This is a genomic window from Sediminitomix flava (assembly GCF_003149185.1).
GTDB classification, from domain to species: Bacteria; Bacteroidota; Bacteroidia; order Cytophagales; family Flammeovirgaceae; genus Sediminitomix; species Sediminitomix flava.
On the sequence record NZ_QGDO01000010.1, the window covers coordinates 57,672 to 115,342 of the forward strand.

General features: G+C 34.9%; 26 protein-coding genes (2 of these 26 cut by a window edge). 18 read left to right on the plus strand and 8 right to left on the minus strand.

Features of this window, described 5'->3' with window-relative positions; genetic code table 11:
• Positions 1-2,846, minus strand: partial view of a SusC/RagA family TonB-linked outer membrane protein gene (locus BC781_RS23755; RefSeq protein WP_245935656.1) — the 5' portion only. 274 nt of this gene lie to the left of the window's left edge; the window shows 2,846 of its 3,120 coding nt (coding positions 1-2,846); the start codon lies at positions 2,844-2,846; its stop codon lies beyond the left edge, outside the window.
• A gap of 2,056 nt (positions 2,847-4,902) precedes the next feature.
• On the opposite strand from BC781_RS23755, the gene BC781_RS23760 reads away from it, so the two are divergent.
• The 5 genes from BC781_RS23760 (at position 4,903) to BC781_RS23780 (ending at position 10,767) form a co-directional block, all read left to right on the plus strand.
• Complete coding sequence (locus tag BC781_RS23760) at positions 4,903-5,097, plus strand: hypothetical protein (protein ID WP_109622735.1); 195 nt, start codon at positions 4,903-4,905, stop codon at positions 5,095-5,097.
• A 344-nt stretch (positions 5,098-5,441) separates the two neighbouring features.
• Positions 5,442-5,702 carry a hypothetical protein gene (locus tag BC781_RS23765; protein ID WP_109622737.1) on the plus strand — a complete coding sequence of 87 codons (261 nt, stop codon included), beginning with the start codon at positions 5,442-5,444 and terminating at the stop codon, positions 5,700-5,702.
• A 127-nt stretch (positions 5,703-5,829) separates the two neighbouring features.
• Positions 5,830-6,063 (plus strand): integrase core domain-containing protein, encoded by a 234-nt coding sequence (locus BC781_RS23770; protein ID WP_146201769.1) that lies wholly within the window; start codon positions 5,830-5,832, stop codon positions 6,061-6,063.
• A gap of 2,826 nt (positions 6,064-8,889) precedes the next feature.
• A complete protein-coding gene (locus BC781_RS23775) occupies positions 8,890-9,855 on the plus strand; it encodes a ParA family protein (protein WP_109622741.1) in 966 nt (321 codons plus the stop codon).
• A gap of 6 nt (positions 9,856-9,861) precedes the next feature.
• Positions 9,862-10,767: a ParB N-terminal domain-containing protein gene (locus BC781_RS23780; protein ID WP_109622743.1), complete on the plus strand. Its 906-nt coding sequence runs from the start codon at positions 9,862-9,864 to the stop codon at positions 10,765-10,767.
• Positions 10,768-10,884: 117 nt separating this feature from the next.
• On the opposite strand, the gene BC781_RS23785 is transcribed toward BC781_RS23780, so the two are convergent.
• Positions 10,885-12,057 (minus strand): hypothetical protein, encoded by a 1,173-nt coding sequence (locus tag BC781_RS23785; protein WP_146201770.1) that lies wholly within the window; start codon positions 12,055-12,057, stop codon positions 10,885-10,887.
• A 567-nt stretch (positions 12,058-12,624) separates the two neighbouring features.
• Between BC781_RS23785 and BC781_RS23790 the strand changes: the two genes are divergently transcribed.
• Together BC781_RS23790 and BC781_RS23795 are read left to right on the plus strand one after the other, a co-directional pair.
• Positions 12,625-13,779 carry a replication initiation protein gene (locus BC781_RS23790; RefSeq protein ID WP_158281572.1) on the plus strand — a complete coding sequence of 385 codons (1,155 nt, stop codon included), beginning with the start codon at positions 12,625-12,627 and terminating at the stop codon, positions 13,777-13,779.
• Positions 13,780-14,249: 470 nt separating this feature from the next.
• Positions 14,250-16,856 (plus strand): T9SS type A sorting domain-containing protein, encoded by a 2,607-nt coding sequence (locus tag BC781_RS23795; RefSeq protein ID WP_109622749.1) that lies wholly within the window; start codon positions 14,250-14,252, stop codon positions 16,854-16,856.
• Positions 16,857-17,261: 405 nt separating this feature from the next.
• On the opposite strand, the gene BC781_RS23800 is transcribed toward BC781_RS23795, so the two are convergent.
• The 3 genes from BC781_RS23800 to BC781_RS23810 all read right to left on the minus strand — a co-directional run bounded on the left by BC781_RS23800 (position 17,262) and on the right by BC781_RS23810 (position 21,532).
• On the minus strand, positions 17,262-17,960 hold the full coding sequence (locus BC781_RS23800) for an L-ribulose-5-phosphate 4-epimerase (protein WP_109622751.1): 699 nt from the start codon (positions 17,958-17,960) through the stop codon (positions 17,262-17,264).
• Positions 17,938-19,614: a ribulokinase gene (locus tag BC781_RS23805; protein WP_109622753.1), complete on the minus strand. Its 1,677-nt coding sequence runs from the start codon at positions 19,612-19,614 to the stop codon at positions 17,938-17,940. Before BC781_RS23805 ends, BC781_RS23800 begins: the two co-directional genes overlap by 23 nt.
• 244 nt (positions 19,615-19,858) lie before the next feature.
• On the minus strand, positions 19,859-21,532 hold the full coding sequence (locus tag BC781_RS23810) for a sodium/sugar symporter (RefSeq protein ID WP_245935657.1): 1,674 nt from the start codon (positions 21,530-21,532) through the stop codon (positions 19,859-19,861).
• Between the two features lie 467 nt (positions 21,533-21,999).
• Between BC781_RS23810 and BC781_RS23815 the strand changes: the two genes are divergently transcribed.
• From BC781_RS23815 to BC781_RS23830, 4 genes are all read left to right on the plus strand, one after another.
• The gene (locus BC781_RS23815; RefSeq protein ID WP_109622755.1) at positions 22,000-23,754 is read left to right on the plus strand and encodes an arylsulfatase; all 1,755 of its coding nucleotides are present in this window, start codon (positions 22,000-22,002) and stop codon (positions 23,752-23,754) included.
• 323 nt (positions 23,755-24,077) lie between these two features.
• Positions 24,078-27,968, plus strand: a complete 3,891-nt coding sequence (locus tag BC781_RS23820; protein WP_158281573.1) for a two-component regulator propeller domain-containing protein — start codon at positions 24,078-24,080, stop codon at positions 27,966-27,968.
• A 344-nt stretch (positions 27,969-28,312) separates the two neighbouring features.
• Positions 28,313-30,151 (plus strand): sulfatase-like hydrolase/transferase, encoded by a 1,839-nt coding sequence (locus BC781_RS23825; RefSeq protein WP_109622759.1) that lies wholly within the window; start codon positions 28,313-28,315, stop codon positions 30,149-30,151.
• 94 nt (positions 30,152-30,245) lie between these two features.
• A complete protein-coding gene (locus tag BC781_RS23830) occupies positions 30,246-33,140 on the plus strand; it encodes a glycoside hydrolase family 2 protein (RefSeq protein ID WP_109622760.1) in 2,895 nt (964 codons plus the stop codon).
• Between the two features lie 54 nt (positions 33,141-33,194).
• Here BC781_RS23830 and BC781_RS23835 read toward each other — a convergent pair whose 3' ends face one another.
• A complete protein-coding gene (locus BC781_RS23835; protein WP_109622763.1) occupies positions 33,195-34,196 on the minus strand; it encodes a LacI family DNA-binding transcriptional regulator in 1,002 nt (333 codons plus the stop codon).
• A gap of 323 nt (positions 34,197-34,519) precedes the next feature.
• On the opposite strand from BC781_RS23835, the gene BC781_RS23840 reads away from it, so the two are divergent.
• Together BC781_RS23840 and BC781_RS23845 are read left to right on the plus strand one after the other, a co-directional pair.
• The gene (locus tag BC781_RS23840; RefSeq protein WP_109622765.1) at positions 34,520-36,715 is read left to right on the plus strand and encodes a glycoside hydrolase family 3 C-terminal domain-containing protein; all 2,196 of its coding nucleotides are present in this window, start codon (positions 34,520-34,522) and stop codon (positions 36,713-36,715) included.
• A gap of 287 nt (positions 36,716-37,002) precedes the next feature.
• Positions 37,003-37,965 (plus strand): patatin-like phospholipase family protein, encoded by a 963-nt coding sequence (locus tag BC781_RS23845; RefSeq protein ID WP_109622767.1) that lies wholly within the window; start codon positions 37,003-37,005, stop codon positions 37,963-37,965.
• A 47-nt stretch (positions 37,966-38,012) separates the two neighbouring features.
• Here the strand turns inward: BC781_RS23845 and BC781_RS23850 are convergent, their stop codons facing one another.
• Complete coding sequence (locus BC781_RS23850; RefSeq protein WP_109622769.1) at positions 38,013-41,045, minus strand: two-component regulator propeller domain-containing protein; 3,033 nt, start codon at positions 41,043-41,045, stop codon at positions 38,013-38,015.
• A 419-nt stretch (positions 41,046-41,464) separates the two neighbouring features.
• On the opposite strand from BC781_RS23850, the gene BC781_RS23855 reads away from it, so the two are divergent.
• The 4 genes from BC781_RS23855 (at position 41,465) to BC781_RS23870 (ending at position 54,484) form a co-directional block, all read left to right on the plus strand.
• Positions 41,465-46,450: a glycosyl hydrolase family 18 protein gene (locus BC781_RS23855; RefSeq protein ID WP_109622771.1), complete on the plus strand. Its 4,986-nt coding sequence runs from the start codon at positions 41,465-41,467 to the stop codon at positions 46,448-46,450.
• Between the two features lie 238 nt (positions 46,451-46,688).
• A complete protein-coding gene (locus BC781_RS23860; RefSeq protein WP_109622773.1) occupies positions 46,689-48,833 on the plus strand; it encodes a DUF3857 domain-containing protein in 2,145 nt (714 codons plus the stop codon).
• A 180-nt stretch (positions 48,834-49,013) separates the two neighbouring features.
• Positions 49,014-50,873: a helix-turn-helix domain-containing protein gene (locus tag BC781_RS23865; protein WP_158281574.1), complete on the plus strand. Its 1,860-nt coding sequence runs from the start codon at positions 49,014-49,016 to the stop codon at positions 50,871-50,873.
• Between the two features lie 374 nt (positions 50,874-51,247).
• Positions 51,248-54,484 carry an alpha-amylase family glycosyl hydrolase gene (locus BC781_RS23870; protein ID WP_109622777.1) on the plus strand — a complete coding sequence of 1,079 codons (3,237 nt, stop codon included), beginning with the start codon at positions 51,248-51,250 and terminating at the stop codon, positions 54,482-54,484.
• A 116-nt stretch (positions 54,485-54,600) separates the two neighbouring features.
• On the opposite strand, the gene BC781_RS23875 is transcribed toward BC781_RS23870, so the two are convergent.
• Entirely contained in the window at positions 54,601-55,581 is a 981-nt protein-coding gene (locus tag BC781_RS23875) for a hypothetical protein (protein WP_109622779.1), read from the minus strand.
• Between the two features lie 496 nt (positions 55,582-56,077).
• On the opposite strand from BC781_RS23875, the gene BC781_RS23880 reads away from it, so the two are divergent.
• On the plus strand, positions 56,078-57,671 hold the 5' portion of the coding sequence (locus tag BC781_RS23880) for a SusC/RagA family TonB-linked outer membrane protein (protein ID WP_109622782.1). 1,535 nt of this gene lie beyond the right edge of the window; 1,594 of the gene's 3,129 nt are visible here — the first part of the coding sequence; its start codon is at positions 56,078-56,080; the stop codon falls past the right edge of the window.

Below are 57,671 nucleotides of genomic sequence, written 5' to 3' on the forward strand. Positions count from 1 at the left end.
TTCTCATGGTCACGTCCTCTGTAGGCTGGAATATTAGATGCAGTATTTGCTGATGACCACTGATAAACAAGGTCTTGGTGAGTTCCATATTTGTAAGAATATGCTTTACTACCATTCAACACTTCTCCACCAATTGCACCATACCATTGCATCGAAATATCAAAGCCTTTGTAACCAGCTGATAAATTCAAACCAACTTCGAAGTCTGGCATACCACTTCCTTTGTAAACTCTATCTTCAATTGTGATTTCGCCATCACCATCTTGGTCTACATATTTCAAGTCTCCTACTTTAGCAGTAGATGCAAAACCTGGCATTGCTTCTTGATATGCTTGGAGCTCTTCTTCGTCTGAAATGACACCATCAGTTTCAATCAGGAAGAACGCTCCTGCTTCATAGCCTTCTCTCAATACTGATACTTTATCTTCATTAGGAACACCATCAGCGACTGTACTTCCGTCTAAGAATGCCATTTTGTTTGAACCAGACATTTTAGTAACTGTGTTTTGGTTCTTCGCATAAGTAGCTCCAATAGACCAGTTAAAGCCATTTTCACCAATATGACGGTAGTTTGTAGAAAGCTCAAGACCTCTGTTGTTCATGTTTCCGACATTCAAAACTACTGTTGAGTTTGAGCCTGCTCCAGTAGACGGTGCTAACAATACAGGGAAAAGCATATCTTCCTTATTTGTATCGTAAATGTCGGCTGTGAATGTCAATTTATTATTGAAGAAAGCTAAGTCAATACCAAGGTTGCTTTGAATTGTTGTTTCCCACTGAACATTAGGATTGGCAAACTTAGTTTGAGTAGCTCCGAGTGCTAAAGATTCATTTCCTAATCCACCATAAACATAGTCTTTAGTTAATGTAATCGTAGCAGCATTGCTATAATCTAAGAAGTTTTGGTTACCAGTAGTACCGTGACTTGCTCTAATTTTGAATACATTCCACACATCTGATAGTCCTTTGAAGAATGATTCCTCAGAAATATTCCATCCCCCAGAAATAGAAGGGAAAATACCCCATCTTGCATCTTCTGAGAAACGAGATGAACCATCTCTACGAGCACTTACACTAAGCAAATAACGGCCTTTGTAATCGTATTGTAAACGTCCTAGCATACCAACTAGACTGTTAGATTTATCCTGATTCCACCCTGTTCTTGAACCTGCATCAGGGTCTAGAGTAGCGGCATTCAAAACAGGTAGATCATTACTAATCAAATCATATTTTCTTCCAAAGAAAGATGTAAATACATACTCTTCAAGCGAGAAAAGTGCTAATGTTTTAATCTGGTGACCATTGAACTTCTTTTGGTAGTTGAAAGAGTTCTCCCAAGCCCAATTTGATCTTGTCTCACTTTCATTGTAAACACCTGATCTATTCTGCATTTGTACTAATTCACCCTCAAAGTCATAAGCTCTGAATAAAGGATTAATACGAACTCTAGTGTTGTCTGTGAAACCTCCACCTACTCGAGATACAAAATTGAAACCTTTAGCAATTCTATACTGAGCTCTAAGGTTATAATTCAAGTGATTACCATCTTTAAAGTCTGTTTGCTTCAACTTATACATCATATTTCCTAAGTTGACCGCTTCAGTACTTCCTGCACTACCTGCATCCTCAATGGTAGATTGGCTAGGATCAATTTCTCTCTGGAAAGGCTTGTATTTGAAAGCCTCTAAAAGCAATTGATAAGGTGCGTATTGTCTTTCTTCAATTCTAAATCCTAAACCTGTATTGATTGTCCATTTTTTCTTTTTGAAAGTAGCATTTGCACGAACATTCATACGATCGTAAGAAGAATTGATCAATGTACCTTCTTGTTGAAAATATGTACCAACAATACTGTATGTTAAATCATCTTTACCTCCTGAAACACTCAAACTGTGATTCTGAACTGGAGCATAATCATTTTGTAATACCCCTTCTAGATTTGTGTTATTTGTGAAATCATAACGGTTATTTTCTAATTGTGTCCATGAGTCATCAATTGGAGTTCCATTCAAGTGACTTTTTGAAAGGAAGAAAGAATACAGATAATCCTCTATTCCCATCAAAGGTAGGTCAGAAGTAATTTTCTGAAAACCATAATAACTATCTAAAGCAACTTTCATTTGACCAGCTTTACCACTTTTAGTAGTGATAAGGATAACCCCTCCTGCACCTCTTGTACCATAAACAGAGGCTGAAGCTGCATCTTTTAAGACATCAATAGACTCAATTTCATTAGGACTGACTCTTGGGTTTCCATCATAAGGAATACCATCCACAACAAAAAGTGGAGCATTAGCCCCCGTTACAGAACTCAAACCACGAATTTGGATATTCGCAGGAGCGCCAGGGTCTCCAGAACTTGCCTGAACGTTCACCCCAGCAATTTGACCTTGCAGTGCCGTACCCAAGTCGGCTGTAGGAGTTTGGATCAGTGTTTCCGAATCTACTCTACCTACAGAACCTGTCAATTCTTTTTTCTTGATTTCTCCGTAACCAATTACGACAATCTCTTCTAGTGTTTTAAGATCAACTTCCATTTGGATATTGAGCTTAGTGCGTCCATCTAAAGAAATAATCTGTTTTTTATGTCCAACTGAAGAAAACTCAAGTTTAGCATTTTTATCTGGTACAGATAAGGTAAACTTACCATTAAAGTCAGATGATGTACCTTTACTTGTACCTAGTAGTATAACGTTAACCCCTGGTAACGGCTGACCGATTTCATCAACAACCGTTCCTGATATGAAATAATTTTGCGCTTGTAATTGTATAGTTAGGAAGACAAGAAGTATTGTACCCCAAAATGATTTACAATGCAGCAAGTGGTGTTTAAAAAAGTGCATCATATTGCATACTAAGATTGTTAAACATTCATTTTGTGTTGTTTTGATAATTCAAATCTATAGCACGCTGCTACATTAAGTGTAAATAAAACCTCTGTAAAAAAGGGTGTAAAAATTACCTTATTAAAAGCTTTGGCTCAGGTCAGTATTTTACAGTGTTTAACCCCCTTAACATTTTTTATATAATGAGATATACCTACAGAAGTTGATCCAATTGACTAAAAAGGATGTTTAACTTCACAAAAAATAGATTTTCACATGTAAAAAGTGGACTTTTTTCATTTTCATTTACTTTACTAAGGTACTTTAACCCCTAGATTAGGGGGATAATTTATGATTATAAGAGGGAATAATTTATTACCTGATACTCGTAATCAATTATTTCTTGAGAAAGATCTAGTTTCAATATCATTTTACTCTTCATGTAAGTTTTTGGATAGCGTTTAAGACTAATACTGATAAGAGGGTTAAATTATCATAATTTCCCCTCTATGTTTTTAGCTTATTACTGAGCTTATTTTTGGTCGTTATCGTAAGATACAATTCATCCGTTGATTCGTCCAATTTTTTTAATGTATTTTTCACGCTTTCAACACTGTGTACTTATTCTTGTGTCTAAAATCTAATGGATATAAAATAAAGTGTTAAATATTAATCATTTTAATAATTTATATCTTCACAAAAGGAATGAATAAGTTAATCTAAAGTAGCAATATTTAAGACTAAACATACATGTATATATCTTATCAAAACCTCATAAACACCTACACATAACACTGTTAAGTGCACGTTATTAAAATTTAGTTCTAAGGGAGAAAAGTTTGAATATTTGTATCAGATTATATTTTATCTGATAAAGTAAAACTGATATACCCTTAGAGGGAAAAAATCAATAAAAACTACTAGATCTTATCATAAAAAAATGGTAGTGATTTAATTTTAAGAACATAAGATAATAGAGATTTCATAAGTGTTTAGGACAGAAAACGTATTTGAGTATGCCTAATTCTAAATACCTTTCTTGTCCAAGTTGTAATAGCAATGATATTGTCAAATATGGTTTAAATCATATCAAGAAGAAGTGAAGTAAAAATGTAACAACTGCAAGAGACAATTTGTAGAACATAATAACCATAACTATGAAAGCAAAGCAATTATCAGACGCTTAATATTAGAAAGAGTTAGAGTTAGCCAGTAAGGGATTACCATATCTACGAATATGAATTTGTCTTAGCGTAGTCTATTAATCGTTCAAGAAATAGAGAAAATATCTAATCATTTAGATTGACGTTTACAAAAGTATACTAAGCTTGTAAATATTCAGAAAGTACTAGATGTAGGTGATATGTGGGGTTTGGATACTTCTAGATCGAAAAACAAGACAAGTTGTGAGTCTGAAGTTTGGTACTCGTAAAGTCAACATGGTTAAAAAATTTACGGGGGGCTATACCAAAGAATCTTAGAGGAAAGGTAATGATTTACTAAGAAAACACTAGTAGATCAAAATATTAGTCCTATATGCACATGATATAGAACGTGCGATAGCAAATGAGAAACAAACCTTATAGTTAATCTTTATATTCCTGGAGATAAAGAAAAGGAAGATTAACTTAAAAAAAATCATACATTTATTATAGATGAAAACTTCACATTTAGCTATTGATTTGTTTTACTAATCAATAATTACTCATAAATATAGAGCATCCACAAAAATAGTATCAGGCACTGTATTTAATTGATGATGTATACCCCACTTTATCTTTTTCAAGAGATGAAAATATTTGTGACTCAATATATTATTCTATAAACTATATTCATTATGGACTATCCATTGCTACCTCCTTCTAATTAAATCATGCCATTTCTATTCTGATCATACTCATTTGAATTGAAGTATGTGAATATTCTTTATAAGTTGGTATCATTTTGATACCAAAGAATAGAACAATAGCAACACATTATATTATCAGAAAAAGTCATTCATGTATTTATAATTACACTGGAGTGTCTACTTTTAGGGTTACAGATTTAAACTATCTTTTTCTTAACTTCTATTGTTATGAAAAGATACGATGCCGCATTTAAAGAGATGGTTCTAGACTTACTTGGATCAGGTCAGTCGATAAGCCAATTGGCTAAAGATTATCAGAAAAGTCCAATTACGTTTCGTAGTTGGCAGAAAAAGTCTTTAAGTCCTGAAGGTTTATCAGGTAAGGGGATTTTAACGGCCGAACAAGACGAAATTAACGCTTAAAGAAAGCCTTAAAGGATGCTGAGCTAGAACGCAATATCTTAAAAAAGGCCGTGAGCATTTTCTCCAAGAAAGACTGAGTACATACAGTTTATTAAAAATCATAAGTGTTCTTATTCAGTTGGGAAAATGTGTGATCTATTAAAGATTAGTAGAAACTCGTTTTACAAATGGGATCGAAATAGACAAGTATCCCCATCAGGTTTGCGAACAACATACCTCAAGTCAGAAATCAGAAGAATATTTGAAGATAACCTCCAAATCTAGATAGTTACAGGATTCAAAAAGAATTGAGTAAAGTTTATATAATCCTTTCTAGAAGCTATGTCGCTCGTTTAATACGAGAGATGGGATTAAGGAGTGTACTGAAAAGAAAATATGTCATTACCACTGATTCTAGGCATGATCAGCTCGTCGCAGAGAATGTATTGAATCGAAATTTCACAGAGAATAAACTCGGTAAAACATGGGTGTCAGGTATTACTTATATCCGTGTATCTGATCAGTGGGTATACTTAACAACTATGATTGATCTTACTGATCGAAAAGTGGTAAGTTATTCTTTGAGTGAAGATATGAGTACTAAAAATACAGTACTTAGAGCGTAGACTTCAGCCCTAAAAAACAGAGATATATGTGATGATTTTCTACTCCATCCAGACCTAGGAGCACAATACAGTAGTGTCTTATTCACTTACTTCTGTATTGAACAAACATCCAAAAGCTAAACAGAGTATGAATAGAAAAGGAAACTGTTGGGATAACTCGGTAGCTGAAAGCTTTTTTAAAAGCATCAAATATGAATACCTCTACCGTTTTAAATTTCAATCCATGAAAGAACTTAGAATAGAAGTCTCAAAGTATATTTATTGGTATAATCATAAGAGACTACATTCAACATTGGGTTACAAAACTCCTGTGGAAAGAGAAAATGAATTAAATTTTATAAACTTGAAAAGGATAGCCTAAAATTGTATACTTTTAGGTTGATACTCCAGTAAGCAATGTTTTCAACTATTGAACTCGATTTTAAATTTATAATTACTGGTATCAAAATGATACCGATTATATAAGGGTTTCTATCAAATAGATAAAAAATATAACAATAGTTCTGGATTCATTGTGAAACCAAAATTAGTACCATTAAATAAATGATATTGTTGATCGTCTTAATAATATAAGATTTTTTAAAAATAAAAGAGATTAAACTGGTATCATAATGATACCAAAAAAAATTGTGAGCATATTAAAAGTATATACCGAACAGTCATGAAAAAAATTATATTATTAATAATATTTCTTCCATTACTATTATTGATTATTGCAATACTATTATTTGGTGGTATTGTATATTATGAAGACTATTATAGTAAAATATTAGCGATTATTTAAGTTTAAAAATAGTTTAATTGATAATTGTACTGCTATTAGGTATAATAATTTTCAGTGTTTTAATATTATGAAATAAAGTCAATACCAATTATATGAATAGTTTTGCCTAATAAATTTTTATCCTATGAAGCAAGTTGTTTAAAACTCCAATTCTAATGTAAACTAACTCACAGCCCACTGAAGTTATAGATTTATATTAGGACTGAAAGTCCTTCACTTACTCCAACAAAAAGCTATAAGTATTGCTATTATAACTATGATGATGTTCTATGTATTCAATCACCAATTCATCTATAATATTATCTGTACAGTAAAGTCCTGTTCAAAAATATCTAATCCAATTTATATTCTTTAAACTAGGGTTCTCAAGCTGAAAAACTCTTGATATTGTCATTATATCCGACTCATTAAATCGCTTCTACTTTTAATGAATTGGGTAGGTTTATATATACAAATATATATGATCTTTACTTCCTACACACCCTTTAGATTCCTTCTAACTCACATATCTGTATTTTCAATATTTCTTTATATATATCCTTTAAGAACATGGTAAAGATACTTGGTTATCCAAAATAGATGAACTGTTGACTTAGTTTTTGTTTGTTATCTTTTTCTATACTCTAGTGTTATTAAAGTAAATTACTAGATTTTATAGCAACACTTAATTATAGTTTTTTGAACCCCTTATTAAGATCTATAAATTCTATTCTTGTATAAAAATATCCAGTTATAATTCTAATAGAATTATGGTATCAAAATGATACCATGAGAATTGCTACTCTCAGGTAGAGTATTTTTAACTTCTAATATATGATGGTTTTATACATTTTATGTACTTGCATTGACAATATTATAAGTAGCTAAACATTCTCAATTAATGATAATTAGTTGTTAGCTAAAAAATAATGATAAAGAATAATTATAGATATCCTCCAAATCTAAGGGTATTACAGAATTTAAAAAGAAATGAATAAAATTAATATTGTCCTTTCTAGAAGCTATGTTTCATGTCAAGAGTAGTAGGATTAAGGGGTATTATATTAAAAAAATATATCAATACCACTGATTCCAAATCTGATCAGATCATAGCAGAGAATGTATTGAATAAAATTTCACAGAGAATAGGACTTTAGATTTCTTACTTCAGAATATCCAATAGTTGGCTTACTTAACAAAGTACTCAATCTAAATATTCTATTCTTTGAGTGTGAAAAGAATATTAAAATACATACAGTACTTAAAGCTTAGATTTTAGCTCGAAAAAATGAGGTTTTTGAGAAGATATCCTACTCTATTTATACTTATCAGTATTTCTATCATTATAAAATAAACACCCATAAAGTCAGTTATAGCATCAGTAGAAAAGGAAAGTCTTTGATTAATTAGGTTGCTGAAAGCTTTTTTAAAAACATAAAATATGAATACCTTTTTTTCAATAAATGAAAGAACTTTGAATAGTAGTCTCAAATTATATTTATTCGTATAGTTTTAAGATATGACATTATAGATTAATCTTGACTTTCTAGAAAATAAAAAGATTTAATAGTATTAATCTGTATTTTGTAGCTTACCACTTCCATTGACTGTGCTATTGAGTTTAATCATACAATCAAAAAAGTCATAAAATTGTAGACATAAATAATCAAAAAAAGTAGTTCAAAGCATTATTCTATTATTCATAAAAGAAAAGTTTAGATAAAACTACAGCTTGGTATCATAATGATACCAAGCTGTAGTTTTATTTGGAATTAGTAAGGCAAATAAATTACAGATACTACAAAACTGTTATAGTATTATCTCAGATAATACCATAAACCATATCTTGATTCACACTATAAATCTTTATTGTTTTCTATCATGTAGGTTAAAAAAATATCATCGATATCTAATGCTGTACCTATGATATAATTTTAATACATTCATTAAGTACTTCTGTCCTTTACCTGCAAAAATTTCCCATTCACTACTTCCCATCTCTTAACGCAGTTATAGTTTTTGTATTAGCATTTAAAGAGTATCAAGACAAGTAATAACATTTGAAGTTTTAGTAATACTCAAATTAATTGGCATATCAGAAATATTAAATAGCGACTTGAAACTGGGATAATTAAAAATACTTTTGCTGTAATTATATTATAATGATTTAATACACCCAAAGTTATTTTCTCAGCCTATGATAAATTAACCTCAATAAAAATATCGATTAATATTTTGATCAGTGATCTTAAGTCTAATACAAAAAAGTATCATCCTAAACCTAGAGAAGAATAAAAAAATGAGTATTGACTATTTTTTTAAACAAATAAATAAAAATTGTCATACATTTTCGACATAAAATACATTTAATGTATTAAATTGTAGTCGAAATAATTCAAATAGTCACTATATATAGACAAAAAGATGACAAATACTGATGTTATTAATTTTTTAAAGAGAAATCCGTCTCTTTCTTTATCAGGATTAGAAAAAGAAGCTTCTATTCCAAGTTCAATGTTGTCTAAAGCAATTTCTGGGAACAGAAATTTGAATGATGAGCACCTAACAAAACTTTCACCTGTATTGAAAAGATATGGCTTTCATAAATCTGATGGAGCCAAAATCATCAGTATTGTTAATAACAAAGGGGGAGTAGCAAAAACAACGACTTGCTCAAACTTAGGTAGAGCATTGCACCTAGAAGGATATAAAGTTTTACTATGTGACCTAGATCAACAAGGAAACCTATCACAAACTTATGATATAAATGACCCTGAAGAAGAGTTATATCAATCACTCTCTTTCAAAATTGATGCTCCTATTCAAAACTGTATCATGGAAATATTTCCTGGTTTTGACATCTGCCCTTCAACTATTGCACTTGGTCAAGCTGCTCTTGATCTACAAAACAATCAACTAAAAGGGTATAAAAGATTATCTAAAGTGCTTGATCAGGTCAGAAATGAATATGATTTCATTCTTATTGACTGTCCTCCTTCATTAGATATCATGACAGGTACTGCTCTAGTTGCTTCTGATTCCGTTGTTTTACCTGTACAACCAGAAGAACATGCAGTAAAAGGATTGAAGAATGTATTTAACCTTATCGATCAAATGAAAGATTTGAACGATCACATTCAAATTGAAGGTATTCTATTTACGATGGTAACATCGAATACTACATTACATAAAAGTTATATGGAGGCAATCAAAGAAGGTATGCCTCATGTTCGCGTATTTGATACATTAATCCGTAGAAGTATATCTATACCAGAAGCTACAGCTACACATCAAAGTATCTTTGATTACGATAAATCTTCAAATGGGGCTAAAGATTATAAGAATATTACCTTAGAACTCATCGGAGAAACTAAACTAAAGAAAAAATAATTTATCATGGCCAAGAAGAAATTCAATACCAAAACATTAGTTTCTGAGGTAGGCTCTGCCGCTTCACAAATTACAAGTACACCTAATTTACAAACAAGCTCTATTCCTACAGGGGAAAGAATGGAAAAAGCTGTAAGAGAAAACATTCATATTCTAAAAGAACTTGAATACTTTATCAGAAAGCTGAATGAGTCAGAATACAATTTACTTAAAGAAGATATTCGACTAAATGGGTGTAAAGAACCTATTAAATTATGGAAACGTGATGATGACTTTATCATTGTAGATGGGCATCACCGTTATCAGATTTGTCAAGAGTTAAATATCCCTTTTCAAACGCAGAGTCTCGACTTCGCATCTATCGAAGAAGTCAAGATCTATATGGCAAAACTCCAATTAGGTCGTAGAAACTTAACACCACAAGAGTCGAGCTACCTTAGAGGAATGCAATATGCCTTTGCCAAAATGAATAGAGATGATAGTGCAAAAGGAGGAAGGACTAGAGAAATTCTTTCAAAGGAATATGGTGTAAGTGAAGCTACGATCATGCGTGATCATAAGCTATACCTTGGTATTGAGAAACTTTCTCAAATCTCAGAGGAAGAAAAACAAAATTATCTATCAGGTGATTCATTCCTTCTAAAAAAGCATATAGAGTATATTGCGATTCAAGATGACTTAAATTTAGAAGTTTTATTGACTTTCTTATCGCAAGGAGGTACGCTTGAAGATTATATCAAACAACTAGATAAAAAAGAGCAACAAACTAAACAGCCTAAAAAAGCTGATAAAGTAGATTTTCTTGAAAGCTTTGAAAGTAAGTTTGAAAAGGAATTAAAATCTGCAGATCCTAGTAGAAAAGCTGAAATGAAATTTTGGTTAGAATCTCTTCTTAATAAATATTACAGTTAAGAAAGCTTTCTCTTTCATCTTTTTGTCATCAATAAAAGCCCGTATTACTTGAGTAATACGGGCTTTTTGATTGACCAATTAAGTCTAAACAATAAATGTACCTTTTCAGATGAAAATTTAAGATGCTTTCATCTCTTTGGGTGCATTAAGTTCCTCATATCTATTTATAGCTGCTTTTACAGTTTGAACATTACACTTAAAAGTCTTCATCAGGTACTTATAATCTCTAATTCCTAGCTGAATTGCTGCTTCTAAACCTGATTGTGGGGTATCTAAAGTGATTTCATGATTTGATTCTTCATCTTTTTGGGCGTATATACTTTCATCAATCATCTTTTTAGGTGTGATTGGTGGAGAAGGTAAACTAAAGTCAATTGAATCATCCTTTTCGGTGCTTTTAAAAATTAATGGTTGTTCATTATCTACAACATTTGTATTTGAATCATTCGTTTCCAATTGTTGTAATTCTTGATCTTCTTTTAGGACTTTATAGTCAAACCACACTAAAAACCAACCACTTAATATGATTAATAAGTCAAAAATTGCAGCAATTATAAAAAATACCCATGATTTTTCTTTCTGCAGAATTTCATAATCTCTATTATTATGCACCCAAATAGATGAAAGTTTTTCCTTTTCAATTTTAAATTCATCTTCTAACTCAAAAATGCGTTGATCAAATAAAGCATAAGTACTTGCTGCTTTGGGATTGAGTGCATACTTAGAATTGCCTAAATACACCTTATTATTTTCATAAAAATCCGACTTACTTTCCCTCAAATTCTCTAAATCATTAGAGTGCTTGTTTTCCAATTTCAAAAGTTCTTCCTCATAAGAACCTTTAATTTCTTTAGACTTATCATTGAAACTATAAACAATTTCTTTAGCACCATTTGCAGACATCCAAATACTACCAGATGTAAAACAAAGTGTTAGGAGTATGAAAAATAGTGAGGATGTGTGAGAATTATAGTAGTTTTCGCTGCTTATTTGTAAAAATCGAGCTTTAGCATACTCCCAACCACAAAGTATTAAAACGGAAATAGGAATGGCCAAATATTGTGGAATTCCTTCAAACACAAAGTTTAGTAGAAAATAGATCGATGTAATAATTGAGATAACAGGAAGAGTTCTCTTCGAAATTTTCGAAAGCACCCAAAAAGATGAAAACCTTTGACTAAATGGCTTCCATTCAAATCGTTTATTTGCTTGCCTAACGTATTTTTTATATTGCTCTTCTGATCTTAGTTTTTCTAAATGCTCAATCATCATGTCTATATTAAAGTACATTAAAAATTAATTGGTCTAATATTTTATACAAATATACCTATATTTGTCAATAATAAAAGACTATATTTAAATAATGTCTAAATATATCGACATTTGATTTATTGTATTAAAATGCATCTTTTTGGGTGCTTAAAATAGTATTACACCTATTTAGATGAATAGGATATAAATCTTTTATGTATATGTATTGGGTGAAATAATTAAATAGATATAATAAAAAAATATATTCTTCATCCTTAAAGCTTTATTAGAGAATTTATATTATTTATTTAATTTATTATTTATGTGAGCCGTAACTATCTGTAAAATAAAGTGATATAAAAAGTTATACACCTATACAGATGAAGACAAACACCTAAATAGATAATCAAATACACCTGTAAGGATGAAATAATACACTAAAAAGGTTGAATCAAATGCACCTATTAGGATGAATTTATATATATTGCACCTGTAAGGATGAATAAAATATCTTAAATACACCTTTTTAGATGTCTAATGCATAGGTGAAAAGGGAATGAGGGGGAATGTATTATGCCAGAGGCTGATTTTTTAAAGCTGCCGCTTATGAAATTTGTAAAGAGAAAGAAGCTTGTTCGTAAGTCGAATAAACTTATAAATGCGAAGGAGAATACACCTTTAACGGCATTGGAGAGGAAATTAATGCTCTACTCTGTTTCAGAGGTCAATGATGAAGGTAAAGTCAATTTTAGAATACAAGACCTATACGGAACGAGTAAGCTAAATACGAGCCATTACAGAAATGTTAGAAAGGCAGTTGAGAACTTGCTAAATGTTAAGGTTGTGGTGGAAGAGGGTGATGTTTCTGACGAAGACTGGAGAATCAAAGGAATGAATGTTTTTGATGTGATTGAGGCTAGTCGTAAAGGAGGAAGCATTTCAGCAAGGTTCACACAATCTATGATTCCGCACATCACTAACCTTAAAAGAAATTATACAACATACCTCTATGAGGCTGTATCGCCGTTTCGTTCAGACTTTAGCATCCGTATATATGAATTGTTAGTACAAGGTGTAGATCATTATTCTAAGAGAGAATTTGAACTTGAGGAGCTAAAAAGCAAGATTGGTATTAGCCAAATTAAGACTTACACTAATTTCAATCAGATACGTACTAAAGTTTTGGATAAAGCTTGTCATGAGATAACAGAAAAGTCAGATATAGATGTGACATGGGATATTTCTGGTAAAAAGGGGAGGAGAGTAAGTCATATAACCTTCTTTATGCAGCGTAAAACGGCCTCTGTTGAACGATCTACCTCTGATAGTACAAAAGTAGAGGTGAAAGTTGATAAACAGCTAGAGCAGCAAATGAATACGATGAAGGGCTTAGGTCTATCTGAAGATCAGATAAGATTAGTTCTTCAAATGAAACAATCTGAGGAAAAACTTAAAGATGTCGAGCCTGAGGTGGTAGAATCTACGACTTTATTCAATGAACAAGAAGGTGAGCCATTTAAGTTAGAACAAACAAGTATTCATTTAGATATAGTAGTAGAAGAAAGAAAATCTAGGTTGAGAGAGCGTCTGATTGGATATAAAGTAGCTCCTGAATTGGTTGAAAAAGTTGTTGAACATACGCAAGCGAGCAAAGAATCAGGGATTTGGAAGCATGTAACTTATCTTCAAAAGAATCCGAATGCTGTAGATAATCCTGCCGGATATTTAACTTCTATCTTTAGAAATAATTATGGATTGTAGATTTTTCATCTTTTTAGGTGCATTAGATTGTACCGAAAAAGATGAAAACTACACCTATTAGGATGAATATTGTTTATCATATTTTTCATTGCGAAAAAGCTAACATGTTTTTGTGAAAAACAATGTTTAAAAGTCAAACATTAGAGCGTTGAATTACAGATAGTTATTCAACGCTCTTTTTATGATTAAAAATGTGAGATCGTCAAATTATTCATTTAGTATATTGACTTGAGAATAAATTTTATCCTACAACCTGCTTAACATCAGCTAATATTAATTTTCATCTATAAAATAAAAATGCTTTAAAAGGGGGGGATTACAATTGAAGCATTAGGTTCTTTTGTTTTATCTATGTTTTAAAATTGTCTATTTGTGTTGAAAAGCGAAAAAGACAAGTTTACAGAATGAAATAATCAAATGATTGGTGTACAAAGTACAATTTTCGAGTATAACACATACATCGTTTGATTATGAAAAACATTTTTACTCACCTATTTTTTTGGGGTGCATCAATATTAGCCACCCAATCAGTCTTTGCCCAACAATATACAGGGAAAGGCTATGCAGGAGGGGTTGCAGGAACAAACTATTCTGCCCCTTCAACAGAAATCACCGCTGAAACAGGAGCTAAGGTACTAGATGGAAGTATCATTTTTGCTCAGAACTTTGACGTTGCAGATGATGCAGGTCCAGATTTCGACAAAGACAACGGGGTAACGTTCGAAATCAAATACAATGAAGACAAGCCTTATACTGATGGCGGTGGTGGAGACATCAGAGGGTACTCTACGAAAGATGGAGACAATCCTGCTGATTTTGTAGCTATTCGTTTTAATAATGGTAACCATACTTGGAGACGAAGTGGAAAGTGGGTTCGTTATTCAGTAGATTTTGCTGCTGGAGACTTCAACTTTATCTATCGTGCGAAAACAGATAATGGATTTTCAGATCATAAATTCTTTATTCGTTTGTATGATCCTGCAGATATGAGTACTGCAGTGTTTGAGCATGAAATCGATTTGACAGAAGAAGGTGCATTCCCTGCCGCAGATGGTGATACCTTCAACAAGGTCAGAAGAATTGGAGGAGGTAATAGCCAAACAGCTTGGTTTAAACTCTTAGAGAAAATCACTGTAGAAGCAAAAACTTATGTGGTAGAAATTGATGATGCAATTACTAATGGACAGGCTCACTATGGTGAATTTGCTTTTAATGTTGCAGAAGAAATAGAAGAACCAACTGAACCAGAGATCTCAATTGTTGTACCACTTAGCGAAAGTTATGTTTGGGATAGCACAGAGGTTAAAGTTAATGCATTTGACCCTGCTGTAGGCGATGAGAATGGTGATGGTGTAGATTCAGTGATGTTTGAATTGAAGGATGAAGCTGGAGCAGTCGTTGGTAAAGATACAATAAGAGTGTCTCCATTTGCATGGAAGTTTAATTCATTAGATCATGCAGATGGTAATTACAGTATTGTTGCTAAGGCTGCCTTCACAAGTGCTGTAGAAGCTAGCACAGAGCCTGTAAACATTAAAATTAAAAATACACCTCCAGCAATATCTTGGGTCACTCCAATTAAAACTGAAGTAGAAGAAGGTGAAGAACCAGATCGTGCAGAAATTAAAGGAAATGCTTACCAAATAGAAGTATCAGTTGCTGACCCTGCTGTAGGAGTTGAGAATGGTGACGGTATCCTAAATGTTTACTTCCAATTGTTTGACAAAAGACCAGAAGCAACTCAAACAACAGCCATCGAAACGTATACAGATGAAGACGGTCTTCCATATACATGGGTACTCGATACTGAACAGTATGAGGATGGTAATTATGAACTTAGAATAGGAGTAAGACTTCTTGAAGGTAAAACGGCTTGGTCATCGAACCCAGTAATGATTAAAAACATCAGTACGGAAGCAACTGTTAGTTTTGATGGCTTAGAAGATGATGACGTTCTTTATGGCACTTATGATTTTTCAGTAATGGCTTATGACCCAGCTGTTGGTACTGATAACGGCTCAGGTGTTACATCTGTAGTTTATATGATTTACGATGATGCTCAAAATGAAGTAAGTAGAGATACACTAGAAGTAGCTCCATATACCTACAGTGTTAATACTTTGGAAATGGCTGATGGAAATTACATGATTGATGCTGTAGCTTCATTCTCTGCAGCAGCACCAGAATTTGTTTCAAAATCATTCACTGTAAATAATGCTGTAGCAGTATCATGGACTTCCGAAACACCTTCTTCAGATGTATATGGTACTGTAGACTTTGAACTATCAGCACAATTAGATGCTGTAACAGATGGTGGTGGTGTTACTTCTGTGACATATGTTCTTTTAAATGAAAATGATGAAGAAGTTGCAACTTCAGAATTAACTGTAGCTCCATTCGCTTGGAGCTTGAATACTGTTGAGTATGCTGATGGTAATTATAGTGTTCTAGCAGACGTATTGTTCATGAATGGCGTAGTAGAATCTGTAGATACTATTTCATTCGTTGTGAACAATGCAGCGACTGTTTCATGGGTAACTGCTTTTACAGCGGCTATTTCTGACACTAAAAGCTTTGAAGTATCGGCGTATTTAGATGTTTTAGGGACTACTCATGGCGAAGGAGTAACTTCAGTTACTTATACCTTATCTGACGCAAGTGAGAATGAATTAAGCTCAGTTACAGTTTCAGATGCACCATTCTCAACAGAGCTAGTAACTACTGAATATGCAAATGGTGATTATCTGATGGTCGCTACAGTTACATTCGAAAATGGTAAAGAAGTATCTACTGAAAGCTTAGCATTTACAATCTTTAATGCACCATTGTCAGCAGGAGATGATCTTAAACTTGCTGGTGTAGCACCAAATCCATTCCAAGATGTCTTAACAGTTCTTCTGAATAAATCAGTAGCTACAACTATTGAATTATTAGACATCAACGGTAATGTCGTACTATTTCTTGAAGTAGAAGGAGTGGAGCAACAAGAAATTGCGACATCTCACCTAACTGAAGGTTTGTACATTTTAAGAGTTGTACAAGGAGACAAAGTTAGTACTTTGAAAGTAGTCAAATAATAAAATCGTATTCAAATAACACTGAATATATTTTGTCCAAAATCCATGAAGTCACCTCTTAAGGAGGTGACTTTTTTTGATCTTGATTAAATAGTGTCTTCGGATCAGGACTTTGATAATTTCATCATATACTATCGCGTTCTACCGAAAACTAGATGCTTTCTTAGTCAAAATCAGATTTTTTTTTATGCCTAAATTTTGAGTGATTATGGTTGTTTATCAAATGTTTATGTGAATATAGTTACTCTTTTTAAAAAGAATTAAGCAAAAAAATAAAGCGAATAGCAAGGCTATCCGCTTTAAGTGTTTTACCATTTTTAATCGACTGAATATTCGCTGTATAAACAAACTAATTCATGTAAAAAGAATATCTGTTTGAAGTTAGTTTAGAAGACTATATATATCTTATTGACCATAATATGCATTCGCACCGTGCTTGCGATAGAAGTGCTTATCTTTTAGTGTCTGTTTAATTCTTGAAGTACCAGGATTGATCTGCAAGGTGATGCTTGACATCTTTGCAAGTTCCTCTAAAACAGCAGAATTATAGACGGCTTTTTCAGCACTTTTTCCCCATGTAAATGGCCCATGATTTTGTACTAAAATCATTTCAACTTCTTCAGGGCTCAGACCCTCTGAAGCAAAAGTATCTAAGATCAAGTTACCTGTCTCATGTTCGTAATCTCCCTCAATCATCTCATCGGGAAGAATCACAGTACAAGGGATATCTTGCGTAAGATGATCGGCATGTGTTGTTCCAAAAATTGGAATAGAAACGCCAGCCTGCGCCCAAGCAACAGCATAGGTCGAATGTGTGTGACAAACACCTCCGATGTGATCCCAAGTTTTATATAATAAAGCATGCGTTTTTGTATCTGAAGACGGACGCATGGAACCTTCAAGCACATTGTTATCAAAATCAACAATTACAATATCTTCTGGCTTTAAGTCTTTGTAAGGTACGCCACTTGGCTTAATCGCAAATAAGCCTTCAGAACGATCTACGGCACTTACGTTTCCAAAAGTAAAGATGACAAGCCCTAGCTCTGGGAGCTGCATATTGGCTTCATAACATTCTTCTTTAAGCGATTTGAACTTGCTCATATTTTTTAGATTCTGTATGTTCTTCAATAAAACTTCCGATTTTGCTGTATTCCTGATAAAGTCTTTCGTAGACTTCAACATTGGCAGCAATAGGTTGGTACTCTTGCTCAACCCCGTTACTGATATGATTCATTGCCGTGAGTACATCAGGATAAATTCCCGCAGCTACAGCAGCATACATAGAGGCGCCAAGCGCAGGTGCTTGATCCGAACGCATTACTTTAATCGGTCTGTTCAACACATCAGCCATCGTTTGCATGACTAGCTTTGATTTTTTGGCTACTCCACCAAGTCCGACGACTTGATCAATCTTTACACCTTCACTTTCAAAACGATCCACAATTGCTCTCGAACCGAAGCATATAGCTTCCACTAATGATTTAAATATCTTCACTGCGTCCGTTCCCATATTCAAACCTGTAATCGCGCCTTTAAGAAGTTGGTTGGCATCTGGTGTACGGCGTCCGTTGATCCAATCTAAGCTGACTACTTTAGAATCAGCCACAGGAATTTCTAGTGCTTGTTCAGATAGTTTTGGTATGATTTGGTCGATTAAAGCCTCCGTATTTTCTAGTCCTAGATTCTTTAGAGGCCAGCTCAGCATATTTCTAAACCAAGCGAGTACATCTCCAAAGCCAGATTGACCAGCTTCAAGACCTACAAAATGAGGAATGATTGAGCCATCTACTTGACCACAAATACCCGAAACACAATTGTCACATACTTCTTCTGGAGTTGCTACAATCATATCACAGGTAGATGTTCCCATCACTTTTACGAGTGTATTTGGACGGACTTCACCTCCCACAGCTCCTGCGTGCGCATCAAAAGTACCTACCGTAATGATCGTATCTTCAGATAGCCCTAAACGTTGAGCCCACGCTCCGCAAAGCGTACCCGCAGTTTCTTCTGCTGTAAATGTTTCTCCATACAGACGGTCTCGTAAATCGGCCAAATAAGGGTCTAACTGCGTTAAGAATTCTTTTGGAGGAAGTCCACCCCAGTCCTGATGCCACATGGCTTTATGACCTGCAGCGCAACGACTTCTTTTGAAAGAAAGAATATCATCACTTCCTGTCAATACAAAAGGAATCCAGTCACAGTGTTCTATCCAAGAAAAAGCAGCCTGTTTTACAGCTTCATCTTGCTTTGATACATGTAGCACTTTTGCCCAGAACCATTCAGAAGAGTAAATTCCACCTTCATATTTTGTGAAATCTTCTCCGTCCCAATTTTTCGCAAGTTCATTGATCTGATCGGCTTCTTCAATTGCCGTATGATCTTTCCATAATACAAACATTGCATTCGGGTTTTCTGCAAATTCAGGAGTCAGTGAAAGTGGTACTCCTTGCTCGTTTACCGCAACAGGCGTGGAACCGGTTGTATCTACAGAAATTGCTTTGACAGCTGAATATTCGCTTTTATCTAAGACTTTTAATACTTCTTTGATGGTGTATTCTAAGCCTTCTAAATAATCGAGTGGATGTTGTCTGAATTGGTTGATAGATGGTTGGCAGTAGCTCAATGACTTCCAACGCTCATAAGCATGAACAGCTGAAGCTAAAACCGCTCCATTGCTTGTGTCTACAAGTACCGCACGACAGGAATCCGAACCATAGTCGATTCCTAACACCAAGTTTCTTGCATCATTCATATTCCTTTGATTTTAGGTGTATTACTAAGCCTTTAAGTTCAATTTTTACCTAAAACTATTGTGAATAGCCCATATGCACTTGCTCATTTGTACGACGGATTGATTCAGAAAATAAAATGTGATTTCACTAAACGATTAGCCTATTTTTTGAATCAAAAATGACAAAAAGCATAAAAAAACTCCCAAATCCATGAATTAGATATTGGGAGTTTAAATCTATTTGAACGCCTATGTAATTAAGGTTCTACCAGAAAATTAGATAAAGAACAGTCAAGATTCCACAAATACCAATAGACAAAGCATTGAAGACACCATCTGTCTTAAATAATCCTTTCTCTAAACTAATACCTTTGTTTTCCTTTTTAGTAAGTAAGGAAACTCCAACACCTACAACTGCAAGGATAAGGCATACGATAAACATACGGTCAAGGAAAGGTAGGCTTGGTAAAATCATTTTAGCTCCCCATGAAAGAGGGAATGTCAATGCAGCTACGGTAAAGGCACCATTCGCATTTGCACGCTTCCAGAAAAGTCCCATGGTGAAAATGACCAGAACTCCAGGAGTTACAAGTCCTGTAAATTCTTGAATAAATTGGAAGGCTTGATCTAAAGCACCTAGCATTGGAGCTACACAAACCGCCAAAACAAGGGCAATTACAGAAACGATACGTCCGATTTTCACCAGCTGATTATCAGCCGCATTTACATTGATATGTCCTTTATAAATGTCCATTGTAAAAATGGTAGACGTACTATTGATCATCGAAGCAAGTGAAGAAACAATAGCAGCTGTCAAAGCAGCAAAAGCCAAACCTTTTAGACCTGTCGGGATAAATGTACTCAATAACCAAGGGTAAGCTTCGTCAGATTTTGTGATGCGCATAAAGCCTTCCGCAACATCAGCCCCTTCAGTTCCATTGATAGAAGCTACGCTACCCGATAAGTTGTAAGCCATAGGATCTTGGTTGATGACAAACGCAATGATCCCTGGCAATACCACAATCAGAGGCATGAGCAGTTTCAAGTAACCTGCAAATACAACACCTGTTTGCGCTTCTTTTAAACTTTTTCCTGCTAAAGCTCTTTGAATAATATATTGGTTCAAGCCCCAATAAGCTAGGTTTACAATCCAGATACCTCCGAGTAATGCCCCTAAACCAGGAAGCATATCATAAGCATCTACAAAACCACCACTACCGTCAGGAATCATAGTACCTTTTTCAACAATCATTTTGAATTTTTCTGGTGCAGCCTCAAAAGCAGTTTGAACACCAGCCCATATACCATTTCCAATTGAAAGTGCATCTAATGCAAGATAAGTAGTTAGAAGACCTCCAAATACCAAAACTACAACTTGAACTACGTCTGTCCATGCAACAGCTGAAAGACCACCATAAATAGAGTACACTGCTGCAAAAAGAGCCAATCCTATAATTCCATACATCATTGGAACACCCATGATGATATTCATACTCAGAGCACCCATGTAAAGGACAGAGGTCAAATTGACAAATACATAAACAAGAAGCCAGAATACGGATAAACTCATACTCACTCTTCCATCAAAACGTTGTTTGAGGAATTGAGGCATGGTATATATTTCTTTTTTCAAGAATATTGGTAAAAAGTATTTACCTACTAAAATCAATGAAGCTGCAGCAATCCACTCATAACATGAAATAGCAAGCCCAATGGCAAAACCTGAGCCTGACATTCCAATAAATTGTTCTGCTGATATATTTGAAGCAATTAATGAAGCTCCAATAGCCCACCAAGGCAAAGATTTAGATGCTAAAAAATAATCTTCCGCAGACTTAGATTCTCCTTTTTTATCTCTTGAAACCCACAGTCCCATACAGAGAATCACTAAACCATAACCGACGAAAACGGCGTAGTCCCAAAATGAAAAATTTCCCATATATCTTGTTATCTGAAATTTTAAAAGTGTGGACTTAAAGAATGAAAGTCCTACTATTTAATCATACTTATTTTTCTGTATTGTCAATCAGTGAAATATGGGTGAGTCCTAGTGATTCGATTCTTTATCAAAATAACCTAAATGTACAGCGAGTAGGTTAAGGTAAATAGAAGATACAAATGGACAGTTATTCTGTTTTCTATTTAGATGTATCGATGAATTTTTAAAATAACTTGTATTCAGTCCATAGTTACATATTAAATAGGCTATAAAAGCATCAATAAGACTATTTCTAAGTATGAAATGAATAGTTTTTAAGCTTCTAAAGCCATAAGAAAGAGAAGATTAAAATATGGAGATCAGAGTAGTTGATTTAGATTGCATTTTAGTCATATTGTATTAATTACACTTATGAATTTGTGAAAAGGGGACGAAAGCATAATTATTAGAGAAATCTAATCTTTTTCATGATGAAACGCTTTTTACAATACATACTCTTAGTACTTTCTGTTGGCGGAGGATTACAAGCTTGTCAAGGAATTAGTCAAAAAACATTTGACAATAAGGCTATTGACGAAAGGCCTAACATCATAGTTATGTTAGTTGATGATATGGGGTATTCTGATCTTGGTTCTTATGGTGGAGAAATTCAGACACCTAACCTTGATAAAATTGCGAATAATGGTATTCGTTTTACACAATTCTATAATACCTCACGCTGTTGTCCGACAAGAGCTTCACTGCTCACTGGTCTTTATCCACATCAAGCGGGTATAGGTCAAATGACAGGGAATCAGCATAAACCAGGTTATGAAGGGCAAATCAAGAAAACAGCTGTTACTATTGCTGAAGTTTTAAAAGATGCTGGATATGCTACGGGTATGGTTGGTAAATGGCATGTATCTAATACCTCTGTAAAGAAGAATAGTAATGGACAAGATAGACAAGCACAATTGGATTGGTTAAATCATCAAGCCTATTTGAATGATGATTTCGGACCGTTAGAAGCTTACCCTACAGCAAGAGGTTTTGATAAATATTATGGAAATATTTGGGGCGTTGTCAATTTCTTTGACCCATTCAGTTTGGTGAATGGAATAGAACCTGTAAAAAAGGTTCCAGAAGATTACTATCATACTACTGCACTTTCAGATTCTGCGGTAAATTATATTGAAGAATTTAGTAAGTCTGAAAAACCATTTTTTATGTATGTGGCTCATACGGCACCACATTGGCCGTTACATGCATTACCAGAAGATATTGCCAAATATGAAAATACCTATAATGGTGGATGGGATGAAATTCGAAAAGCGAGGTTCAATCGAATGAAAGAGATCGGTATTATTTCTGAAAATGTAGAACTCCCGAGTCCACAGAGAAAAATAAAGAAATGGGAAAACAATCCTAATAAAGATTACGATGCTCATAAAATGGCTGTACATGCCGCTATGATAGATCGCATAGATCAAGGAGTAGGAAAGATGTTGAAAAAACTTGAGGAAACAGGAGAGCTAGAGAATACGGTGATTTTATTTATGTCGGATAACGGAGCTAGTTCTGAAACGCCAATGTTCGCAGGTTTCGATAGAAATGGACAAACTCGTTCGGGAGAAAAGGTGATTTATACAGAGCATAAAAAAGATGTAATGCCTGGTGATGAACTGACTTATGCAGGAATTGGACAAGAATGGGCAAATGTAGCAAATACTCCACTTCGTTATTGGAAAGCTAAAACTTTTGAAGGAGGAATCTGTACGCCAATGATCGCTTACTGGGAAAAAGGGATTAGAAAACAGAAAGGAACAATTAATCATTCTTCTGGGCATGTAATCGATATCATGGCGACTTGTGTAGAATTAGCGAATACGGAATACCCAAAATCTTATAAAGGAAATGTTATTCAACCTTTAGAAGGAAAAAGCCTTGTCCCAATTTTTGAAGAAGGTAAGAGGGTAGGACATGAAGCGATCTTCTTTGAACATTATTGGTCAGCAGCTTTGCGCTCGGGAGATTGGAAATTGGTTTCATTGCCTTTGGGAGATTGGGAGCTTTACAACTTAAAGGAAGATCGGAATGAAATGAAGAATGTAATCGATCTGTATCCAGCAATAGCGGAAGATTTAAAAAATAAATGGGAGCAAGGAGCACAAAGAACTATGGTATTTCCAAGGCCTAAAATGCCAAAGCACATAAAAAAGCAAGCGAATAAAAAAGATAGCTAAAAACACATAGATATGCTTTTCTTACCAAGGCTAGAATTAGCTTTCTGGTCTTGGTTTAAATATACTTTAAACTGGATATTATTATTTAAATACTAACCATGACGTTTAACATTGAGTATCCATTTTACAACTTTATGAAAGTCCAATTTTGAATCGAGAATAGGAATAAGTCACCTTTTAAGGTGGTTACATCCAAAGAGTACCCAAAAGGACAAATCTAAAAGACACAGGCGCATTTACTAATCAAAGAGTGGACTAAATGTTGATTCAAAACAGCATTACCACTCATACACTAACGACAATTTTTTACCACTATTATGACTATGAAAAGACTGAAAACAACAATTCATTTACTATTATGTATTGTACTGATGAGTACTTTAAATACTCATGCACAAAGAAGAGAAAAATGGCATGGTGATATTTATGGTGCTTTGAATGGACTAAATCAACAACATGTAAAGGCAACATATCAAGACAAGTTGGGAAGAATCTGGATCGCAACTTCAAATGGATTGAATCTATTTAATGGACAAGAATTTAAGAGTATAAAAAGAGAAGTAGGGCAAGAAAAAACTTTGAGTTCTAATGTTATTACTTCTTTTGTTGAAATTTCTGATTCTCGTGTATTGCTAGGTACACACAGAGGGGGAATCAATGTATTGAACCCGCTCACAGAAGAAGTTTATGCTATAAAAAGTTTACCATTCAAGGATAAGAATGAAACGAAAGATTTCCAACGTTTTAATATGGGATTTGGTTTCTATGACCAAACGAGAAATATAGTTTGGCTACAAGGTTTCAAGTCTATTGCTAAAATTTATTTAGATGAGCATGGTACACCTGAGTTTTATTCTGAAGTAAATCTATCTGAGCTTTTAGATGGGGGGCAAGTACATAGTCTGTACGACATCTATATGGACAATGAAGATGATTTATGGGTAGTATCATCCAATGGGGTTTTTAGATTACCCAGAGGTACTGATAAATTCAAATTAGCGTATCAAGGGAAAAGTTTAAAAATTACACATCTCTATCAGAGTAAAGATGGACAAATTTGGATAGGGACAAACAAAGGAATTCAGCTAGTTACTGATAAAGAGAACTTTACTTTCGAGGCTGGTTCAAAGAAGAAATCAAATACACCATCAGCAAGAAATATGCTTGAGTATGATGGTAATCTGTGGGTTATCTTCCCATTAGGCAATGTCGGGTTTTTTGATATCTCTAAAAGAGAATACATTAAAATTTATGATCTCTCACGAAATGTAAAAGGAATCGAATTGTTTGACCTCCAAAAAGATCAAGGAGGAGGAATTTGGGTATCTAGTAATAGAGGTATTGCTTACTATCACCCTCATAGCCCGTTATTTAATACAGTAACTCGTTCAGATCAATTGGGCTTTTCAAATCAAAATTTGAGTTATGTGTTTCCGACCAATAACAAGATTATGGTTGGTCATGATTTAGGCATGTCCATATATGACCCATTTCGTAGGAGAATACACAACTACACACAAAAAAATAGTGGTCTAGAAGGAGGGCTTATTTCTGAAATTATAAAGGGGAAAAATGGTCAATATTGGTATGCCACTCACAATAAAGGATTTGGTAAGATTAGATACAAATCAGATAATAATGTATCATTTGAACAGGCCTCACCCGATTTTGAAAAAAGTAATGTATTGTCACATACTACTCAAAAGGTTAAAGACATCACTTTAGATCACAATGGTTATGTTTGGGGAGCTACTCAAAATACAGGGGCTTTTTGTTTTCAGCCCAAAGAAAATCTAGTGATTCCATTGACACTTAAAGAAGGATTGATGACCCAACGAACTACTGTAGTAGAATTTGATGCTAATAAGAATCAACTTTGGGTAGGGACACGAAGCCAAGGAGTATCAAGAATTACATTAGATGAAAATAGTAAAGTTGTTGAAATCAAGCATTTTAAGTCAAACTCTGAAAAGAAGAATCACTTAGGAAAAGAGATGGTCACCAATATCTTTATTGACAGTAAAGATCGAGTTTGGATTGCCACTTTGGGGGGAGGAGTTTATGAACTGATAAATCAAGAAACGGGTGAGATGAAATCTTACCTTAGAGAGGGAGTTTTTTCTGAAAAAGATATAATGGGCATGACTGAGGATACCTACGGTCATTTATGGCTTGCTGGAAATAAAGCTGTCTTTAGAATGGATATCGAAAAGGAGAGTGTGACAAGTTATAAGCCATTTAAAAATCAGGAATTCATGCTCATTAAGCCAAGAGGAGTGATTAAAGATAAGAATGGGATTGTCTATTTTGCATCTTCTCACGGGCTAGCTTATATAGACCCAAGTACACTTACTGTTGGTTACAACAAACCTGAAGTAAAGTTTAATGAACTATTTTTAAAGGGAAAGAAAGTTGGTGTAGGAAAAGAAATAGATGGAGGAGTAATACTCAAAACAGTTTTGAATGAAGTGGAAAGATTGGAGTTGGAGGCAGATCAAAATGACTTGGGTATTTCATTTTTCGATACCTATTACCAAGAAGATGAACTCAATTATCAATTTATGATAGAAGGATATCATGATGATTGGCAATCTTTGGAAAGTCAACGCCGTATTGTGTACAGTACGGGTTTACGTCATGGCGATTATAAACTAAAAGTAAGAGCAAAAGGACGTAACGAAATTTGGTCCGATGTTGCAATTTTAGATATCACAATTTATCCGAGATGGTATGAAAACCCGATAAACAGAGCTATAGGGCTCTTGATTCTTATTTTACTTAGTTATTTGGGCGTAAGGTGGAGAATGAGTGCCTTGAAAGAACAGAAAAAAGAACTTGAGCTTCAAGTAGAAGAAAGAACTTCTGAAATATTGGAACAAAAAGGGGAGATTTTAGCGCAGAACGAAGAGCTAAGACAAATGAACGAAGAGGTTGAAGCCAATAGAGATCATTTGGAAGAAAAACATCAAGAACTAGAAGTTTCTTATGCAGATTTTAACTTGGTAGTTGAGATAGGGAAGTTAATTGTAAATAAACACCAATTTGATGAGATTATAAAGATCTTAAAAGTTGAACTTTCTCAATTGGTTAATTACCAAGAGTTAGGAATTGCTATTCAAGAGAAGCGAAAAGATGTAATCCGTTATGTACAAGTTGAAGATGGCGAGGAAATAGACAGTATGCTCAGTCTAACTAAAGACAAGTCAGATTCGGTTGTTCAGTGTTTTAGTACAAATAAGGAGATTAATCAGGAGTCGAAAGAAAAAGGCTTTAGTCTTTATATTCCATTGGTATCAAGAGCCAAAAGCATTGGTGTTTTATATCTGAAAAGTAATTTCACGAAAGGTTTTAACGCTCGGGAAATACGAGTTATCAAGTCAATGACCTCATATTTATCCAGTGCCCTAGAAAATATATTAGCCTATCGTATCCTTTTTGAGCAAAATAAATCGATCAAAGAAAGTTTACGTTATGCTCACTCCATCCAAGAGTTGATGACGCAAACATCATTACATATTCAAGGCTTTGTCTCGGATCATTTTATTTTTTCAAAACCTAGAGATATTGTATCTGGAGACTTTACTTGGTCTTATAGAAAAAATGATGATACTCTATTCATCGCATCGGTTGACTGCACAGGACATGGGGTACCAGGAGCTTTACTATCTATGCTTGGCATTAGTATTTTGAACAAGATTGTAAGAGAGCAACAGTTGGAAGAACCTTCTAAAATTTTGGAGGCACTTAACGAAAATATCAGAAAAAGCTTGAAACAAGAAAATGGACACAATACCGATGGGATGGATTTATCAATCTGTGTTATCCAAAAGTCTGCTAATATGACTTACAAAGTAAGATTTAGCGGTGCAAAATCTAGTATTTATATTGTAAGAAGATGGCAAACAGAATGTGAGCAAATGAAGGGTAGTAGAAAGAGAATAGGTGGATTAGCAAAGAAAAATAAAGGTGAATTTGAAACTCAAGAGTTGACCCTTTCTATTGGTGATTACCTTTACTTAGCAACAGATGGATTTGCTGATCAGAATAGTCCTAAGAATGAAAAATATGGAACACAACGTTTCATGAAGCTTCTTGGCTTACTTTCAAACTCTACAACAAATGAGCAACAAGTTTTAATAGAAAATGAGCTTAAACATTTCATGGAGTCTCAAGAACAGAGAGATGATATTACAGTGATTGGTCTAGAGATGTAATCAAATCAAATTTGTATAGATCAAATCCTACTCTTAAACATTAGAGTAGGATTTTTTACTTATTGGTAAAATATAACTCTACTTCACTATGTTCATGGGGGAGTATTATCGCGGTACTTTAATCCTTAAAATTAGTCTTCTCACAAAATTATTTTCTTTACAGTCATCTTGACTAGGTATTCTATTTTTTAAATACAATTTCCAAGAACTAGCTTTAGCAATAGGTATAATTGTAATAATTACGATTTACACCGCTGAATTGCTACAATTCTTCAGCCTTATACTTATGCTAATTTTCTAATTTTGAAGAGGAAACGAATAGATTTTTTCTTAAAAGCTGAACTATGAAATCCCCAATAAAAATAATAAGCTTACTGTATTGCTTCATACTTTGTACCAATACTGTTTTTGCTCAAAAGCAACCCAATGTACTTTGGCTCTTGACCGATGACCAAAGATATGATACCGTAAAAGCATTTAATAAAATGCTCCACAATCGGGAGATGAGTGAGTTAGGTTATACAGAATCACCCAATGTAGATCGATTGGCAGATATGGGTACTACTTTTATCAATACTTATTGTCAGGCAGCGGCTTGTGCTCCATCAAGAGCGTCTATGCATTATGGTAGATACCCTTTCAAGTCTGGTATTTATGAATTTGAATATCATAATAACAATGCAGAACATACCCGACCGACTTTGCCTGAACAGATGGCTGATTTGGGCTATCAGACCTTACATATCGGAAAGTTAGGGGTGAGGGTGAAAAATGTAAAGGAAAATGGTAAGGTACAATCCCATCAAATTTATCAAACTGATATTGATTTTAAGGGATTGGCAAAAGATGGTTTGACAGATTGGGGGAAAAGCTGGACAACAACTCTTAACGGAGAGAAATTGGAAAAGCCTATTAAATCATTAGAGTTTTTTGTGACACCAGAAGGAACGTTTGAGTATAGTTCTAAGGAGTTGGAAGAGTTGAGGCCAGAGTATAAAGGTTCAGCAGCAAAAGCCTACGAAAAATATGATTTATTGAGACATTACAATAAAAAGAAAGGTCCAAAATCTGTATACAAATCTAGTATTTTGGCAGGGGTGAGTCCTCAACCGGCAGGTAAAACAAGAGATGGGTATTATGCTTCAGTTTTTGTAGATTATCTGAAGAATGAAAAAGAAAAATTCACTGTTGGTAGTCGTACTTTTGATGGCGTGGATCGTTCAAAACCACTATTCTGTCATATTGGTTTTGATTTTCCTCATACGCCTGTGTTGCCTCCAGCTTCTTACAGAGAACGTTTCAAAAAATATACATACAACATACCTGAGTTTGAAGAGAAAGAACTCAAGACAATGCCAAAGCAATTCAGAAATCAAGTAATGCGAGGTTACTCTGATAGCTTGACAGATGAAGAAAAGTTGACGATGATTCAAGACTATTTCGCTTTTTGTGCCTATGGAGATCAACTAATTGGAGAGACAGTAGATGCATTTATTGAGTATAGCGAGAGTAACAAGCAAGAGTGGATGATTGTATATGTTTGTGGCGATCATGGATGGAAGTTGAATGATCATGGTTCTGTTTCTAAGTTCACCCCTTGGGAAATAGATAGCCATAACCCGATCATTGTAGTTTCTTCTGATAAAAAGAAATTCCCAGAGGGAAAAGTGGTAAGAGAATTTACTGAGTTTGTCGATATTTCACCCACAATTCTTTCAGCGGCAGGAGCAAACTTGGACGCTGAAACATACAATCATTTGGACGGTTTTGATATGGCAAAAATAGCAGACAAAACAGTCTCTTTGAGAGATTACGTAGTAGGAGAGAATCATGCAGTAACGGGGCCACGTGCATATATCAGAACCAAAAACTTCATGTTCTCGATTCAAAGCAGGCCAAACAAAAAACGAGGTGAAAATATGGAGTGGGCGTTAAATGCGAGTTATGAGGAATTGGACCCTTGTTTATACTATACTTCCAAAGATCCACATGAAATTAAAAATTTAGCTTTCGATAAGAAGTATAAGCATATAGCAATGACAATGAAAGAAAAGTTGATCAATGTTGTACTTGGAGATGGAAGAGTAGAAGTAGTTTGGGGTAAAAAAGCAGATGGTACAAAAGTATTTAGAAGTAATTTTGCAGAAGGTGCACACGATCATAAACTTCAACTAAGTAAATAACCCCCTTTCTTTCTCATGATTTTATCCCTTACACTCGCTAGAGTTTTAACTACTTTAGCGAGTGTAATATCGGATTTTGTTAAAAGCTGAACACATGAAAAAAATAGCCTTATTAGGCTTGTTTATTCTTTGCCTTATGGTGGCAGAGCATCTGCAAGCACAATCATTAACAGAAACACGAGAAGCACGTACAAAATTAGATATCAATGCTTCTTGGACATTTTTTAGAGGAGAGTTATCTGAGCAAGAAGTTTCTAAATCGGATTTTGATGATAGTAATTGGGAAGTAGTTAATGTACCCCATAGTATGAAGCTTTCATCGAATGAGTTGGATAACAGTACAGATAGTTCTTATCAAGAGACTTTCCATAGATATATTGGTTGGTACAGAAAAGAGCTTTTAGTGGAGGCAACAAACTCTCAAAAAGTATTTTTAGAATTTGAAGGTGCGCATCAGCATACCAAACTTTGGGTAAATGGTACTTATGTAGGAGAGCATAAAGTGAGTGGTTACACTCCTTTTCATTTTGATATCACTGATTTCGTAGAAAAAGGGCAAAAAAATACAATTGTACTGAGTGTAGATAATCGTTATAACCCAACTATTCCACCTGATGGAGATCGAAGAGATTATTTATTATTTAGTGGTTTGTATCGTGATGTATACTTGGTCGTAAAAAATCCATTACATCTCACTTATGATTGGGAAGATACTTATGCAGGTGTTTTTATAACGACACCTTCAGTTCAGAAAAATAATGCTACGGTTAATATTCGATCTACAGTTCGAAATACTTCCTCGCAAAATGTAAACTGTAAAATTGTACAAAAGATTATTGATAAAGACGGCTATGTAATACGTAAGCTGTCATCTGAAAAAGTAGTTCTTCCGAATAATGAACATACATTCTCACAGACCACAGGGATAACGGAGAACCTTCATTTATGGTCAATTGAAGATCCTTATTTGTACCGTGTTCAAACTTTAGTTTATCAAGGCGAGCAACTGATGGATGTTGTTGAAAATTCTTTGGGTGTACGTAAGTTCGAGTTTATTGATGGTAAAGGCTTTTTACTAAATGGTAAAAATGTAGAGTTGATTGGAGTAAACAAACATCAAGCTTACCCATTTGTAGGCGATGCTGTGGCTAATGCACTTCACCGAAAAGATGCAGAACAATTTAAGGAAACAGGCTATAATGTAGTAAGACTAGCACATTATCCGCATGATGATGAGTTTATAAAAGCCTGTGATGAACTAGGAATTCTATTGATTGAAGAAGGACCATCTTGGATTCATTTTGTAGAAGGAGAGTGGTTTGATAATTTGGAGTTGGCTACAAGGATTATGATCAGAAATCATAGGAATCATCCTTCAATTCTACTTTGGAGTGGCGGTTTAAATCATAGAGGACCCGTAGAGCGTTTGCATTATGCTTGTAAAGAAGAAGATCCATATAGATTGACAGCTTCAAATGGTGCTCCTTGGACAGGGCCAGTTCATTCTGGTATTTGTGATATTTATACACCTATGGATTATCAGAATATGCCAGTAACCGAAGATGATTTTTCATTCTTGTGTGAACATGGGAGTTCTGATGAGTCTTACAGAAATCAATATGAAGTATCAAGGTCAAGAGCTTCAGCTAATCGTTTTGGTGTAGCACTTTGGACTGCTCACGATTACTTCTCTTTCCAAAAAGATTGGGGAATGCAAGTGAGAAGACCGTTCTCAATTTATCGTGTTCCAAATCCTGTGAATTATTGGTACAAATCTGAGATGACAGAAACACCTATGGTTTACATCGCTGATGAAAGAGCAAGTAAAGCAGGAAAAGTGCATGTGTTTAGTAACTGTGATGAAGTTGAGTTATACAATAATGGCAAACTAGTAGCAAAGCAAAAACCCGATGCCGATCCAACAAGGAGTTTCTGTAAACACCCATCATATACATTCCAATTGAATGAAACAAAAGGTGATTTGGTAGCTAAAGGATATATCAGAGGACAAGAAATAGCAAAATATACCCTGAATAAAGCTGGCAAAGCTTATCAGTTAAAACTTGAGTTGGAGGAGCAAAATCAAACAATGCAAGCGAGTGGTTCAGATATGCGAATGCTCAGAGCGTATGTTTTAGATAAAGAAGGAAATCATGTTGTAGCGGATACTTCTATGGTAACTTTTAGTATAGAAGGTGAAGGTATTTTAGTGGGAGATGCCGAAATCGGAGCCAACCCGAACAAAGCATATTGGGGAACAGCCTCTATTATTTTACGCTCAACTCAAAAAGCAGGTGATTTCAAGATTACAGCTAAAGCAAAGGGCTTGAAAACAGCAACCCTGAAAGGCAAAACAATTGCTTATAATAAAGACATTCGTGCCAAAGAAATCAAAGAAGTTTATGATTATCCAATCGTAAGAGTAGATTTTGGAGGAAAAGAACAGTTAGTGCAGTTTGATTATGAACGCTGGGAGGGTGATCAAAAAGAAAGCTACGAGTTATCAGCTTATAATGAGGCTAAAATGAATGTGAAAACTAGTACAGGAAAACCATCTTGGACAACAGCATTTGGACTCTTAGGTAACCAACCTTATTTGGCAATGGATGCGGCTGTGGCTGCTCAGAAAGATTATCTGATCTTAACGTTTGAAGGATTGCCAAAAGGAAAATATGATTTGAGCACATATCATCACTCCTTAAAAGTACTGGCTAAAGTGAAAGGTCTAGCTATTTTAGAGAAAAAACTGAATACCTATCAGCTTATCGTAAAAGATGCAAATGGCGAAAGATTGGCTGTACCAGCCATCGAGCCAACTAGTGGAAAATTGCATAATTTGTATCCTGCAAAAGCTAATTTAAGTTTTTACAGTGATGGAGATTCAGATGTACAGATTCTAATCCAAAATTATGCACAAGACATTCCTGTTGTACTAAATGGAATTGACTTGAGAAAAAGAGAAGCTCTCCAAGAATTGAAGACGCTTTAATAATATCTATTTCAAAATGGGTGGATTAAAAAGTGAATTTTTAGTCCACCTTTTCTATAAAGTACTCTCCCTTAATACAAGCTGAGTTTCGAGCAGTGTAAGTTGTGGTTTCTCTAATGCTTCTTTATCAAAAAGTAAGTCTACGGCCTTTCTCCCAATTTCATTAGCTGGTTGTTTTACGGTAGACAATTTGGGGCTAGTATACGTACTTACGGGTTCGTCGGCATAACCAATGATAGAAATATCTTCTGGGATTTTGAACCCTAGACTTTTCACAGTTTCTAAAGCGATAAAGGCAAGATAATCGCTACAAGCAAAAATTGCATCGGGTGTAGATACTCTTTTTAGCGTATTTTTCAGTTCTTGTTGAATGACTTCTTTTTCAGCATGTTTGATGATGAGTCCTGAATTGACTTCCAATCCTCTTTTTTTATGCGCTTCTACATATCCCATATAACGGTTAAATGTAGTAGAAATTCCTTCTTCACCTTTAAGGTGTAAGATATTGGAACACCCCGAGTCTAGTAAATAACTTACAGCTTCAAATGCACCCGAAAAGTCGTCTGTAATGACGGTAGAAGTATCGAGGTCCTCACAGATTCTATCAAGTAAGACAATGGGTATTCCTGATTCTACAATTTCATTTAAAAAGCTGTAATCTTCTGTATCTTGTGATAATGCTATGAGTAAACCATCAACTTTAGAGTTCGCGAGCTCTTGTGATATTTTTTTTTCAATATCATATTTTCTTCCACTGCTAGAGATCATCAATTGATAGCCCAAAGCTCTTGCTCGGTATTCAATTCCGTGAAGCATAGTAGAAAAAAAGTTATGATTGAATTCAGGGATAATAACACCGATTGTTTTGGATGATTTTCTTTGAAGATTTTTCGCAATTAAATTTGGTTGATACCCCCATTCTTTGGCAAGTTTGAATACAGATTGCTTAGTTTTATCTGAGATTTTTCCACCGCCGTTTAAGGCCCTTGAAACCGTGGATGGTGTTACATTTAGGGCTTTGGCAATATCTTTTATAGTGACATTATTTTTTTTCATTTCATACTATTTTTTACTCCTCAGAAATATCAATGTTAGTCAATGGGATTATCGTATGTATGAAAATGTCATTTTTAGCTCTCATATAAGGTGTCAAAAACTACTTTAAAGCGGGTATTAATTTTCTTTCTAGAATTAGCTGTCTTTTAATCGAAGCTATTTTAACTATCGTTTGTGACAAAGCTCTCTTTTGCAATAAAATACTACTTCATTTTTACGTCATGTCAATTTCCCCCTCTAATTGGGAACAAGTATCATGTGAATGAAATAGTGGGAATACTATTTTTGATAAGATCCATTTTTTATATCAAACCGATATAGCTATGAAATTTTCATTCAGATATATTTTTTTCGCATTTTTTCTATCCTATTCTACACAAGTGTTGGCTCAAGAAGAGTTTATTTGGCTTGATCCTAATCGAGATACTGAGGAACGTATTGATGCACTTTTAAAAGCGATGACTTTAGAGGAAAAGGCGACTCAGATGATTGATCAGAGTAAAGGTATTCCTCGCTTGCAAGTTCCTGAGTATAATTGGTGGAATGAGGCTTTACATGGAGTTGCTAGAAATGGAAGAGCTACTGTTTTTCCTCAAGCAATTGGCTTGGCTTCAACCTTTGATCGTGATTTATTATTTCGAATTTCTACAGCAATAGGAGCTGAAGCAAGAGCTAAGTTTTTGGTAGCTCAAGAGATGAATAACAGAAGTAAGTATGCAGGCTTAACTTTTTGGTCTCCAAATGTAAATATTTATAGAGACCCAAGATGGGGTAGAGGACAAGAGACTTATGGTGAAGATCCATACCTTTCTGGACAGATGGGGCTCAACTTTGTGAAAGGACTACAAGGTGACCATCCAAAATATTTACAGGCGGCTGCATGTGCAAAACATTTTGCGGTACATTCTGGGCCCGAAGAAGACCGACATATTTTTGACGCTGTACCAACGATTCAAGATTTGAATGAAACATATTTACCTGCTTTTGAAGTGTTGGTGAAAGAAGCGAAAGTAGAAACAGTAATGGGCGCTTATAATCGTGTATTCGGAGACCCTGCCTGTGGTAGTGCTATTTTGCTTAAAGATATTTTAAGAGATAAATGGGAGTTTGAAGGACATGTAGTTTCTGATTGTGGAGCTATTTATGACTTTTTCGCCAATCATAAAACTCATTCAAATGCAGTGGAAGCTACTGCCGCAGCCATCAATGCTGGAACAGATTTAAATTGTGGGAGCATTTATGATAAGAATGTAGTAGCAGCGGTAGAGCAAGGTCTACTTTCTGAAAAAATAGTAGATAATCGTCTAAAAAATTTATTACAGACTCGTTTCAAATTGGGTTTATTTGATCCAGTTGATATGAATCCTTACAATAATGTTAGCCCAGATACTGTAGAATGTAAAAGTCACCGACAGCTTGCCTATGAAGCAGCATTGAAATCGGTAGTTTTACTAAAAAATGAAAAGAATGTCCTTCCGCTTAAAAAAGACATTAGAACCCTTTATGTATTAGGGCCTAACGCAAATTCTGGAGAAGTGTTGTTAGGTAATTACTATGGCGTGAGTGCTAACCAAACTAATATTTTGGAAGGCATAGTAAGTAAGGTGAGTTTAGGTACAAGTGTAAACTATAAGCAAGGGATTCTATTAGACAGACCTAATGTAAACCCGATAGATTGGACTACAGGAGCGGCGGCTTCGGCAGATGCTTGTATAGCTGTTATGGGAATTTCTGGTTTATTAGAGGGAGAAGAAGGTGAGGCTTTGGCTTCTTCAACTAAAGGAGACCGTTTAGATATTAATCTCCCAAAAAATCAGATTGATTATCTGAGAAAAATAAAATCAAAGAATAAAAACAATCCACTTATAGTCGTTCTGACAGGAGGGAGTCCGATGGCTTTGCCTGAGTTGGAAGAAATAGCAGATGCAATTCTATTTGCTTGGTATCCTGGTCAAGAAGGTGGAGAAGCTATTGCAGATATTATTTTCGGTGAAGCATCTCCTTCAGCGAAGTTACCAATCACTTTTCCAAAAAGTCTAGATCAACTTCCTACTTATGATGATTATAATATGATAGGTAGAACCTATCGTTACATGAATGAAGACCCATTATATCCTTTCGGTTTTGGGCTGTCGTATGTTGATTTTGAGTTTAGTTCTATATCCATCAAAGATCAAGCTTATAAATCATCTGAAAATATTGAAGTAGAACTGACAGTGACAAATAAAGGCACATTAAAGGCTGAAGAAGTGATTCAACTTTACATATCCGATTATCCTGTAAAATTTAAAGCTCCGAATCATTCGCTCAAAGATTTCCAAAGGTTGAGCTTAGAAGCAGGAGAATCTAGAAAAATAGCCTTCACTGTGACACCAGAGATGAGACAGGTGATAAATGAAAAAGGAGAAAAAATTGTTCCCAAAGGACTTATCAAGATAACAGTAGGTAATTCGGCTCCATTAAAAAGGAGTATTGAATTAGGCGCTAAACTTCAAACAGCACAAGTGAAATTAAAGTAATTTTAGTGTAAGAATAATTCTAGTGTTGGAGAGCTATGAAATCAATATTTCGTAGCTCTTTTTTATTGCATTCAATCTCGTTCTCAGGATTTTTAAAAATAGAGAAAAGAGAGGCTTTAGTGAGTCATGTGTGTTGAGATCAATCATTCTATTAAACATTCACTCTTCAATGAAGGTCGTTACCATTTACTCATAAAATCTTACCGTTCACTCAATAATCAAGAAGGGTTATACCATGTAATATTACATTTAGAAATCTGTATTTCGTAACCCTTTAATTTATTCTTATGGGAAAAAAAGCGCTCGTTTTAAGTGCAGGTTCCATTACTGGAGCATTTCAAGCAGGAGCCATTCAGCAAGTATTAGATAGTGGTTTTGAGCCTGATATTATTCATGGTACTTCAGTAGGTTCTATTAATGGAGGTGTGATGGTTAGTGAGATTGGACGATTAAATAATGAATTTGATTGGAAAGAGATTGGGGAATATGTAGCTCAAACTTGGATGAAACAATTCATAGACCCTTCATCAGTAATGGTGAAGAAAAATAGAAGGCAAATCATCTATGAAATCATGACTAACCGATTTAATGGTTTAGTCTCTGCACATCCTATTCAAAATTTCATTAGAGAGAATGTTTCACTCGAAAATGTGCGTAAAAGTATTATCGATTTCTCTGCAGCAGCTGTAGATTTAGTATCAGGTAAAGTTGATTATTTTGATGCCTTGTCCAATAATCTTGTAGAAGGGATTGTCGCAAGTGCTACCATCCCGATAGTAATGCCAACAACCTATGTAGGAGGGACGCCTTATTACGATGGAGCTTTACGGGATGTTGCGCCAATCAAATATGTCATTGATAAAGGGGCAGACGAGATCATCATTATTGTTTGTCAGTCTCAAGATATCTCAAATAAAAACTTACATACGGGAAATCTGATGCATCTAATTACACGAATAATGGATATTACCGTAAATGAAACTGTAAATAATGATATTGAAGAATTACGTTCTTTGCACTCATTAGTCCCTGTCCAGCATGCGAATTTCACATCTAATGATGATAAACGAATTATAAAGTATAAAGTAATACGACCAAATTACGAATTGGGCTATGCCATTGATAATTTTGAACGGAAGGACATCTATGATATGATTTCCTTAGGTAGAATCACAGCACAAAACACAAATAATTGGTCTTGTTTTTATATGAATAATGAATCATCGGTGAGTATACCTGCAAGTGTATAAATCTCCAATTTATTGGATTAACAACTATAGATAAACCTAAATATATACTACCCTAAATCATCTAAGAATTCAGTCAAACTCTCCCCCTCATTTAAAGATAGCTTCTTTCGTAAGCGATGTCTTGCTACTTTGACAGAGTTCAACGAGATACCAAGTGTATGAGCAATTTCTTGGGAGGATAAATTCATTCTGTAGAGATAACAAAGTCTTTGATTAGAAGGTGTTAGTTGTGGATAATTACTTTGAAGTGCGTGAATAAAATCAGCATGTACTTCACTAAACAAATCGAAAAACTTGCCCCAATCTTTATCCAATTCAAAGCTTTCGTCAATTTCACGAATGAGCGTTTTCAATACCTTCCGAGAATGTTCCTCTGGCTTTTTAGCTATTAAAGTTAGTGTATCTCTGAGTTTCTTCAAAAGCTCATTTTTATGAATTGTATGTAGCGTATGCGTGGTTAATTCCTTTTGCTTGAACAATAATTTCTCCTCCAACTGTCGTTGTAAGAGTTCTCCATTTTCATGCTCCACATCTAGCAATTTCCTATGTTGTTCTAAAACTTCTTCTTGTTGTAGTTCAAGATCTTTTGTTCTATCTATCACTAAATCATTGAGTTGATTGGCTCTTTTCTTTAAATATTTAACCCTTGACTCATAAATAACTCCTATGATTAAAGTGGCAAAAAGAAGCATTGCAATTTGAAACTGTAGAGTTTCCCAAAAATGTGGATGAACATTAATCACTATTGTGCTTTCGGGACTTGATTTTGCAAAATTAGGGTCAAGGGAGGCTTTTACGTTGAGGGTATAATTTCCATAAGGCAGATTGGTATAAGTAGCATTTCTTTTACTCCCGATATAATTCCATGATTCATCAAAACCATCTAAGCGGTAAGCATAGTTTACTTTGGAAGATTGAAAATAATTAAGTGCAGAAAAGCCGACAGAAAAGACTTTTTCATCTGCATCTAATTGAATATAATCCAAAACATGAAGTTGAGAGTGCAAGGGTGAGTCATGATGATAATGATTTATTTCTTTATTGAACAAGCTAAAAGAAGTAAAACAAGGAGCTTTTAAATTGAATTCTCTCTCCATATTTTTAGGGTTTATCACATTAAACCCATTAATTCCCCCAAACACTAATCTTCCATCTTGTAGTTTAGCAGAACTACTTCTTTGAAACTTACCATCTTGTAAGCCATCTACTTCAGTAAAGTCTTCAACATATTTTTCTTTAAAATGATACAGACTTAATCCTTCATTGGTGGATATCCATAAGTTTTGATATTGGTCTTCCTCAATGCTATAGATGACGTGATTATTTAATTGATCTTGAAGCTCAAAAGGAATGATTTTATGTTGACTACGATCAAATTTATATAGCCCTGCCCCAAAAGTACCAATCCAAATATTCAATTTACTATCTTCAAAAATGCTAATTATTCCTTTGGCAGGCATTGCTTTTTCTTCTGAAAGGTAGAATTGCTCAAATTCATTTCGCTCAGGAATAAATTTATTTAAGCCATTAAAGGTACCTACCCAAATATCTCCTTTTATATCTTGAAATACCTTACGAGTATCATTATGACTTAATTTTCCATTTAATGAATTATACTGTATTACTTCTTCTGTTTTTGGGTCGTAAACTAAGACCCCATTGCTTGTAGCACACCAAACCCTTTGATCTTTTGCAATGAGAAGAGACCAAATATGTTGGTTTTCAATTTTTATTTCAGACTTAGATTTGATGCGCTTTATCTCATTTTTTAAAGGGTCAAATCGGTTCAATCCGCCTTTGTAAGCTCCAACCCAAATGTAACCACTACTGTCTTGATCTATTGAAATAACATGATTACTGCTCAGTGAATTTTCATTCTGAAATTGATGTCTAAAACAGCTAAAAAGTCCAAGTTCAGGGTTGTATTTATTTAAACCTCCACCATCCGTACCTATCCACCAATCATGATTTTGATCTTCAAAGAAAGCCGTGATTTTATTATCACTAATTGAGTTTGTGTTATAAGGTAAGTGTTGGTAGTGTAGAAAAGGAATGTTTGGACTAAAAAACTTTAAACCATAACTATAGATTCCAATCCAAATATTTCTATCAGTATCAGCGTACAAGCTAATGATTGTCTGAGCAGATATATCATCTTCTGTTTGAAAGGTCGTTGAGATGAGTTGTTTACTTTTAGTATTTAGGATTTGTAAACCGCCACCTTCTGTTCCAATCCACAAATTTCCATCATGAGCTAGTTCTAGGTTTAAAATCTCTTTGCTAGAAAGATTACGTTCTATTTTAGTTATAGGGAAGTTATTTTGATGGGTATGTACACACCATAATCCTTTTCCATAAGTTCCTAACCATAGGTTATGGTATTGATCAATTTGTAATGATCTAATTTCTAGATCAGACAAAACGTGTTGTAATTGATAATTCTTCTCAGCATTGAGAAACCAAAGTCCATCGGTTGTTGCAATCCATAGCTGCCCTTTCGCATCGATTTCTAATGAGGTAATTTGCTTATCAGAAAGTGCTTCATAAATAGCAGGAGAGAAAGAAAGACTATCTTTGGGTTTAAAAAATAATCCTCCTCCAGCTGTTCCAATCCAAAGGTTTCCTGTTGAATCTTCCTTGATAGCTCTAACATCAATATTTGTGAGCCCATCATCTAATCCATATACTTTAAAATTATCATTTTGACGATTGTATAAGTTCAATCCGGCGTGAGTTCCAATCCACAATTGCTGTTCACTATCTTCATAAATGACTCTGACCGCATTAAAACTTAAACTACTTGAATCTGACGGATTGTTCTTATAAATCGAAAACTCGTAACCATCATAACGATTTAGTCCATCATCTGTTCCAATCCACATAAAGCCAGTCGCATCTTGGCAGACAGCATAAACATCACTTTGGGAAAGTCCTTCTGATGCAGCTATACTCTTTAAGTTTAGTGATTGGTGTTGACTAAAAACACTCGTCTGATGAAAACAAAAAATGGAAAGTAAAAAAGGTAGTAACATACCTTTGGTGCCATCCTTTTCATTTAGATAGAAAAGTAATTGATACATGTTGTTTTTGGGGGATGTATGATTCTTGATAAACAAGAATTTGTTAGTGTGATTGTATACCTGACGTAAAAGTTATAAACCTGCTTTTCGTAAATAATACTTTGATAAACAGTATCTAATTTTAGATCGGTCTTTCATTTGACTTCAACTTAATTTAGCTATTCTTAAAGAATAATTCAAAAAAATATTAGGATTAGCCTGTACCCCCTTTAGTCTACCAATGAACGGCTTTTAAGGCTGAAAACACCACTTCTGTACCCCTTTTCGACGAATGACATCTCCTTTGTACCCTCAATTGTAACCCAATTTCCTTGAACACAGCTCAATCTTCTTATAGATTGATTTTAACGATTTCCGGAAATCTCAATACAACATACTATTTGATCTTAATCATTTTTCAACGCTAAAAAAACATAAGCATGGACTTTCACTTACGCTTTGAAAACTCCACTTGGAGCAAGGCTTTAATGGTACTTTTAAGTTGTTGGCTATCTTTTTCAGCACAGGTTGTCTTCGGACAAGCCAACAGTGGAGCTAGCCACTCTACGACTGATCACCAAAAGGAAATCATCGGTTACTTCACTCAATGGGATGCATGGAAAGATGTAAACCACGGTGTTCCTGCAAAAGGAGCATACAATCAATTAAACATTGATTACTCTCAATACACCATCTTAAATTTCTCATTTTTTGGGGTTGCAAAAGACGGTACACTTCATAGTGGAGATTTGAGAAACAAAAGCATTTATCAAGCAGGACAAGTACAAGAACCGGGTGAAATTCTTCATCCAGATGTGTACAGCAGTTGGGATTACTGGTTGTTATACGGCGAACTAGATTTACTTTGGGAGGTAACCCCAGAAGCTGAGGCGGCAGGGTACACAACCAATGGAACTACTTGGTCAAATTCGCAAACGGGTCTTTCTGGTCAGATGCCAATCCCAATGCCCAAAGAAGGTGGTGCACCAGGGTTATTGGAATTATGTAAACAAAATGGAGTTAAAGCAATGGCTTCCATTGGTGGTTGGTCAATGTGTAAACATTTTCCTGAGATGGCTCGTGATCCTCAATTGAGAGCAAATTTTATAAATGACTGTGTTACCCTCATCAATATGGGGTTCGACGGGATTGATCTTGATTGGGAGTATCCGGGTTCTGTAGGAATGAATATTGAAAACTATGGTCAGGATGATTATCAAAACTTTACAACCTTAGTTCAAGAAATACGAGATGCTATTGGAGCCGATAAATTAATAACAGCGGCTTTCAGTGCTCAGCCTGCAAAATTAGTAGACTTCGAATGGGCAGCTCTGGAAGAAACGATGGATTACTTCAATATGATGAGTTATGACTTTCATGGAGGTTGGTCAAATATAGCAGGACATAATTCACCATTATATTCTTATGAAGGTGAAGAGTATGGAGCACAATCTTGGAATGATACCTTCCAAGCATTAGTAGGAATGGGTGTTAGCCCTTCTAAAATCAATATGGGAGTAGGTTTTTATGGTAGAGGTGTAATTACGGATGGTGCCGCAGACTTAAATGCACCTACGGTTAAAGTGCCAAAGACGGTAGAACCTGATGGCCCAGTTTTGACTGCTGGAGACTTTACAAACTTTGGATTATTCGATGCAACACCAACTTTCAGATACATTGATGATCATACTTCGGATTGGACATATCATTGGGATGATGAAGCAAAGGTTCCTTATCTGACAAAAGATAACTATTTCCTTAGTTTTGATAACGAACAATCTATTCAGCTTAAAGCAGAGTACGTCAACGATAATAACATTGGTGGAGTCATTGTATGGCATATATTTGGAGATTTGGATTTCCAAGGAATTGAAGAAACTTATGCGAGTAAATTGCCTTACGACTCTAGAACTAAAGCACCTCTAGTAAATACATTAAATAGTACTTTTGCCTTGAATGATGGCTCTCCAAGTATTGCATTTACAGCACCGACAAACAATAGTGTGATCGAACAATCTACCTCATTTGATGCGATTACACTTTCGGCTATAGCTACAGATACTGACGGTGCAATTTCTTCAGTAACTTTTAAAGTAAACGGTGGGGCTACAATTAATGGGACTGCTAGCGGAAGTTCTTACACTGCTTCATTTACACCAGATGCTTTCGGAAGTTATACAGTTGTAGCAACAGCTACAGATAATAGTGGAGCGACATCGAGTACACAAACTACTTTTAGTGTACTGTGTGTTGGTGGAGATTGTCCGAATGAAAATCCTGTAGTGAGCATAGATGCTCCTATAGATGGAAGTACAATTCAAGCGACAAGTCTTGCTCCTATTTCAATTGAAATTTCAGCATCTGATTTAGATGGAAGTATTGCTTCAACTTCTATAGTTGTAGATGGACATACTTTTACTTCTTCTCCAGCTTCTTGGACACCTTCTGCTTTTGGTGATTTTACTATTGAAGTAACCGTTACTGATGATAAAGGAGCAACTGCTTCTGCTAGTTCTTCGGTCTCAATCGTAGAAACTTGTGGAACTCCATGGTCGGCTCAAACATTTCCTACGGGTTCAGAAGTTTCTTACAACGGATTCTTGTATAAGGCAGGTTGGGAAGCAGGAGCATCTCAAACTCCGGGAACTGCTGATGTATGGAAGTTACAATCGGCTTGCCCTGGTACGGTGCTAGATTGCTCTCAATATGATGAATGGGATAGTGCTACGACTTATCAATCCAATGGAATGGAAATTTCTTTTAATGGAAATGTTTATTCTTTATTAACGTGGTGGTCTGTTGGTAAAGATCCTGAATTGAATCCGTCTGTTTGGAGTTTGCTAGCGCCATGCGATGGTGGTGTAGTGAGAGATGATGCTCCGTCTGTAGATTTCGTTAGTCCTAATGGAAATACATCCTTTACTCAAGCGAATTTTGAAGCCATTTCTATTGAAATTTCTGTTTCGGATGACAATACTGTGGTAAGCTCTAGCATTGAAGTGGATGGAGTGACAACAAATGGTACAACGGCTTCATTCACCCCTTCTTCATATGGTGATTTTGTAGTGACAGCTTCTGCTACTGACGATGCAAACCAAATAACAACTAAATCAATCACATTAAGTATACTTCAACCAGGTCTTCCTTCTGTGAGCTTTAGTGCACCATCAAATGATGAGGTATTTACGGTTACAAGTCTTTCTCCAATCTCAATTTCTGTGAATACAACAGACGCAGACAATGTAGAAATTTCTGTAGATGGTCAAACGTTCAATGGAACATCTGCCTCTTGGATTCCATCAGATTTTGGTTCTTATACCATTTCTGCAACAGCAACAAATGCTACGGGGTCTGTATCAGAAACGATATCGGTGACTGTGGAAGAAGAGACAGTGACGGAAGGTTGTGCAGGAGTAGAAGAATATAAAAGTTATGCCGAAGGAGGAATTTATAATAGTGGAGATCAAGTGAGCTATGAAGGAATTCTGTATGAAGCTCAAGTAAATAACCTTTATAATGTATTACCAGGAACGGCCAACCATTGGTGGAAATCTCTTGGGCCATGTACTGGTTCTAGTAATGAAGCGCCGGTAGTAAGTTTTACAGCTCCTTCAAATAATGCTACAATCATAGGTCTAGTGGCTACTTCAATTGCTGTTGAGGCTTCTGATGCTGATGGAACTGTTGCAAGTGTTTCTATTTCTGTAGATGGTCAAACTTTCGATGCTAGTTCAACATCTTGGACGCCTTCAGCATATGGTGTTTATACCATTTCAGCAACGGCTACAGATGATCAAGGAGCTTCTACAACAAGTTCTATTTCAGTAAATGTAGAAGAACCTCAAGGGCCACAAGTACCTGTAGTTAGCTTTACAAACTTGACTGATGGACAGAATATTAAGCAGGTAAATCTGTCAAGTATTTCGATTGTAATCAATGCAACGGATGCAGATGGTACAATTACAGCCTCTTCTATTTCTGTAGACGGACAAACATTTGATGGAACTACTGCTTTTTGGACACCTTCAGCATTTGGAAGTTACACCATTACAGCAAGTGCTACAGATAACGAAAACCAAACTACAACTTCAAGTATTCAGGTTACCGTATCTGAAAATGTAGCCTTTACAGATCAAGTTCTTGTAGGTTACTGGCACAACTGGGAAAATGCGAGTGCTCCATATATGAGATTGAGAGATGTGGATCTTTCATACAATGTAATCAATGCGTCATTTGCAGAGCCTACACTCAGAGATATTGATAACACAATGGTTTTCAATCCGATTGATATAAACAACCAAGGGTATGAACCTACGGCAGCATCTCGTCAGGCATTTATTGAAGATGTGGCTTACTTGCAAAGTTTGGGTAAGAAAGTTCAAATCTCGATAGGTGGAGCAAATGGTGTTGTTCATCTGGACAATGAAACAGAGCAACAAAAATTTGTTACGTCTATGATCGACATTATAGAGACATATGGTTTTGACGGGATGGATATTGACTTAGAAGGTTCTTCTCTAACCCTAAATAGCGGAGACCTTGATTTCAAAAATCCTACAACGCCACGTATTGTCTACTTTATAGAGGGGATTAAACAAATTGTAGCTCACTTCAACGGAGCCTTAATGCTGACAGCAGCTCCTGAGACCGCTTATGTACAAGGTGGAGCTATAGCTTATGGTGGTTCTTGGGGGGGATACCTTCCTATTCTTTATGCCTTGAAAGATGACCTAAACTTCGTTCATGTTCAGTTGTACAACACGGGTAGTATGCTTGGGCTTGACGGGCAGGCTTACACACAAGGGAATTCAGATTTCATTGTAGCGATGTGTGAAATGATGCTTCAAGGTTTTGAAACAAAGAGTCCAGCAGGTTTCTTCCCTGCTTTCAGAGAAGATCAAGTAGCGATCGGATTGCCAGCCACGCCTCCTGCTGCTCCAGCTGGTGGATATGCAGAGCCAAGTGAAGTACAAGCGGCTTTGAATTACTTGGTAAACGGTATTCCTTTCGGAGGAAGTTACACCATGGTAAATCCTTCTGGATATCCTAACTTCAGAGGTATGATGACTTGGTCGGTAAACTGGGATGCTACAGGTGGTTATAGTTATGCCGATAACTTTGAAACATTCTTTGGGCCAGCTTCAAGAAGGGCTGAAAATGTAAAAGAAATTTCGGTATTGGAAGATGTAACAGCATTCCCTAATCCATTTAGTGGTAAACTGAGTATCAAACTTTCTTCTGAGTCTGTTCAAGAAGTAACGCTTAGATTTATTAGTGTTTCAGGTCAAGTAATGGAACAAGAGGTACACCAAGTACAAGGCTCTAAAACAATCCGTATGTCATTACCGAAACTAGATGCAGGAATCTATATTCTTCAAACTATTTCTGATGATAAAGTATCAACGCAAAAGTTGATTAAGGAATAGAGACTTACTGGTATTAGTCTAAACAAATTAACCACCCTAGATATGGATTTAGGGTGGTTTTATTTTTTATACATATCTATCTATCGGAATAGGTAATGTGTTTTTAATGAGTGTTTTAGTGTGTATTATGTTTATAATTACCTAATGTAGGTCGATATTAAATAGGTTTATTTATATTTGGCTTATAAGTTTTTACTCAATTACATTAAGTATATTTTTTAGACTCTAAAGTTGATTTATGAATAAGAGATATATAGTGCAACTAATCTTTAATGTTTTTAGCTCCAAAAGATATTTTTTTAAATACTTATATTTTTTTGTTCTGGTATTACTAATGTCTGTAACCCAAACATTAGCCCAAGTTAATTTAAGAGGGTTTGAAATTGCTACAACACCAAGTTGGGTGAAAAAATACCCGAAGCCAAAGCTTGAGGATAATTATAAGCTTGATTTAGTACTAATTCAAAGTGATGAACAATATAATCATATTACGAAAGAAAGTTTTAGTCATTACTATTATTACCTAAATAACATAGATGGTTTAAATAAGATAAAATCATTTTTTTGGAAATATGAACCAAGCTATCAAGTGTGTAAGGTCAATGTGGTAAATATACACAGAGGTGATCGTATCATACCAATGAATACCCAATTGCATACCGAGTTTGAGTTATATGGTAAACAAATTGGGGGAAATCGATATGATGAAGATGCTAAAATCAAAGTCTTTTTTGAAGGAGTGTCTGTTGGGGACATTATTGAGATCGCATATACAATTGAAGGTATACAGCCGGATATATATGGCAAACTTGAACGGATACATTATTCTTACCAGCAAAAATTCAGAGGAAAGGACATTGTAAGAATTGTATATTCAAACGATCAACCTTTATTTTATAGAACTCTGAATTACGATGTTGAATCAAAAATTTCTATTGGAAGTACCTACTCCTCTATCGAATTTGAGTCAAGTAATAATAAAGAATTGAATTTCCCTGAAGTACCTCAATGGTATTCGACCAACCGAAAAATCTATTTCTTTGAAAGCGATTCATGGGAGGATTATATAAAATTAAACCTAAAAAATTTTAAGCTGGAGGAGGTCCCCTCAAAAAAAGTCAAAGATAAAGTTCAAGAACTCACCAAAAGTATAACAACTAAACCCGATAAGATTAATGCGATTTTAAATTATAGTCAAAAAGATATTCATTATTTAGATTATGGTTTGATCAACCCAAAACGCCCCGAAACAGTATTAACACAAGGTTTTGGCGATTGTAAATCAAAATCACTTTTAACTATTAAAATGTTAGAGTGTCTAGGGATTGAGTCTTGGCCGTTAATAGTAAAGTATAACGGCTTTGATAAAAGGCTATTAGATGTATACAGTGGCCAGACATTTGATCATTGTGTACTAGAGTTTGTTTTTAATGGTGATACGTTAATATATGATCCTACAAATGTTCCTCAGAAAGGAGGACTTAATGATAAATTTACTAAGGATTTTAAGTACGGATTAAGAATTAAAAAAGAAGAAAAAGAGATCACAAAACTAAAACACCATTCAGATAATTCGTTAAATGTATTTGTTTCAATGGATACAAAAGATGACGGATGGGGAAAATATTATGTGAATTGGAAAATTGATTTTGGAGGTCAAATAGCCAATTTAAAGAATGATCTATATGTAGAGGGAGGTGTAAATTCTGTTTTTGAGTCAATTTCAAAAGAATTACTTGGATATACTTACATTACAAGCTCTGATTATAATTTATCATTTTCATTTGAAAAAGAGAGACCTAACTCCATTCTCAATATCAAATCAAAAGAAAATTCATACATATTTGACGATAATTCAGATGGTGCAACAGTATTTTTACCACGACCTCTATATTCTTGGTTTAAAATTCCTAAACCGGAAGACTTAGGGGAATATTTTACGCTACCCAAAGTGATAAAAACTAATCAAACATTTAAGATACCATTAACTGAATGGATCGATTTCACATCAGATAGTTCAAATTTTGAAAATGATTGGATAAAGTATAAGAAAAAGACTTGGATTGAGGATGATACCATTTATGCTTCTTATTCAGCTGAAACCTATAAAACTTTTTTAGATTCATCTAGTTACCAAGATGTTGTGGAGACGATTGACCATCTGAAGAAGGATATGACGATTTTATTAGAGAAGAATATACACTCTGAGACAGCAACAAATAGAAGATATATGTTTTACATATTAAGGGCTTCATTACTTGTCTTAGTTATATTCACAGTTTGGTTAATTATAAGATTTAGAAAAAAGCGTAGGGCTCTAATTCATAAGCTTCGTTCTGATATCACACGATTAGAAAAAGAAATAGAGGATTTATCTATTTGATGAAGTAATTAAATTAGGAGTTTTAGGATAATACAAGCGTTATTAGTACGTTTTTTGAGGTGATTAATCTATGAAAGTGAAATTGTAAACTGGATTTTTGATCTATATTTTACCCACTAGCTAACAAAGTTTACAACATAGGTTAAAAAAGGATATGTGCTGTTTGAACGGACTATGAAAATGAAAAAACTAAAACTGCTGAAAAAACTACCAAGCTTAGCTTTGGTAAGGCTTGTTCTATTTATCTTAATTCTTTTACCTTTTCAAGGTATAAGTCAAGTTGTTTTAAAGGTGGATGAAGTTCCTAAGTTCACACCTAATGGGGAGTCGATCTTTGTGACTGGAACATTCAATAATTGGCAAGTAGCAGACTCTTCTTTTATGCTCGCCTTTGATTCTACTTCTAGCACTTGGGAGATAAGTTTACCAAAAGAAATACGCTCTTTTGAGTATAATTTTTCGAGAGGTAGTAATTTATCTATGGAAGCCAATGCCTTGGGAGAGGTGGAAGATAAAAGAGTTTATATAGCTCCATTAGAAGCTTCTGATACAGTTTTGGTACACAAAATTGAGAAGTGGTCGGATTTAGCTTCAGATGTAACTATTAGACTAAAGAGTATTCCTTTGAATACACCCTCAGAAGCTAAAATATTTTTGGCGGCAGATTTTAATGATTGGAATATTGCTGACTCTACTTATTTGGTCACAAATAAGAATGGCGTATTTGAAGTAGTGATACCAGCACAAATAGATTCATTTCATTACAAGTTCACAAGAGGCTCTTGGAGTTCGGTTGAAGGAGGATATAGTGGCGGTTTCAGACCAAATCGATTTTACAGTAAAAAATCAGATAAGCCAGAGACGATTGCAGTAATTATAAGCAGTTGGGAAGATTTAAGTGAAAATGTACTTAGTCTATATTCATTTATAGGCTTAGTGTTTAGTACTGTTGGGTTGTTAATTCTATCCATGCTTTTTAGTATTGATAGAGGAGGTCAGACTTATGTTCAAACTTTATTCATTCTGATTTTACTTTACACTTTTGCATTTATCATCAAAGTGATGTCCGATGATGCAGAGCTGTTCAGTGTAATTCCTCATGTATATTTACTTCCCGATTTATTGTGGTTTTCCTATGGCCCCCTATACTTGTTCTTTGTTTATCAAATGATAAAAAGGGAAATTGATCAAGAAGTAAAACCAAAATGGTATTGGTGGAGTGGTGGCATCATTCATTTTTGCTTGCTCTTACCTTTATTGATTAAGCCTACCGAAGAATTGAAGTCATCAATTATCAATCAAGAGTATAGTGATCAAATATATCTTATCAGCTTTGTTTCGTTGTTGTTCAATGTATTGATCTGGTTAAAGACCTATCACCTAATTCAAAAAGCAAGCAGGTATGGTGCAGAAGCTTTGCCTATATTTAGGATAAAACTCTTAAAAAGACTACAATGGATATTTTTGGCCATATTGGTAGTTTGGAGTTTTAGTTTCTTGATCGGCATATTTGATTTCTACTCTGAAAACATGCTTTTGCCTTATGTAGATGTAAGTATCAAGATGACTTGGCTAATGCTTGGCTTACCCTCAGTATTCATCACTTATTATGCTTTAAAATATCCGTCTTTACTTAAACGTAAAATAGGGATACTAAAAACACCAAAGGAAGCTTCTCCAACGTCTTTCAGTAATGATATTTTAAAATTTAAATACACCTTAGAGCATTTGATTAAGGATGAAAAAATATACCTAAATCCTACATTAACGATGAAAGAGGTCGCTACTATGATTGGAACAAATACTCATACCTTGTCACATCTGATTAATGAATCTTACAAAAAAAACTTTAATGACTATATCAATTCTCATAGAATTAAAGAGTTTATTCATCGCGTAAGTAATGCTGAAGAGGAATCCAATTTTAGCGAGTTATCGGTTGAAGTGGGTTTCAATTCAAAGTCAACTTTCAATAGAGCATTTAAAAAGGTAACAGGCTTTACACCTCGAGCATATTTTAAACAAACAGTCGAGAATTAAATACTCATCAACATAAATAAAGATTCAGTATTGAATAGTTTGTGTTCATAACATTGTGATGTTGTTTTGAGGATTTACATTAAGTGTTTGAATAACTTTATTCAATTGAAATTGGTGGATTTTATTTTTTAAACATGTTATTTATTTGTCAAATCATGAAAATTCTTGATTTGACGAATTTTCATAATACATTTTTTAAAGTAAACAAATACAGGTTTTTATGTGTGTCATTTCATGAAATGAATCATTTTATGAGCTAGATGAATCAATTTTTGAAGATAAAAATATTCGAAAAATTCAAGATGATCATCTAGATTTGCAATAAGTGTAAATCACATACTTATTCGTTTATTACTGACTAAAACCAACTGAAAATGAAAAAAGCTTTACTGTTTTGTCTAGTACAAATTCTCTTTTTTTCACACTCACTTTTGGCGCAACGTGTTTGGATGGAGCCTGTCTCTGGTTCAAGCATGTCGGGTAGTGATCAAGTAAAAATTTACTTTGATAAAGAGAATTCTAACTTTTGGGAAAATGGACCTAACGGAGTGTTCATGCATGCAGGAGTGGTAACCACAAGTGAAAATGGTACGGATTGGAATTATGGCAACGGTGCTTGGGATGACTTTGGTTCTGCTCGTCAAATGACAAGAGAAGGAAACTATTGGGTGAAAACAATTACTCCTCGCACTTATTTCGGGGTTCCTTCTGAGATAGATATGTATCGTATTCAGTTGGTTTTAAGAAATGAGTATGATACGAGCAACCCGAACAACGTAGTTAATAATGGTGGTGCTAACTTTTTCCTAGAACTTGATGAAGAAGCAGTTGCAGGTGTGGTTTCTTTTAACCCGTCTACACCTAGAGATGATGAATCTGTAACTATTCGTTTTGATGCATCACAAGGTGCGACACAATCTTTGGTAGGAGCAACTAAAGTATATCTTCATTCAGCTGCAATCACTTCAGGGTTTTCTTCTACAACTTGGGAACATCCTGTAGGGAATTGGGGAGCTGATGATGGTCTTGGAGAAATGACGAAAGTAGCTGGAACAACAGATACTTGGGAGTTTACATTAAACCCTAGAGCTTATTATGGCATTACAGATGCAAATGAAGATATTTTCAGATTGACTTTTGTATTCAGAAATGAAGATGGTTCTGTGGAAGAAAAAGATGAATCAGGTGATTTTGTTTATGCTATCAATCCTGGATATTACCTCACTTTAGATGAGCCAAGTAATGGAAATACAGTTGCTGCTGTTGGAGCATCTGTTCCTGTGGAGGCTTCAGCTCCTGAAACTTCTGATTTTACAGTAAGCATCGATGGTACTCAAGTTTATTCTGCTACGGCAGTAAATTCGATTTCTTGGACAACTTCATTTACATCAGCAGGTTCTCATGAGCTTAGTATTACAAGTTCAAACGGAACAGAGACTAAAACTAAGACGCAAGAAGTTAATAGCTATTCGGCAGTTGTTCGTCAGGATTTACCTACTTCTGACTTGAGTTACGGAGTTAACTATGGAAGCGATCCTACAAAAGCAACTATTGTTTTACACCTTCCTACGCAAAATAAAGAAGTGGTTCACCTAATTGGTGATTTTAATAACTGGGAAGTATCTGATAATTATAAGCTGAAAAGAACAATTGCTGGAGATATTTGGTGGATTGAGTTGACAGGATTAACGGCAGGGAAAGAATATTTGTATCAATTCTTGATCGATGGTTCTATAAGAGTGGCAGACCCTTATACGGAGAAGGTTGCAGATCCGAATAATGATCAGTATATCTCAGATACCGTATATCCAAACTTACTTCCTTATCCTTACGATAAAACTTCTGAGATCGCATCTTATCTACAAACAAACCAATCCGCATACGCTTGGGAGGTGGATAGCTTTACACCAGTTTCACATAACAAGCTAAATATTTACGAGCTTCACTTAAGAGATTTTACAGTAGAAGGAACGTACAAAGCAGCAACTGCGAAGTTGGATTATATTGATGCTTTAGGAATCAACTGTATTCATATCATGCCAGTAAGTGAGTTTGAAGGAAATGACAGTTGGGGGTATAATCCGAATTATTATTTCGCAGCAGATAAAGCCTATGGTACTGCTAATGATTTGAAAGAATTTATCGATGAAGCACACAAAAGAGGTATTGCAGTAATTAATGATTTGGTACTCAATCATGCCTTTAATTCTGTAGCATTAGCTCGTATGTATTGGGATGATGCCAACAACAAACCAGCTGCTGATAACCCTTGGTTCAATGCCAATCACAACTTTGTTGACAATACAGGTGCTTGGTGGGGTTCTGACTTTAACCATGACAGCGGTCACACTCAAGCTTTTGTTGATCGTGTGATTGAGCACTGGATGACAGAGTTTAAATTCGACGGTTTTAGATTTGACTTCACAAAAGGATTCAGTAACACGCAATGGTACGGTGATTGGAACTGGGGTAGCGATTATGATCAATCACGTGTGAATAACTTGACGCGTATGATCGATCAAATGAGAGCTCACAATACTAATGCAATTGTCGTATTCGAACATTTGGCAAATCAATCAGAAGATAAAGTATTGGCAGATTACGGAGTGCTACAGTGGGGAGGTAAAGCCGTCACTGAGAAATATGAAGAAATGGTATTGGGTTGGAATGAGTCTGATATTTCAAATTCATATTCTAAGGATGCATCACATGATTTTAACTTTGATAACTTGATCAGTTATATGGAAAGTCATGACGAACAAAGATTGGCTTACCACGCACATGAGTATGCTCGTGATTTCATCAAAAATGATCAAACTGAATTGATGAAACGTATGAAATTGGCAGCAGCAATCAATATGCTGATTCCTGGTCCGCGTATGGTTTGGCAATTCGGAGAGCTTGGTTATGATTATGATATTGATTATAACGGTCGTACAGGACGTAAACCTGTGAAGTGGGAGTATTATGACGACCCTGTAAGAAGAGATTTGTACGATTTCTATAGCTTAGTTCTTAACCTACGTCAGAACCATGATGTATTCCACAATTTGACAGGTTATACGCTTGATGGAAACAACTGGGTAAAACAATTACATTTCCAAAATGCAGATACTACTGTTTCTGTCATGGTAAATATGGAAGCCTATAATACTTCTGACCCTAATAATGCAGGGCACTACGAATACTTTGACGTACCAACAGGCAAATATGGAAGTTACTATGAAGCAGTTTCAGGACAGTGGGAACAATTAAATGGTAATTACAGATTATATGCTGGAGATATTAAAATCTTCTCAAATTATGAGTTGTCATCTGAAATGCAACAATTTGTAAGTTCTGCAAGAAGACAATTAAGTAGTGTTGTAGAAACGTCAACATCTTTTTCACTTAATGTATTCCCTAATCCGAATAATGGGTCATTTAAAGTACAATTAGGAGGTGTAGAGAAAGCGAATCTTTCTATCTATACATCTGAAGGAGTTCTTGTTTATGCAAATGAAGTGAGTAACTCTGAAGATATTCAACTTCCTACAAATCTTAAAGGATTATTTATCCTTAGAGTAGTTAGTGAAGATCAATCTATTGTATCTAAACTTATCGTAGAGTAATAATAGATATCTAACGAAAAAATGCCCAATCTCATCTACTGAGATTGGGCTTTTTTCTTTAAAGAAAATCCAACTTTTATTAGAAGCTGTGTTCTAATCAATTTTCGATTTTAAATCTATAAAAGAGGTGAAATTTTGTTCAGTACCTCATTTGGAGCACTAGCATTTTCACTTTTAAAAGGATAATCAAAAAGGTACCAGTTTTCGGTATAGCTGACTTCTTGATTTGGTCCGATAAGTTCTAAAGGACCAATTGGCTCAAGTTCACATTTTTCGTTTTCATAATACCAAACCGAAATACTGTTTCCGATGACATCCCCGTATACTTTATCAGTAGAAATTTCAAACGTTTTTAGGAAAAGTAGGTCATTTTTAGAAGAATAAGCAATCCAACCTTTATCAGAATCCATTACAAATTTAGGACGTGAAGGCTTTCCTTTGATGACCAATAAAGAATCGAAGGCTACAATGTTTTCCTCTTCCGCAGGATTGATGTCTATGCTGTTTCTAGGGTTCTTGTTATACAAGGCATATCCTTTAGGAAGACGACTATACGGATTTAGGGGAACATAGCATATGCCTCCACCTTTTACAAATGTTCTACCCCAATGCGCTAATGATTTAGCTTTAGCACTTTTATTGATAATAGTTTGTGTACAACTCAATTGAGAACTATTCGGACTTAATTTGAACACCCTTACTAATTGTACTTCCAGTAAAGGATCAACAATACTTGTCAGTTTTGCAGTCGATTGATCTACAATTTCGGCAGTCCATTTACCTTTGAATAATTGATTACGTTTTGGAGTTGTTTTCTCAGGGCCAATATCGAATCTACCGGCGCTGACTTCAAACTTGCTTAGGCTATCATCCCAAAGCATGCCATCCATTTTTTCATTTACCCACAATACATTTTTCCCATTCTTTTCATAGACTAAAACCCTGCCTCCTACATTTGGGTCAAGTACCACACGTACAGAATCATTTTGAATTTGGATGCAATTTGGGTACTGATGTTCATTGACCCATTGTGTACTTTGAGCCTCAGAAAAGAAGGATAAGAAGAGTGTCAGTAGTGTTAAAATTGATTTTTTCATAGTAATTATCTCATTTCAAATATTATAGAGAAGTATACTATTTGAACTATTAAAATATAGCCTATTGAACGATATGAGCAAAACATAAGGATGAATGAGCTAGAATTTAAACTTGCTTATGACATTGTGAATTTTTGAAAAAAAATAATTCCTAACTACATTGTAGAATATTAACATAAATTAAAATATACCAAAACAACACAATGTTATAACTGTATTGGGTGAGTTCGAGTATGTTAAAATACTAGTGTTTTTTTCGTGTTGAAATTGACTTTTTGAACAGTATTTTCATGCTAAAACAGTTTTAAAGTGACTTTTTAAGGCGTTATGAGCAGATATTTTTTTGACGTAAAGTTTACATTTATTGACTAGGTGTTTGAAAGTGTTAAAAATACCATTTTGATAGACAATACGACTAAGCTCTCAAAAACTAAGACCCTAGCTTTAAACTACTATTAAAACGCCTCCAGTTATTTTTAAACTTAAATTATTTGAAATGAATAAAGTGTCTTTCAAATGGTTAACCCTTTGTTCGCTCATGCTCTTCGCCATTACAGGGCTACAGGCGCAACAAAGAGTTATAAAAGGAACAGTCATATCATCAGAAGATATGCAGCCTTTACCAGGAGTAAACGTCATTATTAAAAGCGATGGATCGGGAGATACAAGAGGTACTATCACCGATTTTAATGGTAATTATACCGTAGCTGCAGATGATGAAAATATGATACTTGTATTTAAGTATCTGGGTTTTAAAACACAGGAAATACTTGTGGGGACTAGGGCCCAAATTAATGTTACTTTGGAGCTTGATGCCGAAGAGTTAGAGGAAGTCGTAGTCATTGGTTTTGGTGAGCAGAAAAAGGAAAGTGTTGTAGGAGCAATTACTGCAACAACTTCAAAAGAGCTACAAAGAGCTGGTGGTGTAACGAATTTGAGTAGTGCCTTAAATGGTTTGTTACCAGGGGTATCTACAGTATCTAATTCTGGTGCACCAGGAGAATCTGATATTGATATTTTTATTCGTGGTCAAGGTACTTGGAACGGAGCAGGACCATTAATCTTGGTTAATGGTATTGAGCGTAGCATGAATGACATCGACGTGAGTGAAGTTGAAAGCGTTTCAGTATTAAAAGATGCTTCTGCTACTGCTGTTTATGGTGTGCGTGGTGCGAATGGAGTTATTTTGGTGACGACAAAAAGAGGTACTGTTTCTAAACCTAAGCTAACGGTTTCAGGTAACACAACAATTAAAACAATCTCAAGGATACCAAAACCACTAGGATCATACGATGCACTTAGAATGAAAAACTTGGCGATCGAGCGTGAGATCCCAACTCACTCTTCATGGTCGCAATATACTCCAGTAGATATCTTACAAAAATATAGAGATCAAACAGATCCATACTTATATCCTGATACGGATTGGCAAGATTGGATGACTGAAGATTATGCCCTGAACTACAGAGCCAATATGAATGTGAGTGGTGGTACAGAGAAGGTTCAATACTTTGCTTCTTTTGCCTACCTACATGAAGGAGATATCTTAAAAACAACAGACTACGGACAAGGCTATGACCCAGAGTTTTCTTACAACCGTATGAACTTCCGTAGTAACCTAGATATGAAAGTTACGAATAGCACTAAGCTTTCGGTCGACTTAGCAGGATATATGGGTATTCAGAGTAAGTCAGATGGTACAACGGCTGATATTTATAAGGGACTTACGGAGTTTCCACCTGATTATGTGATTAGATACCCTAATGGTATGTGGGGATGGGACGTTAACCGTGACAGATATAAAAACGCAGTTGTATTCTTGAACTTTGGAGGATATGAGGTGAAAAAGAGAACACAGTTACAGTCAGATGTAAACTTAGAACAAGACTTAGGGAAAGTTATTAAAGGTTTAAAAGCTGATGTTCGTGTTTCTTATGATACTGAAATCCAAACAGAGAATGAAGGTGTAAATATTGCCAATGTAGATAAATATAATGTGTTCAGAGGCTATCGTTATGAAGATGGTACTGAAAACATAATCTGGGCAAATGATTCTGAGGATGGTCGTGATCCATTAAATGGATTTAATT

What these genes read in the sequence shown, in the direction of transcription:
- BC781_RS23790 (WP_158281572.1), top strand. Translation starts at nt 12,625, where the DNA reads ATGAAATTTGTAAAGAGAAAGAAGCTTGTTCGTAAGTCGAATAAACTT.
- BC781_RS23775 (WP_109622741.1), top strand. Translation starts at nt 8,890, where the DNA reads ATGACAAATACTGATGTTATTAATTTTTTAAAGAGAAATCCGTCTCTT.
- BC781_RS23835 (WP_109622763.1), bottom strand. Translation starts at nt 34,196, where the DNA reads ATGAAAAAAAATAATGTCACTATAAAAGATATTGCCAAAGCCCTAAAT.
- BC781_RS23875 (WP_109622779.1), bottom strand. Translation starts at nt 55,581, where the DNA reads ATGAAAAAATCAATTTTAACACTACTGACACTCTTCTTATCCTTCTTT.
- BC781_RS23785 (WP_146201770.1), bottom strand. Translation starts at nt 12,057, where the DNA reads ATGTACTTTAATATAGACATGATGATTGAGCATTTAGAAAAACTAAGA.
- BC781_RS23865 (WP_158281574.1), top strand. Translation starts at nt 49,014, where the DNA reads ATGAAAAAACTAAAACTGCTGAAAAAACTACCAAGCTTAGCTTTGGTA.
- BC781_RS23870 (WP_109622777.1), top strand. Translation starts at nt 51,248, where the DNA reads ATGAAAAAAGCTTTACTGTTTTGTCTAGTACAAATTCTCTTTTTTTCA.
- BC781_RS23825 (WP_109622759.1), top strand. Translation starts at nt 28,313, where the DNA reads ATGAAATCCCCAATAAAAATAATAAGCTTACTGTATTGCTTCATACTT.
- BC781_RS23805 (WP_109622753.1), bottom strand. Translation starts at nt 19,614, where the DNA reads ATGAATGATGCAAGAAACTTGGTGTTAGGAATCGACTATGGTTCGGAT.
- BC781_RS23800 (WP_109622751.1), bottom strand. Translation starts at nt 17,960, where the DNA reads ATGAGCAAGTTCAAATCGCTTAAAGAAGAATGTTATGAAGCCAATATG.
- BC781_RS23850 (WP_109622769.1), bottom strand. Translation starts at nt 41,045, where the DNA reads ATGTATCAATTACTTTTCTATCTAAATGAAAAGGATGGCACCAAAGGT.
- BC781_RS23770 (WP_146201769.1), top strand. Translation starts at nt 5,830, where the DNA reads ATGAATAGAAAAGGAAACTGTTGGGATAACTCGGTAGCTGAAAGCTTT.
- BC781_RS23855 (WP_109622771.1), top strand. Translation starts at nt 41,465, where the DNA reads ATGGACTTTCACTTACGCTTTGAAAACTCCACTTGGAGCAAGGCTTTA.
- BC781_RS23780 (WP_109622743.1), top strand. Translation starts at nt 9,862, where the DNA reads ATGGCCAAGAAGAAATTCAATACCAAAACATTAGTTTCTGAGGTAGGC.
- BC781_RS23860 (WP_109622773.1), top strand. Translation starts at nt 46,689, where the DNA reads ATGAATAAGAGATATATAGTGCAACTAATCTTTAATGTTTTTAGCTCC.
- BC781_RS23845 (WP_109622767.1), top strand. Translation starts at nt 37,003, where the DNA reads ATGGGAAAAAAAGCGCTCGTTTTAAGTGCAGGTTCCATTACTGGAGCA.
- BC781_RS23810 (WP_245935657.1), bottom strand. Translation starts at nt 21,532, where the DNA reads ATGGGAAATTTTTCATTTTGGGACTACGCCGTTTTCGTCGGTTATGGT.
- BC781_RS23760 (WP_109622735.1), top strand. Translation starts at nt 4,903, where the DNA reads ATGAAAAGATACGATGCCGCATTTAAAGAGATGGTTCTAGACTTACTT.
- BC781_RS23820 (WP_158281573.1), top strand. Translation starts at nt 24,078, where the DNA reads ATGAAAAGACTGAAAACAACAATTCATTTACTATTATGTATTGTACTG.
- BC781_RS23830 (WP_109622760.1), top strand. Translation starts at nt 30,246, where the DNA reads ATGAAAAAAATAGCCTTATTAGGCTTGTTTATTCTTTGCCTTATGGTG.
- BC781_RS23795 (WP_109622749.1), top strand. Translation starts at nt 14,250, where the DNA reads ATGAAAAACATTTTTACTCACCTATTTTTTTGGGGTGCATCAATATTA.
- BC781_RS23765 (WP_109622737.1), top strand. Translation starts at nt 5,442, where the DNA reads ATGGGATTAAGGAGTGTACTGAAAAGAAAATATGTCATTACCACTGAT.
- BC781_RS23815 (WP_109622755.1), top strand. Translation starts at nt 22,000, where the DNA reads ATGATGAAACGCTTTTTACAATACATACTCTTAGTACTTTCTGTTGGC.
- BC781_RS23840 (WP_109622765.1), top strand. Translation starts at nt 34,520, where the DNA reads ATGAAATTTTCATTCAGATATATTTTTTTCGCATTTTTTCTATCCTAT.